Below are 57671 nucleotides of genomic sequence, written 5' to 3' on the forward strand. Positions count from 1 at the left end.
TTCCTGCACCTACTGAAAGGTCGTCCATAAGGCTGTCATAGTCGCTTCCGGAATAAGCTGTTACAGATATATCCGTCATTCCCGTTGTCTTATTGAAGTCGGCAAATACTATGCCCTCGATTTGTCTGTCGAGCTCTTTATCGGTCAGGAAGTCATAGACACTTCTCTTATCAGAACTGTCATTTGTAAGCGGTATACTCTTTGTAACGCTCTCTGCAAATTCTCTGTCATCAATTGTGGCGATTCTGGCATAGTATTCGTGAATATCGCCGTTTTCGTCTGTCACCAGCGTGTTGGACTTCTCAAAACCGAACTCCTCTGGAGTCTTTACGATGTCTTCAGGTTCAACTGTTTCACCGCCTATATCGATGGAATCCGTCTTGCCTTCAAAGACAGTGATTTCACCTTCATCGCTGTCGGGATCGTCTACAGGATCGTCCTCGGGATCAGTATTGCCGGGAGTAGAAGACGAAGCTTTCTTTTTAAAGGTCACAGCAATATTGTTGTTTCCGGTATCGACTACTGTAGAATCATGGGTTTCGGCGAATTTTTCGGCTGGATCCTTGGGAGCGTCCTCCTCAGTTTTGAGCATTTCCTTTCCGGCTTTATTCTTTATAGAGCTTATATTACCGTCGTCGTCCTTCCGGACTGTCAGCATATCCGATTTGTTTTCCTGAATGGTTCTGATTGAAAGCTCTCCCGGAATAGTGGTATCAAAGGAGCCTTTTCCCGTCCATCTTCCTGTTTCGTTATTGCGTTCCAGAGGTACAAACGACAGCTTACCTGCTGTTTCAGAGGAGACGAGTACTTTATAAATATTATCTTCATTGTCCATTTCAACATCAAATTCAAAGGGCCTGCCCGGGTTTATCGGAACAAAGGGTGAATAGCCTGTACGGAAAATATCCGTCATATCCTTTGTCCAGTGGTCGGTGCCATGAGTGTAATGAGTAACATCGAAATCAACGAGCACAGGCACGTTTTCGTCAGCGTTTATCTGGACCTTATCGGACTTATTGCTGCCGCAGACTGCCTGCACGGTAATGATATTCCCGTCGGGCTCGCACTCTATCTGAGCGCTGTACTTGCCTGTGTATTTATTGGAATCCACGGTGGTATACTCCTCGCCGTTTACCATGACAGTGACCTTTTCACCGATGGTGGCATAGCCGAAGACGCTGAATGAGGACTTGCCGTCCTTAATACTTACGGTATCGGGAGCATTGATAGTCAGGGGCTCAAATTCCGTATCCGAGAGTGTCAGCTGTTTTGTGTCCCATTCGTAGCTCTCGGGAGTGTATGTCTTGGCAGAAAACTCTGCCTTGACCTTGACAGTTTCATTCTCGGGATTGCGCACACTGAAACGGAATACGCCTGTGGGCGAGCCAAGGTCTACGTTGAAACCTACATCGCCTGCGGTAAGTCCGTCAGGCAGGCTCTCGTCAATTACCAGGTGCTTCCATGGCTGCACGGAAACATCCAGATTGGCTGTTCCGAAGGTATCGAGGAAACGCGGGTTTATTGAGTAATAAACGGTATAATTGGTGATGTCGCCTGCCGCATTTGAGGGAGAGGATTTTGTGATGAAGAGGTCGCCCTTTTTTGCAATGGTGAACCTCTCGTCCCAGAGGTTGTTGCAGTAGGTGAAGGCGCCGTTTTCCAACTCGTATTCTTCGTGCGGTGCATCGATAGTTTCGAGTTCGTAGCAACTGCCGAACGCCAGAGTATTAATTTTAGTGACGCTTACGGGGATAACAACTTTTTTCAGGTGCTTACAGCCTATGAATGCCTTTTCTGGGATCTCCGTCCAACCGTCGGGAACGTATACGGTCTCAAGGACAGGAGCAGATGAGAGCTCATAACCTTTCAACTTCAAAGATGAAGGGATATTCAGCTCTTTAAGACTGTCACAGTTTGAAAATGGCGAATGTTCGCCGATATGCGTTATACCTTCATGAAGATCGATATTATGGAGAGATATGTCATCGCTGAAAGTGTAGTTTTCGATGTCTGTTACGGAATCAGGGATTATGACCTCGGTCAGATTCGGAAGTCCTGAAGCAGTAATGGCATTTATCTTAGTGATACCGTCGGCGTATTCCAGCTTTTCGATACCGCTGTTCCGGAAAGAGGAGGTATTGCCATAATATCCCTTTGAAGGGAGCTCCATGGGGACGTAAAGGTATTTCAGCGAAGCGAGTCCGTTGAAGCTGTTGCTGCAAAGCTCTTTGAGTTCTTTTGGCAGATCGAGGTTCGTAATGCCCTTGCAGCCCTGGAAGGCAAAGTCATCGATAAACTCAACGCTGTCAGGTATCTGTGGGTCTGTGAGACTGATACAGTCCTCGAATGCGCGGCCCATTATCTTTTCGGGAGCATCAGGCCAGTTGATAGTTTCAAGGCTTTCGCAGTACTGGCAGATATTGGGAGGTATCTCGGTCCTGTTAGGACCGAATGTTATCTCCTTTAGTCCGCAACTGCTGAAAAATCCGTATTTTCCTTCGCCGAATGTCCATGTATCGGGGATAGTTACGGATGTGAGCTTTGGATTATTATAGAAGGCATAGGTGTCGATGAAATCAAGTGTGTCGGGAAGGTCAAGCACTTCCAGGTCGGGATCGTTGGCAATAGCGCAGTAGCCTATGGTTTTTACGCTGTCGGGAACGTGTATCTCCTTGAGACCTGTTATGGAATCAAAGGCGTTATCGCCGATGGCTGTAACGGAATCGGGGATGACCAGCTCGCCCATATAATCGGTGCAGCTAAAGAGGGATGTCGGGATAGTCTCCATGCCGTCCTCGATTATGACCTTGTTTATCTTGCAGTAGGTGAAAGGACGGACCGCCTCTTTCAGAGTTGAGGGGATAATGAGGGTGTCGAGAGCTTTGTAATCATTGAAAGCCCAGTTGTTTATCTTCTCGATGTGGTCGGGGAGAACTATTTCTGTCACTTCGCTGTTGCTGGAGTATGTGCTGTGTCCGAAGTAATTTGTGTCGATCTCGGTAACGTACTTGCCGTCTATCTTTGACGGAAGAACTATTTTTGTCTTGTCATATTCGTCCTCGCGGGTCTTGTCGCGGCCCTTGATGGTGATAGTACCCTCATCGTTGACCACATAAGCAAAGCCGTCCTCGGTGTAGAGGTAATCCTCTTCTGCATGGACAAAAGGCGGCATGACAGCCGTCAGTGTCGTAACGGAGAAAACGGCGCTAAGCATGATTGACGTAAAACGTCCGGCAAATGATCGCTTCATATAAACACTCCCTTCATTTTCGGATAATATCGATCAACAATCGCAGATTCATTTATAGACAAAATTTAATACGATTGTTAAATACATTATATCGAAAATGCGCACGGACATAAACTGTTTTGTATTAATTGAGTATTATATATTACCAAAGCAGACCTATTTGACAGTAATAACGGGAATTTTGATATTATTGAATCAGAGACTTGACATTTTTCTGTTTATATTATATAATAATTCTTGTATATTATAAGCAAAATATACATTTTTTGGCATTGAAGGAGGATTATTTAATGAGATTGATCAACAAAACCGCAGCAGTATCTGTGGCGGCAGCTCTTGTTGTGCAGTACGGTTCAATGCTGCCGATGCCAACAGCTACAGCCGCAGCTGCCGAGAAGGTCGTCGGTGACCTGACGTACCTGTATGTACCTGATTCACCGGGCAAGGGAGAGTGTACTATCCAGGCGATCTACGATGATGCAAACAAGCATATCAGTAAGCATGATACGGTCATAATACCTGACAAGATAGGTGATTATACCGTAGCTGCAATAGGGGACGATAAGCAGGGCGTTATTATTTCGACGAAGGCAGACAAGGTCCAGGTAACCACCGTAAAGCTGCCGAACACATTGAAGGAAATACACAAGAGAGCCCTTGTTGACTGCGATCTGCCGTGTATGACAAGTCTTTATGTCAACATCAATAACCTTGAGGAAGTGGGAGCCGATACCTTCGGACTCTACACAAGGCTCACAGAGGTCTATGCCTATGACAACATAGACAAGTCGTATTATGCTACCTCGGATGATCTTGCCAGATTCAGGGAGCTGGTCGGCATCGAGGGCTACAAGTTCACGCCTATGGAAGACAAGCTTGACTGCTTTATGGTCAGTAAGGAAGAATACGATAAGAACAAATGCGTAAACGGCAGGATCGAATTCATCAACGAAGCTGCCTGCTCGCCTTATACAAGAAAAATAGGCTATCTTTACGCCGAGGAAGCTGTTAAAAAGCAGGGCATAAATGATACGAAGCTGAACAGAATGCAGAAAATGGAGAAGATAGTCAACTTCATGAGAGGAAATACACGCTACTGTGTACTTTATCCCTATAATGCAGATCAGTCAAAGTGCCGCGAGATGATGAACCTTTCAGGCTCGGCAATGTCAACTATCGGCTTCCATGCAGGCGTCTGCGGCGGTATGGCACACGCCTTCGAGGACCTTTGCAGAGCTGCTATGGGACATGACATAGTTGATAAGGATCAGGACGTACTCTGTGTAGGTGTTCCCGGACACGCTCTCAACGCTGTCAGACTCGACCACAGCAGCGAGACCTATTACATGATCGATAATACCAACACCAGCTTCCTGCACGGTGTGGGAAAAAGCTGTGTCGGTGAATATGGCAACAAGGATTCGGGACTGACCTATACGGGATATATCTACGGCGTATTCGGTTCAATAGCCGAATCTGATGCTTCAAATCACGATATATATGTTACAGAAGGTCCCGGTGTGTTCAGTGACGGATTTTCCTATGTTTATTTCCGTGACGAGACCAAGGGGGCTCTCCATATAGAGATGGGAGACAAGAACGATAAGAATAACAACTTTATCGACTTCACATCATATCCTACGACCTCACCTGATCTGTACCTCGCGCAGCTCCCGCCCACAAAGTGCGGCAGCGGAGAGGTCGGAAACGGCATAAACTTCTATATTGAGCCCAATATGTATCACGGCTTCAGGATCTCTAACTCCGAGGGAGAAGCAGTGTTCAGCGGAGAAGGCGAGCATAAATTCAAGCTGGGAGACACAGAGTATCTCTGCACAGTCTATACAAAGGACTATAACACAGAAACTCCCTACGGCAGGATCCAGCCCCATAACAATTTAACGAATTATTTTGAAGTCGTTGTAAAGCAGCTCTCGGACGATCCGACTCCTGATATGTATACAACGACTACAACAACACACAAAGCAGGAACTACAGTAACAGTACCTACTACAACGAAGAAGGTCACATCAACTACAACTCCAAAGCATACCACTACTACAACAAAAAAAGTCACAACAACTACCACAACAACTACCACCACAACAAAGCCAGTGACTACAACATCAGCACAGAAGGAAACTCCTAATCTGATACCGCCTACTGGAAAGGAACTTGAATACAACGGAACTCTCCAGGAGCTTGTAAATGCAGGTAAGGCTTCGGGCGGTACTGTACAGTACAAGATAGGGGAAAACGGCACATGGAGCGAAAAGATACCTACTGCCTCCGAGATCGGCGATTATACCGTATACTACAGGATAGTCGGCAACGAGAAATACTTCGGAAGCGATGAGAATTCCGACCTCAAGGGCAGAAAGAACTATGCCTTCCCTTACTGCTATGACTGTCAGAGAAGACCTGCACACCCTTCAAAGGGAGATCAGGTAAGAGCATACGACCTCCGTACTCCTCTTGTCGGCGATATGGTCTTTGATACAAAGAACAAGAGCAACTGGACCCTTGAGTATGTTTCTCCCTACAAGGACTTCAAAGGCGGTACAGATTATCTGCCCGGGCTTGTAAAGACAACACAGGAGGCACATTCACTCAAAACTTCCGATGATATTTCAATATATGAATTGAAGGACAACGGCAAGCACGTTACCTACTGCGTTATCATTGCGGTGTCAACAGACGAAAAAGCAGTGCTGTTCTTCGGCGATACAATAAAAGGCGGAGGCGGATATATCCTCTCAGCCGAGGAGCTCGGTAACGAAAAGTACTTTACTGTTGACAAGGATATAAAGGATATAAATGTTGAGACTATCGCACTTTCCGGCTCGGTAAATTCAAAGATATTTGAATCATCATCGGTGAAATACGGCGATACCAACTGCGACGGCAATGTTGATCTGGCAGACGCTATACTCATCATGCAGAGCCTTGCAAATCCCGACAAGTACGTTGTTTCTCCCCAGGGCAAGACCAACGGCGACGTTGACTGGTCCGTAAAGGGACTTACCGCCAATGACGCTCTCACCATACAGGAGTTCCTGCTTCATAAGATCAAGATACTTGATCCCACTAAGTGATGACCGACTGAGAAGCAAGACAGCAAATCCTGTTTTATAAGCTTGGAAAAAAGATGTAAGAGTATAAAACTCTTACATCTTTTTCTGTTATTGACGCTATTCTGATTTTTGCGCAATGTGTTATATAATAGGCGCGAAATGCACTATGCGAAGCATTGACATTCCGCACGAAATACCATATAATTACGGTGTAAACGTGCACGAAATGTAATACTCATATTTTCAGGAGGTGGAAGCTTATGAAGCATAAAAAACTGCTGTCAGGTCTGACAGCTCTTTTCCTGACGGTGTCTGCGATTCCCTTTCAGGGAACTGCTGTTCACGGCGGCACAAAAGATGCTTCACACAGCAGATCAGACAAATACACGCTGACAGCTGCGGCAGCGGCGGATCCGGTGTTCAGTCAGCAGGATCTGAAGAATTTGCAGGATCATCTGCTCGGAAAAAATACCGATGAAAACCTTGACGGAAAACAATATGACCTTAATAATGACGGTGTATGGGACGTTTTTGACCTGTGTCTGATGAGAAAAAAAGTCATTTCCCATCAGCAGAACGGTACATCGGGACTGTGTATCAACGAGGTCTGTTCTACAAACAAAAAATCAATAAAGGCTGCTGACGGTTCATCGCCCGACTGGATAGAACTGTATAATGCAGGTGATAATGAATGTGACCTCAGCGGGATCGGAGTTTCCGACGGCGACAAAAACCGGTTCAAGTTCACATTCCCTCAGGGAACGACCCTGGGAGCAGGAAAATACCTCATTATTTTCTGTGATGATACGGACTCAACTACAGGAGAGCTCCACGCAGCTTTCAAAATAAGCGCTGCGGGAGAGACTATCTATCTGACCTCACCTGACGGTACAGAGCTTGACAATGTCGGGCTCCCTGAGCTTGACACTGATGTCACCTTCGGAAGAGTGCCCGACGGTTCGGACAGTCTGGCACTGCTGAAGCCCACACCCGCCGCTTCAAACAGCTCGGCTGATGTGGTATATCGTGTGGAAAAGCCTGTATTCTCGGCGGAGGGCGGCTTCTATGACTCTGCATTCGATCTTTCACTCTCGGGCAGCAGCGGCTGCACGGTCCTTTATACACTTGACGGCTCCGATCCGCGGACCTCGGGCTCTGCAAAACAGTATCAGGGCAGCATAAGCATTCGCAACAATACCAACGATACCAATCAGCTTGCGGCGATCCGTGATATTTCGCTCAGAGGCTATGAGCCGCCGAATTATAATGTTGATAAGGGCATGATCGTAAGAGCGGTCTGCAAGGACAGCAGCGGACTGTACAGTGAAGTTGCCACAAACAGCTACTTCGTCGGAAAAACCGCTTCATATTACAAGGATATGAAGGTGCTGTCGATCTCCACTGACAGCAGTAATTTCTTCGATAAGGAAAAGGGCATATATATGATCGGCGATCAGTATTACCGCTGGAAGAACAGCGGCAGCTTCGATCCTAATCTTGATGTGGGAAGCAACGAAAATCCCACCAACTATAACTCCGAAGGCAAGGAATGGGAGCGCCCCTGCAATATACAGGTATTTGAGCAGGGCAAGCTCAAATTTACCGAAGATGTGGGAGTCCGCATAGCAGGCAACTGGACAGCTGCATTCCCCCAGAAGAGCATGACATTCTATGCACGCCGTGATTACGGTGCAAATAAAATGCAGTACGATTTCTTCGAGGGCGCTGCCACAGATACAGACGGCGCTAAGATCAAGGAATACAAAAAGGTAACTATACGCAACGGCGGAAATGCTTATGATAACTGCCGTTTCCGTGATGACCTGAACCAGTCTCTTGCAGAAGGACTTGCTATCGGCACACAGGCGAAGCAGGATTATATCGTCTTCCTTGACGGTGAATTCTGGGGTACCTACTCAATGCAGGAGAAGCTTGACGAGAACTACATTGAATCACATTATCATGTGGATCCCGATCGGGTAACTACCGTAAAGAACGGCTATGAGTATTCGGGACTTGATCCTGTATATCAGGACTTCAAGCAGTTCTGGAACTGGGCTATGTCCGCAAATATGTCGGATCCCTCAAATTACAGGAGAGTATGCGATACTCTGGATATAAACGGACTTATCGACTTTGTCGCCTTTGAAAACTACATTGCAAACTGGGACTGCATGATCAACAGCAATAACTGGATGATCTGGCGCTCAGACGAGAACGATGCTTCAAATCCCTACATGGACGGCAAATGGCGTTTCCTGCTCTTTGATACGGAGTATTCTTCAGGCTATGACGGACAGTGCTCCTTCCGCCGTGACTGCTTCAAGGATATGGACAAATCAGGCAGGATCACCAGCATCTCTTCACTGTTCAACAAGCTGATGAGCAATAACGAGTTCAAGCAGCAGTTCTACAGCCGCTACAAGGAGATGATGAACGATAACTTCGATTATTCCAAGGTATCGGCAAAGATTGACTCTTACGCTTCTGCAACAAAGGCTGCCGTTACCGACACCTTCCGCAGATTCGGCGTATGCGCAAACTTTGACAGCTGCGTTAAAATGATCCGCAACTTCTACAAGAACAGAGCCAAATATGCTGAGCACCACCTCAACCTCCTTTACGGCATAAATGATAACTGGCAGGAAGATCCGAATATGATAGATCAGTTCGGCTGGAGCGTCTGGATGAATGACGGTGTAGGCTCTATCGAGTACAATGATGACGGAAGCATAACTGTCAATGTATCAAAGACAGGACAGTATGCACAGGTAAGCAGCAGTACGGTCTCGCTCCAGGCAGGAAAGACCTACCGCATGACCTACAAGATCAGTACCTCACAGAATATCAATACTTATACGATGTTCCAGCAGGGCTACGGAGAGTATAAGAGCTACTCATATCATGAGCATATGTTCACTCCTAACGCTCAGACTATCACAGACACAGTGACTATGACACAGTCTGATGACAATGTCAAGTTCCTTATCGGACTGGATAAGGGAACAGGAACATACCGTATCTCGGATTTCTCACTTATCTGTATCAACTGATATGATAAACGGCACTTCGGTTAAAGAAGTGCCGTTTTTGTTATCATAGATGTTTTTATTAGGCTGTCTATTGACAGAAAGTTAACAATGTGGTATAATTAAAATGTTAGTAAATGCTAACGATTTTAATATACTCATATCCTTAAAATAAAGTGAGGTCATAGAAATGAAGAAAAACAGACTAAGCAAGAAGAGATTTCTCTGTGCTGCACTGTCTGCGGCATTGGTGACGAATTCTCTTCATTTTACAGCCGCCTATGCGGATACCGTTTACAAGGACGGCACCTATTCGGGCACAGCCGCTGGCTTCAACGGCGACATCACAGTATCGGTAACAGTTTCGGAGGGCACGATAAAAGCTGTCGAGGTTACAGACCAGAACGAAACTCCCGCATACTGGAAGGAAGCGGAGAAGCTGATCCCCGAGATCATCGCTGCCAACGGCACTGAGGGCGTAGACTCAGTCAGCGGTGCTACCTACAGCAGCGAGGGTATCAAAAAGGCGGTGGAAAATGCCCTTGCAAAAAGTGCTGCTCCCGAGTGTTTTGAGGGCGGCAGCGGAAGTGCAGAGGATCCCTTTGTTATAAAGTCCGCAGCACAGCTTTCGGGCTTTGCAAAAAGCGTCGATGAGGGCGAAAACTACCTGGGCAGATATATCGTCCTTGATGAGGACATAGACCTGTCCGATACAGAAAACTGGAACCCCATTGGTGCCGAGGGAGCTGCGGCTAAAAACCTCGATAAGATCTTTGCCGGTGATTTCAACGGACGGAGACACATCGTAAAGGGACTCACCATCGTTACGGGAGAGGATTCTCCCTATGCCGACGAGAGCAATGTGGGACTTTTCTCCACCCTGCTGAGCACTGCTAAGGTCTCGGGCGTAAAGCTGGAAGACGTAAACATTAAGGTGTCTGGCGAAAAGGTAGTAAGAGCTGGCGGAATAACAGGAGATGTCACCAGCAATGCTGTCTCAAAGGCAGAAGGACGCGCAGTAATAGACAGCTGCTCTGTCAGCGGTTCCGTATCAGCTGAGACTGATGCGGCAATGGTAATGACAGGCGGAGTAGTTGGCAGAGCTTCGGGCAATGCTATCCTTTCAAACTGCATTTCTGATACCGCAGTTTATTCATCAGCAGGCTCAAAGATCGCATACGGCGGCGGTATCGCTTCCATGACAGGCAATGATACATATGTGCTGAACTGCGCTAATAAGGGCGATATAACCGTGGTGACAAAAAGCGGATTCTCCCTCTATGCAGGCGGAGTTGTTGGAATGATGACCTCTGAGCAGTACAACTGCATTTCTTCGGGAAATGTAACAGTGGGGACCATTGCACAGGCTGATGCTGCAAACTGCGCAGGTATCATCGACGGAGCACTTATGCCTGCTGCTTCCGGAAAGTATGATTATTCTGCATCAGGCGCTGAACTGCGCTATATGAACGAAGCAGGAGAAGTATCGGCAATTGATGCTGTTTCTCACGGCGCAGGCTCCATGAACGCAGAGGGCACATTTACTGCTGAAAAGGCAGATGATATTAACAGCAGCGAATTTGCAGAGGTGCTCAACGAAAATCTCTATGATATTTCAAGGGCTCTCGGGGATACGGAAACTGAGTTCAGACTGTGGAAGCTCTCAGACGATGGAAAGCTTACTCTTTCCGATGAGGTGTTCATAAATGATGTGATAGATGCGTCAATATTTGACTCGGGCGAGGGCACAAAGGAGTCGCCCTATATTCTCAGAACAGCAGATCAGCTCAGCGGATTTGCAGGCTCGCTGTCCGAGCATATCGACTACACGGGAACATTCATCGAGCTTGCAGAGGATATTGACATTTCCGACAGGGAGTGGACTTCAATAGGCGACTGCGAGTATGTTTTCAACGGCAGCTTTGACGGTAAGGGTCACACTGTAAAGGGCATGAACGTCGGCAGTGCTGATACAGCAAAGCAGCTTGCCGAGGGCGAGAATTACATCGGATTTTTCACAGGTCTCGGTACTGATGCCGTAGTCAAGAACGTTGTGCTCACCGATGTGCTTATCAACGTTTCATACGGCAAAAGCGCTTATGCAGGCGGTATTACAGCTGTAATGCAGTCCGAGGACAACGGCTATAAGGGCGCTGTCGTGGACGGCTGCTCGGTTGAGGGCAAAATAACACTGACCTCAGAAAAAGGCAACAACTTTGTGGGCGGTATCGCAGCATATGTTTACAAGGGAGCCATTATAAACTGCAGATCAGATGTTGATGCCTCCTGCACCGTAAAAACAGGTGCAGCATTCGGCGAAACAGGCGGTATCGCCGCACTTGTGAACAGAGGACTGGTAGCAAACTGCTACACTCTCGGAAATGTTTACGGAAGCGGAAACCGCGAGGACGAGGGTATGGCAACAGTAAGCTCTCTTGTAGCTGTAAATGCTGGCTATCTGGTAAACTGCTACGGAAACGGCGGCCACGAGACCAATGATTACTCCACATATACAGGTGCTGTATCAGGCTGGATAACAGGTATCGGTCATACCTATGACTGCTATTACAATTTCGAAGCTGTAATGAAGATCGGCGACACTATCGTTGATCCCGTTGCCGATGTGGGAACGAGAGTTTCCTCGGGCGTAAGCGAAGAGGGAATGACATACACAGGCGGCGTCGTTTTCAATAACGAGGCATACACTTCAAAGAGCTTCAGCGGACTTGCAGATAAGCTTAACGGCAACTTTGCTGCTTTCCCTGTTGAGCTGACACAGTTCGGTATCACAAATAATTCACTGAAGGCATGGAAGTTCGATAACGAGGTCACATTTGCAGAAGACTATGCAGAGGCTTTTTATGTACAGCCCGAGGCTGAGATCGTGAAAAAGCCCGAGCTGAAGCTCAACGATGGTACATGGTACGGCAGGGACGATGATAAGAAGGTAACGGTCACCATCACTGTCAATGACGGTGAAATAACAAAGATCGTTTCATCTGACGGTTCCACAGAGGGTGAGGCTTATGAAGCTGCACTTCAGACAGCTAAGGACAAGTCCACATACAACGACAAGACTTCATACGCACCTGCGGACGTTTCCGTATTTGCAGGCGGCAAGGGTACAGAGCAGGAGCCTTACCTTATAAAGACAGAGTCTCAGCTTCGCTATGTTGCAGAGGCTATGAACGAGGAGGTGGACTGGGAGAACATCTGGTTCGCCCTTGACAGCGATATTGCCCTTACAGGCGGCGACTGGCTCCCTATCGGTCACGCTGTACAGGCAGAGATAAAGGGTCAGAAAACCACATTCTCGGTATACCCATTCCGTGGGAACTTTGACGGAAGAAACCATACAATATCCGGTCTTACTATCGGAAGCAAGGAAGCTCCTGCCGATATTTACCTTGCGGGACTCTTCGGTCTTGCAGCAGGTGAGCATGAAACCAACCTCACTCCCGGGGAGGGCGAGAGACTGGTAAACATCAGAAATATCAGACTCACCAATATTTCCATAAATGTTGAGTCGCGCTATGAGGCTAACGTTGGCGGACTTATTGCATGGGCACAGAACGGATTCGTTATCGACAACTGCTCCGCCGAGGGCAGCATAAACGCCAAAACAAAGGAGTCCTTCGCGAGAGTAGGCGGACTTGTGGGAAGTACGCTCCGCGGCACTGTCACAGACTGCTGTACAGATGTTGAGATAAACGCTGCAACGGGAACGTCTTCCGTATATGCAGGCGGTCTGGCAGGAATGACAAACCGTTCCGCGCAGGTGAACTGCTGTACCCTCGGAAATATCAGTGCAAATGCCGAGAGCAACAACAAGGATATGGTGGGCGGTCTCACAGGTATGTCAGGCGGTACCAACATCAACTGCTATACCCGCGGAAATGTTGAGTCACTTATCACGACTGTGGATATCGGCGGTATCAACGGACGCAGCGCAGGCATCGCAGCAGACCACTGCTGCTACTTCAACAGCAGCGCCGTATATAAGGCAGCAGGCAAGGAAATAACAGAGAAGAAGGCATCGGGAACTCTTGTGGGCGGCGAGATAACGGTCTCAGCCGTAACAGCAGAGGAGATGGCTTCAGAGGGATTTGCTGAGACTCTCAATGCAAATAAGAAGAATATGACGGCAGTTCTCGGTGAGGTAAGCGCATACCTTGAGGATATGACCGAAAACAATAAGGAAGGTCTTTCACATCAGCTCTTCTATACCAATGACGGCTCAGACCTTAACAGCTGGGTAAAGGCTGAAAGCTCTCCCGTGTTTGTTGAGGAAAATGCTGAAGAAAAGCCGGATATTGCTTCAGATGAGGAGCTTTGCGAATGGGCGGAAAAGGACTATCAGAAGAAGAACGGCGTAAAGGACACAAAAGCCGCTATCACCGGCAATGATAAGGGTGAACGCGAAATAACCATCACCGACAAAACAGGCAAGGTGCTTGACAAATATACTGTTGATCCAAAGACAGGAAAGGGCACGGATTCTGAGGGCAAGGCTGTTGATCTGCCCCAGACAGGCAATAACTCGGTGACAAACCTGCTTATTCTCCTTGGCGCGGTAATGTTTATGGTAACAGGCGCATTTGCAGTCAGAGCTTCGGAGAGGTTTCGCCGCCGCGAAGATAAACAGTAAAAAACGATGACAGTGACAAGAGCAGAGATCGCTGCTTAACATCGGAATATGACGATAAAACGGGAACAACTCGCTCAGAGCTGTTCCCGTTCATGTTTTATATGGCTGAGCTGCTTTTGCCCTTGACAAAAGCGCAATAATATGGCAAAATAGGGATATGATATTTTCGGACAAACAGGGCTTCTGCATGAGTTGCAGACCCTTGACGATAATTACAGGAGATAGAGATGAAAAGGATAAAACAGTGCGCTTCTGCTGTAACGGCAGTGCTGACCTCGGCTGCAATGCTGTGGGGCTGTGCAGTTGCTTCCGAAAGTGACAGCAGACAGGAGCTGATAAAGGGGCTTGAAAAAAAGTACGGCGAGTCCTTTACACTTATTGAGGACGCAGGGGGCGGTAATTTTTCCGCGGACCACTGTGCGGTCTATGTGCGGTCTGAGAGCTTCCCCAATGAAAGAATATATGCTGTTCACGGAGTTTTTGACGGAAAGACCGAGGACAGAGACAACTTCATGGCATATTGGTTCAGGAATGAGGCTGTCACATATCTTACGGATATGGCTGAGGACATTTACGGCGATTGCAGGAGCTTTTACGTTCCCGACGACAGGGGAGTACTGCCTGCGGATATTGGAAAGGATTCTTCTGTCGGCGATATGCTCAGGGGAGGGAAGTTCTACTGGTATCTGCTTCTTCCCGAGGGACAGGATCTTAGCAAAAAGGACGAGCAGCTGGATGAGCTTATGGATAAGCTGGCAGAGGAGAAAACAGGCTGTTATTTCTATATCGCATATATGGACGACAACGGTGTCTACAGGGACACATCTTCACCGAAGGAGCTGGACAGGGATCATATCCTTGCAGACTGTACCGTGGGAATGGACGATAACTTCAATATAACCGAAAGAAAGTGGGAGGTCAACGCAAATGGCTGATTTCTTTGAAAAACATGGCATAAAAGACGAAGCAAGAATGTCAATAATACTCAATACCTTCATGTACGTAAGCAAGTGCATAAAGAGCGAAAAGGCACTTACCCTCCGCAGTATAACTCAGCAGATAAGCATGAGCGGACTTGAGGAGTATCAGCAGGCGGCGCTGTCAATGGTGCGCAGAAGCCTTGAGCACAGCGGCAACAAAGGCTTCGGAGAGTATGAGCTCATAAGCTATTCCGATAATATGGACGGAAAGTATATAGGCGCTTATGGGGCTTCATTCCGCAGTCCCGACAGCTCCGTGATATATGTGGTGTTCCGCGGCACAGGCAACGGAAGATGGTATGACAACGGCGATGCCCTTGCAAATGTTGCCTCGGAGTATCAGAAGGTGGCTCTGCGCTATTTCGACGATATGATGGCGGAGCTTTCTCCCTCTGAGGACGTAAGGGTGATACTGACAGGTCACTCCAAGGGCGGAAATCTTGCGCAGTATATCATGCTTACCTCGAAGTACAAAAGCAGGATAAACAGCTGCATATCCTTTGACGGACAGGGCTTTTCTCCCGAATTTCTCAGCAGTATAAACTACCCGGACAGTATCTCCTCGGAGCTTTGCGGCAGGATGTACTCAATCTGCGGCGACAACGATTACGTAAACGTTCTCGGCAGGAAGATAATTCCCGGCGACAACACCATTTACATAAAGACTGCCACCGATGTCACGGATATGAACGGTGCTCATTCCATAGTTCCCGACAATAGCAGCGACACGGAAAAGGGACTTATACGCTATATTTTCAACTTTAACACCAATGACTTCAACGAGCAGACCACAAAGCAGCGTGAGCTGGCAGTCTGCGCAAAAGAGATAAACGCCAATATCATGACCCTTCCGCAGAAGGAGAGGGAAGAGATATGCAGGTCTCTCATGACAATTTCCGAGCAGTTCCTCGGCGGCAGCAGTTCTCCCCGGGGTCTCAACGGCGAAATGGCAACACTTGATGAGGGCATCGGCTTCATCACAAATCTCTATGAGATAATCATTCCGCTGGTATCCCATGTGGGCAGCGAGGCAGGTGAGGACATCATATTCAAGGTGATCGTGGTCCCCAACTGCAAGAACGCTGACAGCTCAATGTCATCAGCGCCGACAAGCGATAAGATAGCCCTTATCATGTCAGAGCCCGATATTCTCAAGTTCTACTACATCGGCGCAGCACTTGCCTTAGAGACACTCTGCGATGATGCGGAGCAGAATGCCTATAATGTAGGAAGAGCAGTCTCGGGCAGATTCTCCGACGAGCTGGGACTTATAATCAAAGGTCAGCTCATTGCGGTCAATATGGTCATCTCTTATATAAAGAAGGCAGGCTTCCTTGCAGGTATCGCGGTCATGGTGATAAAGTCGGTGCTGAAGAAGTATCTTGCGCTTCAGGAGAGCGTGCGCATTGCAAATAACGGCAAAAAGGCAGAGACTTCAAAGGCTTCGGGAGGCAAACGCAGCAGAAAGGGTACTCAGAAAGCCGACCATATCCTGGGAGAAGACGTGGCTGAGATAATAGAGGGCTTCGGCGGAGATGACAGCATACACGGCTGGGGCGGCGATGACGATATTTACGGCGGCGACGGGGACGACAGACTCTACGGAAAGGGCGGCAAAGACAATCTCTACGGTGACAGCGGCAACGATCACCTTGTTGGCGGAGAGGACGATGACTACCTTAATGGCGGCTCGGGAGACGATGATCTCCACGGTGACGAGGGCAATGATGTGCTCTTCGGCGGCGTAGGCAATGACATACTTGAGGGCGGTACAGGCGATGACACGCTCAACGGCGGAGCAGGCGATGACAGATATGTTTTCGCACGGGGCTTCGGCAGGGACGTTATCAGCGATCCCGAGGGCAGCGAGACCATCGAGCTCACAGGCATCTCAGCTGAGGATCTGCTTCTTGCTTCCGATGGCAGCGGCGGTCTCATCATCAGTGTAAGAGGCACAGATGACAGCATAAGGATAGAGGGCTTCCGCTGTGACAGATTCGCTCTTGAGATAAACGGCGGACGCTATAGCATAGTTGAAAATGACGGAGCCTATTTCCTGATAAAACAGTAAAGGAACGGGAACACTTTTTAGTACAAAAGAGATCATAAAGGGAGCAGCTCGCTTGCAGCTGCTCCCTTTTTATTATTCCTGCTTGAACGGAGCTTATATATATGATATACTGTTTTAAGACAGTGAGTTTCAGCGTTAAACAGGGTAAAAAAATTTTTTTCGGATTTTTTTCAGAAAAATGTCCTACCCCATAAACTGTGAACGAGTGTATATTATGAAAGCAATTGCTGAAAAACATAAGGAGGAATTGATATGACTGACTGGGAGCTTAAAAAGCAGATGAAAGACTCTCCCCATGAATGTATGAAAGCGATCTTCGATGAATACTGTAATTATGTTTATGTTATAGCAGCCGCCAGACTAAGGACCTGCGGACGCAATGAAGACATAGAAGAATGTGTCAGTGATGTATTTGCCGAGGTGTTCAGAAAAACGGACTCTCTCGGAGAAGGACAGGGCGACCTCAAGGGTTTTATCGGAGTTATCGCAAAACGCAAGGCGATAGATATGTTCAGGAGACTGAGCAAAAAAGCGGATACTACCGTATCTTCCGACGATGAAGACTTTCCTGAGCTCCCTTCTTCAGAAAATATAATCGAATCTTCTGAAGTATCAGAACGGAATCATATACTCCTTGACAAAATAAAAGAATTAGGCGAACCTGATACAACGATAATAATAAAACAATACTATTACAACATGACAGTGGCTGAAATAGGGAAAGCGATCTCCATGACAGCCGCCGCAGTGCAGAAGCGAAGCGTAAGAGCGAGAGAAAAGCTCAAAAAAATGCTTTGCGAAGTTGGTATTAATTATTAAGGAGAGATGTATATGAAGAAAAATGATGAGCTGCTCAATGGACTTGACATTGATCTTGAAACAGCAGACAGAGTTGCAAAAGAGTATCCATCCCTGTCAGATTCAGCTAAAGAGAGGATGTTTAATATGGCTAAAGAGAAAATGAATGATACAAATGCAGATCTTACCGAGAACGATAACAGTGTAAAGGGCGTAGAGATCTACAATCGTCCGAGATGGATAAAATTCGCAGGCATGGCAGCAGCAGTTGTGCTGATGGCAGGCGGTATAGGCGGAGGAAGCTATCTGCTTCACAACATGAAGTCAACAGCTCCTACACCGAATTCGTCGATCGCGGAAGAAGTTACCACTTATGTAACAGGGACAGTTACCACCGAAGCTGCATCTGTTGAGACAACAACCGGTACACAGAAAGCAGTAAGCGGTGCTGTAACAGAAGTGACCGGAACAACAACTATAACCACCACTACCTCTGCTGGGGCTGCGGATGTTGAGACTACCACTGCTCTGAATGTGGAAAATTCTCCCATTCCCGAGGAGGCTGCACACAGACTTACCGATAACTACTGGGATTATGCATACCTGTTCGGCCGTTCGGTGCGTCAGTCTGCCGATTATGAACATACAGTACACGTTAGGTTTGAAACGCCCGATAATACATCAGGAGATCCGATGAATATAGAGTACGACAAGTGTATGTTCAAGGAGCTTGCAGACAGGAATATGGAGGAATTAAAGGAGTATTACTATTCTTACTATACTGCTGATTTTGATCCTTTCTATGATCCTTATAATCAGTATCCCGATGACTTTGAATTATTCGGTCCCTCGTTCACAGACGGTTCCGATATGACAATGGATCGTAATTGCGTATATATCGAGTATAACGGCGAATTATACCAGAGAGCCCTGTATACATCATATGATAATACCGATCACTGGACAGACGATCAGCTGGAGATAACAAACGTTACCGAAAAGTCTTTCACACTTAAAAGAAAGTTCCGCAACAATGCAAATGCTATGTTCGGAGACACACGCGGTGAGGTAATATTCAGCATAGTATTTGATGAAGGTGCTCAGGACTGGAGAATAGATAAAACAGAAACAAATATACAGTATTCATGAGAACTCCTCTATAAGATAACAAAGAAAGCAAGCAGCCTTTTTTCGGAAACGGCTGCTTGCTTTTTTATTGCTGTGAACTAAGTAACCGCATTATGGCTGTTATCGCACTGAACTTTGTTCACAGGCGGAAATTCTTTTGAAAATAGGAAATCTGCACATCAAGATCGTTTTGTATATATCAGAATTTGGAAATATCTTAAAATTTCATATCACCTCTTGTCAAACGGAAAACTCTCTGTTATAATGTGAAACAGTGTTGCGCAACGGCGTTTCACATCACTGTTTCAAATGTTGGAGGTGCTTATGGCGAACCGGACTCCGGGTGTGACCGAAAAATTGCTGGAATATGCTATGCATGAATTCCTGACAAATGGCTATAACGGTGCATCCATGCGAACTATCGCAGAAAATGCGGGTACGACTCCCCGCGCCATTTACACTCGCTACCAGAACGCCCGGATATGATTTCGATGCGGCAGTCAAGCTGCTTGAAGATAACGGCTGGAAGGATTCTGACGGCAACGGAGTCCGTGATAAGGACGGCACTGAACTTTCCTATACCATTACATACCCTGCAACAGGTGTATATGATGACGTGGTACTTTACTATCAGCAGACTATGCAGGAACTGGGGATAGAGATAAAGACAGAACCTCTGGATCTTATGACGTTCTTTGACAAGATCTTTTCGCAGGTGGATTATGAGCTGACCGCATATATAAGCTACTGGTTCCCATATGATCCGTACACTTTTGTGGCGAATATGTATCCGTCTAATGATTACACGTCGGCTGACGGTATTTATTCCACCGATCCGCAGGTAGCAAAGGCACTTGCCACCATGTCCGATGATGAAGCAAAGGAGCTTATCAAGGGACTTTATACCTACGATGACAATGAAAAGATACAGGAGATATTCACAAAGGCTCTGGATTCTGCCAATGAAAGCAGCGTTGTAATACCGCTGAATTACAGAAATGAGTATGTGGTATATAACAGTGATAAAATAGCTTCCTATACCTTCAACAGCATTCCGAATCATGTTGATGTAGCTGCTGTAAAGCTGAAGTGATCGTTTGCCTTGGCGGTGAGGTGTTGACATTGCTGCTGATGTGATGTATAATCTGAGTTAGAAAAAACGTTAGGAGAATAATATGGGTTCATCAGCGCAGATACTTCGCCCGCACAAGAGCGAAATGACCACCGGGGAGCGTGTGTCGGAATTTCTGGAGATCATCAGTCCGCTGGGGTTTCAAATAAAAGCAGAAAAGAATGACCGGTCGGTATATATGCACCCGAAGGGCGACGATGAAAAAGGCGTTAATCTCTGGGTGAGCCGTGAGGATCATCCGATATATACTATAAACGGAACGGATTATTACCGAGAGGTGTTTTTTGACTTCATTTGGGACGATGAACGCTACGGACCCGAAAGCATGAATTCGGATATGATACTTGCTATAACAGCAGAGTACATGAAAAAATATCCCGATGCATTATTTCAGTATGAATGGAGCTGTGATGATAATATGTTTCTGGACAAGACTGATATTGACATCGTCTCATCACAGCCTTTCGTAACTGATTGGTTCTGTGAGTTCAGGTCACATCTTCACTCTGCAAGGGTGAACGGAGCCTGTGATGACTGGACGTTAGAGTGATCATAAGCTCTGAATTTTAATTCATGATAAAAGCCGGAAAGCTGACCGCTTTCCGGCTTTTTTATGCCTATATGTCTGAGATCCTGATGCTGATCTGTGTTTTCATCAGCATTCTCTATTTCTCAACAAAGGACTGTAAATGTATTGGGTGAATCTCTGTTCCGACGAACCAGTCGAGCAGCTTCTGTGAGCTTTGTCTGAACATTCATCAGCTTACTCGTCCGTTTTCTACGGAATGTGTCACGTCAGCGATACGCATGGTAGAGGATTTGTGCGACACCAGAACAACTGTCTTTCCGGCAGATTCTTCTTTCAGTGAACGGAGGATCACCGCTTCATTCAGGCTGTCGAGGTTGCTTGTAGGCTCGTCCAGAAGCATGAACGGTGCATCATGGAGGAACGCTCTTGCAAGACCGATACGCTGTCTTTCACCGCCGGAAAGGGTTTCACCAAGCTCACCGACCTGCGTATCATAGCCGTTCGGCAATGTCATGATAAAGTCATGGATAGAGGCTTTCTTGCAGGCTGCGATCACTTCATCGTCAGTTGCATCCAGCCGACCGATACGGATATTGTTTGCGATCGTATCCTTGAAAAGCTGTGTTTCCTGCGTCATGTATCTCTCCATATCACGCAGATTTGCGGTGTTGATGTTCTCGATGTTTGTGCCTAAGATATTCACAGTACCGTTAGCCGTTTTCCAGAAACGCATGAGCAGTTTCAGCAGAGTGGACTTACCGCTGCCTGATTTACCGATCACGCCGACGATCTTGTTTTCAGGGAATTTCATGGAGAAATCCTTCAGCACAACATCGCCGCCGTAGCTGAATGTGACATTCACACAGTCCGCACCGCTGAATGAAACATTCTGCTTTCCGGTGATTTCCTCAGTTTCGGGTGTTTCTTCGATAATATCCAGAACACGACCTCCCGAAGCGATAGTGCTTTGGAGTGTTGTTCCGAGATTTGCAAGTGCAGATACCGGACCGTAGCTTGACATCAGAGCGATCAGCGGAATGATAAATCCCGAAAAATCAGAGATGCCCTTGCTGTAAAGATGTGCCGAAAGCAGGAGCATTGCAATGTCAAACACAAGAATAAATGTGTTCGCCAGCGCAAGATTGAAGCTTGTCAGCTTATTCAGCCTGCCCTGATTTTCGGTAAGCTGCTGTGTCTTGCGGTTCATTCCGTCCATACGCTGCATCCCGTTCCCGTACTGCACTGTTTCATCCAGTCCACGGATATTTTCGAGAACGTAGCACAGGCGGACTGCTTTTATGCCGATAGGTGCAGCAGCCGAAAAACAGGCTGCCGCTTCTGCATGAGTGTCAAGATCAGCTCCAGAAGTATATATCGCTGTCGTTTCCGTAGTAAATATCCTTTGGGTTGAAATAGACGGTATCTCCGTCCATGAAGTCAGCGAACGAATAGGACATCAGGGGCTTTACGCCGTAAAGGTTTTCCTCATCTATCTGTACAAAACAGGTGATTGAGCCGTATGGTGTGCTGATTTCGAGGTCCTGATACTTATTGAATGTACCGACGTACTCCTGCATTTTTTCGGAGCTTACATCTCTGCCGTTGGGGAATGGATCTTCGGTCTCGGTAAAGCCCTTTTCCTGCATATAAGCTGCCATGCCCTCATAATCACGGTCGGTACAGTGATAGCCTATGCCGCCCGGAAGCCAGGTTTTTTCAGAAGCGATACCTCCCTCATGTCCGAAGCAGATTATGACCGCATCAGCTAATGTGCCGCTGCCGGCAGCAGGCGGCTCGCAGACAAGCTCAATGGTAAAGTCTGTGCCGTACTGAGTCACTTCTATAAAACGGAAAAAATCCTCGTCTGCTTCCTCGGAAAGTGATATTTTGGAGCAGTCGTACTTATTGCTGTATTTTTCGACAAATTCGCCTACAGTCATATATCCGCCCTCGCGGAAAATATCGTCGCCGATCTGGATATATCCCGAAGCAAGATCTGCATTTATTATCTCGTCAGTGGGGGCGAATTCCATATCCTCAGGCGCTTCGGTGCTCTCGTCTGTCTCAGCGTACTCTGCTTCAGTCATTGGTGCATCATCTGAAGCAATGGTGGTTTTGGTATTTTTCTCAGCTGACTTGTCTCTGCTGCTCTCTGTATTTCCGCAGCCTGCCATTGCTGCACATATACAAAGTGCTGCTGCCATTGATGTTATTTTCTGAATATTCATTTTTTATTCCTCCGTTTTGGTATTATTTGTTTTTGATTCGTAGTCTGCAAAAAGGTCTGTTTTATGCCATGGGTCGAACCATGTTATATCTGCCTGTCTGTCGAATGATCCGGGGCAGGTAGTCAAAGCGTTTTCGCTGTTAAGTAACCCGTAATGTGATTTCATGAACAGGTCTTCATCTGTCGGATCGGAATTATTAAGGTAAACGATATTTCCGTTTTTGTCATAAGCGAACTCATCGCCTCTGCCGTCATATTCAAAATGTCCGTTTTCGATGGTGAAGATAGATTCGTGATAAACTACTTTGTATTCTATGCTTTCCTCAGGGAATACCGAGAATAAAGCATTATTTGTACCTGTAAATGTAAATCCGCCATAAACTTCATTTTTGGAGCCCTCAGGAAAAACTCCCGCTGATAATATATCACGTTCGCCGCTGCTGTCGCAGGTGACGAGATCGGTTTTGTTGTTTATCCGGATACCCGAGTCTGTAACTTCGTCACAGTATTCAAGCAGCAGCTCCGGCATACCGTCGCCGTTAACATCGGACAGCCCGCAGCGGATATTATCATGGTGATCAGAGACTATATTGATATAGTCAAAATATGACTTCTGCCACACGTTCAAAGTACTGTATGACAATGCAGGAGCATTTTGTTCAACAGTCTCCGCATTACCGTTCCAGCTGTTTATCCATGACTCGAAATCGCCTATTTCACGGTAACCGCAGGTCTCGTCTGCGATAAGCATATGAGGCTGAGTGTCAAAATTATATATACTTTTTGCCGTCTCCTCGTCTATATTATCGCCGAAGCCCGTGCCTTCACTGCTTTTTGCCTTCAGTGTCCATATATCCTTTTCATTCACTGTGATACGCACCAGATTATCTTCGGAAGGAGCTCCCGAACACCATATCTCGGGCACTGAATGGATGGTGCCGATCTTATTTGCCGACCTGCCAAGTGAACAAACCGATACGCTGTATTTATCCTCTGCATCAGTATTATCAGGGGCGTTCAGCGAATTCTTATCGTAAATGAACAGCTCGGGTATATTGTCGCCGTCAGTATCGAACATTGCGCCCATGAGACCATCTGCACTTCCATAGCTTTCAGTAAGATCAGCTATATATTTCCCTTTCCAGATATTTTCGGGAGATGTTTGAGATACCTTGGGTGGTTCGGCTATGATACGTACTTCAGATCTGCGGGGGGCAGGCTTATCTGATCTGTTCAGCAGTATCGCTCCGCCTCCCACAGTAGCAGCTGCTATGACAGCAGCTGCTATTTTTGCACCTGTTCCCATTCTGACCGCCGTCGATACGGTCTTTGCAGCCGTCGATGCGGTTTTTGCGGTGATACTTTTCGATGCTTCCTCAGCATTCTTAGCCGCCGCACTTTTTGCTGATGAAACTGCTGAGGTGCTTTCCGCAGGACCTGTGCCCATAATATTGCCAAAGTTTTCCGCGCAGAAAGATATGAGATTTGTAAACGGAACTGCACACAGCACGACTCCGCTTTTCTGAAGCTTCTCAAGACCGGCTTTCAGCTTTTTGCGTGCCGCATAAAGGCGCTGTTTTACGTTGTTTACATTTGTTCCGGTGAGCTCTGCTATCTCGGCAATGCTTTTGTCTTTATAATAGAACAGTACCAGTGCTTCCTTGTGATCTGCGCTGAGTGAATTGATCTGTTCGGCGATTATCTGTTTCAGTTTCTCATTTTCTGCATAATCCTGTGGAAGCATGACCGTGTCTGTACTGTCACGGGCATAGGTAAGCTCAATAGCCTGTTCCTGATCTGTAATGTCATCAGTCTCATCCGAACCTGCGGTAAGGTCCTGACGGCGTGACAGTTTTTTCTTTGCTTCCCATGCCTTGCGCTTTGCTATGGTATGTATCCAGGAGCTGAAGGCAGAAGGATCTTTCAGCTGATCAATGTGCTTTATCACCTCCACAAACGTATCGGATACAACATCCTGTGCGTCAAATTCTGAAAGTCCCTGTTTTATAACGAATTTTGTCAGCGGCTCGCTGTACTGCCTGTATATCTCGTCTGCCGCAGACTTGTCTCCGTTCTTTAAACTTTCCGCCAGTTTTTCAGTATTGATTTCACTCATTTTTTTACTCCTTATCACTATATTTCTCAAGCAGTTCGTCCAACATACCATAAGTTTCCATCCACTCAAGTATCAGCTTTATCAGATCGTCAAGCGGTACTTCTTCGAGATCTATGTCTTCATCCAAATCCGCACCTCCTTTTCAGATTACGAAAAGCATTTATAATTGCCTTTCTGTCTGTTAGAGTGTGCATCTTCCGAAAAGGTTAGCGGTTTTTAAAAAAATTTTTTTGTCTTTTAAAAAAAGCCGCAAACGTTTAAAATTATACCACATACACTGCACGGTGTCAATCGAAAAAATACTGCTCTCTGACCGAAAATTGCTGTTTCATCCGCGGAGTTTGAAGCTATGGAAGGAACTCTGACTGTAGGAAAGGGGACTTGAGTACCTTGCGGTCTGCACCGTTTGTGACCTGCCGAATGTCCGTGACTATAATCGAGAATTAAAACGACCTTGCAATATCAAGTTCTGCTTTTCAAGGGATTTATCAGTAAAGCCATAATAAAGTACTGCTATAACTATTGACTTTGTTCAACAAAAATGATATAGTGACAATACCAGATTATAACTTATAAACAATCGGAGGAGCGTTATGCAGAACTATATACTCGCAAACGGCGTGCAAATACCCGCTGTCGGACTGGGAACCTGGCAGACACCTGATGATGAGACAGGCTACCGGGCTGTTCTTTCGGCACTGAAGCTCGGCTATCGTCATATCGACACAGCACAGGGTTACAAAAATGAAGATATTGTGGGCAGAGCGGTAAGGGACAGCGGCATCTCCCGTGAAGAAGTCTTCATTACCTCAAAGCTCGACAATCCCAATCATGGATATGACAACACAATGCGTTCTTTTGAAGAAACACTGCAGCGACTGGGAACGGACTATGTTGACCTATTCCTGATACACTGGCCTAATCCGCTGCAATACCGCAGCACATGGCAGCAGACTAATGCAGAGACATGGAAGGCTTTTGAGGAGCTCTGTCATGCCGGAAAAATAAGAGCGATCGGCATCAGCAATTTCAGACAGCATCATATCGATGAACTGCTGAAAACAGCCGAAATTACACCAATGGTAAATCAGATACGTCTTTGTCCCGGAGATATTCAGGACGAACTGGTAAATTATTGCAGGGAGCGTAATATCCTGCTTGAAGCATACAGTCCCCTTGGTACAGGGCAGATATTCAAAGTTGCGGAAATGCAGTCACTTGCGGAGAAATATCATAAGAGCATCGCACAGATATGTATACGCTGGAGCCTGCAAAACGGTTTCCTGCCCCTTCCCAAGTCAGTTACAGCCGAGAGGATACGTGAAAATATTGATGTATTCGGTTTTGAGCTGTCGGACGAAGATGTCAGGCTTATCGCCGGTCTGACCGGCTGTGTCGGATTATCCAAAGATCCGGATACTACCAATTGGTAAATTGAAAGTGAACAGATCACAGTTGGTGTGCAGGATCTGAATTTGTTGAGAAGCAAACATCGATGGATATAGATGGCGTAATATATAATAAAATCACTAAGACCTATGTTATAAAAAGTCTGAATCAAGGAGAAAATACAATGATAAATAAACTGAAATGGACCAGAGAACCGAAGCAATACAGCATAAATGATGATCGTATCGATATAGTGACTCAGCCTCATACCGATCTCTGGCAGAGGACCTATTATCATTTCCGCAATGATAATGCTCCTGTTCTCCAAATGGAAACTGATGATAAATACTTCTCTTTTATCGTAAAGACCGATTTCACCGACAGCCGCCACCGCTTCGATCAGTGCGGCATCGTTATGTACCTTGATTCCGAGAACTGGCTCAAGGCTTCAGTGGAATATGAGAATGAGAAGTTCCAGCATTTAGGCTCGGTAGTCACCAATCACGGCTATTCCGATTGGGCAACAACTGCAATACCTGCAACAGTAAAGACGATGTGGTATCGCTTCAGCCGCCGTGAGGACGATTACTGTATCGAGTGCTCTGCTGACGGTGTGAACTTTTCTCAGATGAGAGTGTGCCATATGTGGGAGGGCGGCGGTACAATACGCTTCGGAATATATGCCTGCAGTCCCGAAGACTCAAGCTTCAAGGCAGTTTTTACCGATATGCGGATAATTGAATGTGCGTGGAAAGCGCATGACGGACAGCAGCCCGATAGTCCTTGAACAGAGATTATTACAAAGATATGTAAATGACAGAATAGCTATAAAGGAGCATAATTATGCAGTACGAATGTAAGATCACAGTAATAGACACCAAAGTATTCCCTGATCTGCAGGAGAAATATCTTGCAGATCCTAAGTCTGGCAAGTGTCCGTTTTTCAATGTGGGAGACACCTTCGTGTTAAAGCGTACAGCACAGCAGGACGATTTCTATCACCTGATGAACGGCAAGTTCTGCGGTGAAGCGTGGGACGCAATTAGCCGATATGTATATACCGCTTTACAGGGCGGTTCTATCATGAAAAGCTGGACCAACGACGACCGTATGATGATAGCTTGCTGCAATGACGGAACAAGACCTGTCATTTTCAAGATAGAACGTATCGACATTCCTGAAACTCCCGAGGAAGAAGAATGGCTCTCGAAGCAGAACTTCAGGAATACTGCCGAGGATGCATATACTGGATAAGACGATTGGAATTTGAATACATAGCCTAAATGGATGATAAAGCGGTCTACCTTATATAGCGCTGCTCTTAGGGGAACAAATGAGAAAATCCCGATACGCCAGGTATCGGGATTTTTATTTCTTTTATGCAGAGAGTCTGTATTTCTCATGATACGAATTGTATGCTCCGATAAACTGCTCGGAACGCTGTGCTTTGAGTTCACTCAGGTATACATGGCTCCTCATGCTGGACTTTGCGATCTGTATGATAGATACAGCTATATTGGAGCAATGGTCGGATACTCTCTCGCAGTTGATGAGCAGATCAGACAGATAAACGCCCAGTTCAGGACTGCATTCGCCCTTGCGAAGTCTGTCGATATGCTTATCCCTGATCTCAGCAGTGAGATCATCAATAACTTCTTCAAGAGGCTCGACATTCAGTGCAATTTCGGTATCATTACCTGCAAACGCCTTTACGGTAAGACCTGATATTTCTGTCAGTGCGGCAAAAAGCGTAGAGAAATCGTCCTTCGCACTGTCTGAAAAGCTCTGACTGTTACGTTCCATTTCCTGCGCTATCTCTATCATATTGATAGCGTGGTCGCTGATACGTTCAAAGTCGCTGATCGTGTGCAGAAGCTCGGTAACTGTGCGGCTGTCCTCGTCTGTCAGGCTGACTGCGGATAATTCCAGTAGGAACGTGGATAGCTGGTCTTCCATCTCATCAAGAAGCTGCTCCTTTTCCTCCACGCTCAGCACAGCCTTCTCTGAAAAATCAAACATTGCCATAAGTGCTTCATGCAGTGCATCCTTTGCTCCCTGAGCCATGTCCACCGTCTTTTCTCTGCACTGTGAAACGGCGAGGGGAGGTGTTGCGATAAGGCGCTTGTCAAGCAGAACAGCCACCTCGGCTTCTTTTGAATCGTGGACGAGCTTTTTTGCCAGCTTTACCAGCTGATTGGAGAACGGCAGCAGTATCAGCGTAGTGACGATATTGAAAATGGAGTGAACAGCGGCAATTTCCACCGCACCGATGGGCTTATCCACGAAGCTGAAATGAATGAGAGCATCAAGTCCGTAGAATATGGTAAGGCAAATCACCGTGCCTATGATGTTGAATGACATATGTACAACGGTAACACGCTTTGCGTTCTTGTTGACGCCTATGGAGGAAATCAACGCTGTCACGCAGGTGCCGATATTCTGACCCATGATGATCGGGATAGCCATTCTGTAAGAGATCGTGCCTGTCAGGGAAAGCGCCTGTAAGATGCCCACAGATGCCGCTGAGGACTGTATAATCCCTGTGAACACAGCGCCGAACAGAACGCTGAGAAGTGGGTTTCTGAATGCTACAAGAAGCTTGCTGAAGCCTTCCATTTCAGCAAGGGGCGAAACGGCGTCCTTCATCAGCTCCATACCGAACATCAGCACCGCAAAGCCCACCATGATCGTTCCTATGTCCTTACGCTTCTTCTTTTTGCTCATCATTATCATGATAATGCCGATAAGAGCAACAATGGGAGCGAAGTTTTCGGGCTTGAGCATTGAGATCAGCACATTATCGCTCTTAATTCCTGCGGTACTCAGCAGCCACGCCGTCAGCGTTGTACCGATGTTTGAGCCCATGATAACGCCCACGGTCTGTTCAAGCTGCATGATGCCCGAATTGACAAGGCCCACCAGCATGACCGTCATAGCAGATGATGACTGCACAGCGATGGTGATGCCTGCACCGAGGGCAAGGCTCTTGAAGGGATTAGAGGTCATTTTTTTGAGAGTCGCTTCCAGCTTGCCGCCTGCGATCTTTTCCAGACTTTGTGACATAACGTGCATACCGAACAAGAAGAAGGCAAGTCCTCCGCATAAGGTACATATTGAAAAAATATTCATTTGATACTCCTATCTGAATTTAACTGTGATGCTCGTTCCCACACCGACGGTGCTTTCCACATCTATCTTAGCCCCGTGATGCTCTGCGATATGCTTGACGATCGAAAGACCAAGCCCCGTGCCGCCTTTTGCACGGCTGCGGCTCTTGTCGATGCGGTAGAAACGCTCGAATATCCGTGGGATACTCTCCTGAGGTATGCCGAGCCCCGTGTCGTTCACGGTCAGCTTTTTGTCAGCGATCTCTATTTCTATATTGCCGTTTTCACGGTTATATTTGATCGCATTATCCACAAGGTTGTAGACCAGCTCAGTGATTTCCGTCCTGCTGCCTGTGATAATGCTGCTTTCTCCACTGACAGTGATCCTGATACCACGGCTCTGCGCCTGCTGTGACAGACGTTCTTTGCAGTCCTCGGCAACGACTTTCAGGTCGATCTCATCATCAATGGGCGTGTCACCGATGCTGTCAAGCTCGGAAAGCCGCAGTATATCGCTGATAAGCGCAAGCATACGGTCAGACTCTTTTCTGATCTTTCCTGCAAACTTCACACTGTCCTCGCCCTGTGCCATTCCCGACTCGATAAGCTCTGCATAGCCCGAAATGGAGGTCAGAGGTGTTTTCAGCTCGTGAGAAACATTTGCCGTAAACTCCTGCCGCATCTCGCTCTGCGCATTTCTGGCACTGCGTATCTCCTCCACAAGGGGGATGACTTCGGGGTATAAACCGCTTTCCTCGGGCGGGGTATTTGTCCTGATAAGCTCAGGTATCCTGCGAAAGGGTGCTATCAGATTTTTCGTCAGCTTCACAGACACAAGCAGTGAAACAATTATGATACCTAAAGCGATAATAAGTATGATAACGAGGGAACGCTCAAACAGTGAAAAAATAGAATCCGCCTGAATGGACACCCTCAGTATGTTTCCGTCACTAAGGCGCAGGGCATAGTAATAATCCTCTGTGCCTATGGTGTCGGAGAAGCGTGTGTCTGTACCCGTTCCGTTTTCGATAGCCGACTTTATCTCAGGGCGGTCAAGATGATTTGGCATTTTCTGAGGATCACCGCTGCTCTCAAATAGGACTGTACCATCCTTTTCGATAAGTGTTATGCGGAAGTCCTCGCCTGTGAAGCGGTCAAGCTCGGTGATCGGATCACCGCTGTCGTAGCACTGTGCCACCAGATGACATTCATGTGCAAGGTTTTCCTTGATCTCCTTGCGGAAGAAATGATAATATGAAACAGTTGTGATAAGGATACCGATGATCGCTGTCACAACGCCCATATAGAATAGGTGCAGATTGATCTTTCTCTCCATATCACTCGTCCTTATCCAGCTTGTAGCCTACGTTTCGGACAGTTCCGATATATCTTCCGCATTCACCAAGCTTTGCTCTCAGTGTACGGATATGCACATCAAGGGTACGCCCTGTGCTTTCCTGTCCCCATATGGTATCAATGAGATAGTCGCGGGCAAAAGCCTTTCCGGGGCTTTTTATAAGTGTTTTCAGCAGTTCAAATTCCTTGTATGTAAGCTCTGTCTGTCTGCCTGATATGAACACCTTTCGGGTATCCTCATTCAGCAGTATCTCTTCAAAATGGTATTCATGACTCCGTTTTTTCCCTCTCAGCCTTGCCTTCACACGGCTGACAAGCTCCATAACGCCAAATGGCTTGCACAAATAATCATCAGCCCCCAGGTCAAGCCCCTTCACACGGTCAAACTCTGTTGTCTTTGCGGAAATGATTATGACCGGTATTTTTTCGGTAACGGGATCATTACGCAGCCTGCTGAGTATCGTCAGTCCGTCATCGCCCGGCAGCATAATGTCCAGCAGAATAAGGTCGGGAACAGCTTTTGTTATCGCTTTATAGAACTCTTTGGAGCTTGCAAAACATTCAGCATCATAACCGCTGTTTTTTATTGCATATGCCTCAAGTTCACGGATATTATCATCATCTTCAACGATGTATATTAGCATATCATCACACTCCTGATACTATCATTATATCAAGTTTATGTTAATTTGAACAGTACCGAAAGGTTAAACCTATGTTAAATAGGCTTAAACCCACCTTGCTAATTGACTTTGAGACGCTTGCCTGATATAATAATAGAGAGAAATAAAACGCCGTTTTTTGAGAGGAGAAGTGATCAATTGAGAAAGATAAGATCAGTCATAAAAGAGCTTGATCCTAAAGTGTTTATCGCACTTACTATCGCAGGAATTACTTCTGTTTCCCAAAATCATTATTATTCACAATTTTGGAAACAGAAAAATTGTTGTATATAGAAACTCAGCTCCCGTATAGGGAGCTGGCTTCTTTTATAAGCATTGTACCGCCGTAAATGTCGTGTGATTTTGTGTGATTTTCGACTGTAAAACAGTCACACGAAGCTGCAAAAATGCAGCCCAAACTGTTTCGCATAGGTAAGAGAAAAGCCTGTATTTCAGTGCTTTTCTCGAAATACAGGCTTTATCGTTCTGGCAGGGGAAGAAGGACTTGAACCCTCGGCACGCGGTTTTGGAGCCATGCCGGACGTTTTTCAGGACGTGTCAGCACATTCCAATTGGTGTCGGAACGCATCAGCCTGTCAGGCGATAAATGGCTGTGTTTAGCAAAGTATAACAATCGAAGCTCCGCAAACGCCTATATTAATGTATTTGACTGATAGCAACATCTGAGCAAAAATCGTGAAAAAAAGTCTCAAAAGTGTTAGAAAAGTGTTAGATGCGATTGTGAACGGTTTTTGTGTACACCGTTAACGAAATATGTATAATTCCGCTTCAGCAACAAAATAAATCTGAGGAATGAGGAAGTATAATGAAAGACATAAGTTACACCGATTGGGAGCTAACTTCGGCACAGATAAGGACGGTTGTAAAGCTCCGAAAGCTATATTCAAATTACCCTGACGCTCTCGGAACAAAGGACGTGATGAAGATACTCGGAGTCGGCAGAGCTACTGTATTGAACCTAAAAAACTGCGGTATGCTGCGCCACTATAACTTAGGCAATCGCCTGATATATCCGAAAGAATGGGTGCTTGAGTACCTTGCGGTCTACGCTGTCAGCGATAAACCAAATGTCCGTGACTATCAGCGTGAAGTGCTCCGCTACTGCCGCACTCGCAGAACGATAACCGAGATAGCACAGCATCTCAATCTCGGTGCAGGATTTTGCCGGGACTACCTGCTGAAACCGCTGTGCGAACACGGCGAATTGAGGTGTGAGATAGACAAGCAAGAAGTCAGCAGGCACTGTTATATAGCTGTAAGATGAATTATGCCCTCCGTATTAAAAAGTGCGGAGGGCATTTTAGTTTTATAATAATGAAGTCATATAAAGAGGAAGATAAACTATGTCATCTTCGACTTTAAGATCACTGGTGTGAAGGACATAGGGAGTATGAAGTTGTTGGTTATATCTGCGTATGAATTTTTTCAAAGATGAAAGTGTATAATTCTTTCCGGATTTCACTTCGATCGGAGAAATATTGTGACGATTGCTGATTTTACTTTTGGCGATAAGAAAATCAATTTCCATCCTTGCTTCTGCATCGTCGCGAGATGAATTTGCATAGAAAAACAGCTTATGACCGCTTGCTGTAAACATTTGAGCAACAATGTTTTCCATTATCATTCCAAGATCAACTTCAAGTTTGCCCAAAAGAAGTTTCTTATAAATCTCTTCGCTGACGATTCCCTTCTCATCAAAACAATGGCTGATAAGCAATCCTGTGTCGCCCATATAGCATTTAAGAAGTGTGCGGTCACGATTTAGATTCAGCCCAATATTTGGCTCAGTGGAGTTGTAGCAGTTATTTACGATCATAGCGTCAGAAAGCCAGAACATCGCATCTCTGTAATTATCAAATCGAGCACCTTTTTCAAGAGACGATAGTTTAAAATGCTGATTATGATTTTGAAGCTGAGAAGGTATCTCGTCAAATATTGCTTCAACTTTCATTTCATAGCCAATGGCGTGTTTTCTGATGTCCTCACGATACAATTTTAGTATACGGCGCTTTACAGTATCAACGCTGTCAAAATCTTTGGTATCTGCATAAGTCTTTACAGCCTGAGGCATACCGCCAACAATAAGATATAGCCGGAACAGATCCATTGCTTTTCTGTGCAAAGCCTGACCTAAAGGCTTTCTATTATTAAAGCATTCAACAATCAAAGGATACATTGTATCATTGTCAAGCGCCCAAAGGAATTCCTCAAAATCCATTGGATACATATTAACGGTATCCTCTTCAGAAGGAATGAGAATACCCTCAACATTTTTCCTGATTGAAATAAAAGAACCCGTTTCAATATAATCATATCTTCCGTCTTCTACAAGATACTTGATAGCACTTCTTGCTCTCGGGAATAACTGGACTTCATCAAAGATGATCAGCGATTCCCGAGGATAAAGCTTTTTATTATATAAAGTTGAGAGCTTCTGAAAAAGAATATCCATATTATCAAGGTCGTGCAGGAAGATATCTTTGACAGCCTCATCAGCCTTGTTGAAGTCGATCAGAATATAGCTTTTATACTCGGCTTTTGCGAATTCTTCAACGATATAGCTTTTGCCTACGCGTCTTGCACCTTGTACCAGCAAAGCGCTTGTTCCATTGGTGCGCTTTTTCCATTCTACAAGATAATCGTACATTTTTCGTTTCATACACTCAGCTCCGATCTGCGTAGTTTTTAATAAGTATAACACAAATCAAGAAAAAAATCAAGGCAAAATCTATACAAAACGAGAATTTTGTTTTGAAAAATCTTACACAAATCGAGATTTTTAACATTGGTATCGAGCATATTTCTCAAGCAAAGACAGCCTCATCTGATACCATTCTGCACCGCCGTGAGTTGATTTTGCGGCCAGACCTTCATTGACAAAGCCGAATTTCTCATAATAATGGATAAGCCTGTCCTTTCAGGTCAGCACGACTCCAATTCGCCCTTGCTCTTTTGCAATATCAATAAAACGCTCCACTCTCCTTATAATATACACATTATACCATATCAAGCCCTGTTTTTCAAGGAATTTGTCGGTGAAGCTACAATAAAGAATTGTGATGGCTATTGACTTTGCTCAATAAAAATGATATAGTGACAATAGGAAATGTCATTATATCGGACATATGAGGACAGAATCAAGAAAGGGCTCCCTGCTGAAAAGAAGAATTGTATATTCACAAAGGGTGATTATACCCAGAAGGATGTCGAGAGGCATATTTTGAGCATGCCTTTCAAGCGATTTGAAGGTATGGGATATATGAGACACTCCAAGTATCTGGGAGTAATACAGATTGATAAAAGCATTATAAAAACACTCGATGATGACGATATCTCAACAATTATGACATACTGCACGGATGCTTTAGAGCGGTACTGGGGGTGATGCTATGCATTTACTATTCTTATGCAGCCAGAACCAAAGGCGCTCTTTGACCGCTGAAAAGCTGTTTGACGGCTACGAGGGGCATCAAGCCCGTTCTGCGGGAACAGAAAACAATGCTAGAGTAAAGGTAACACCCGGACTGCTCGGATGGGCAGATATGATCTTCTGCATGGAGAAGAAGCATATGCGGAGAATCAGAGAGAAGTATTCAGATATAGTGGCCGACAAGTCGGTTATATGTCTGAATATTCCCGATGACTATTCTTACATGGACGATGACCTGTGCGAACTGTTGGAAAGCATGGTTTCGGATTATATTTGACGTACATCTTTCTCTCTTATTGTCTTACGAAAGGAATGTTAATTATGAGCGATAAGGAATACTTGGGCTACAGAGGCTATATCATCAGTGTGAATGGCGAGATAGTTTATGACGCAGGCTTCTGCTGTATTGCACATTACAACTATCCCGAAGACACAAGATACTATGTTCAATGTGAATTTCCTGTAAAGACAGGTGCCCGCGAGACCAGCTGTCCGGAGATTTGGACAAGTGACGAGAGCGAGGCGAAATATCTGCTTGACAATCCGGACAAGGTAGTTGACTGGCTCCGAAGCAGAATCAAGGCTGAAGATAAGTACAGCAGCTATGTGGATAAGCCTATAATCGAAAAAGATCATCAGCTTCCGAATTACGGAGGTCATCCTCAGCTTCTGGCGAAAACTCCGCAGTACATCATCTTCCGACGTCACTGGCCGGCACATGAGTACTATGAGCTGGCGACAGATTACACTCCGAGAGGCTGCCATGATTCCGCTCCTATGTGGGCCTGCCGTATTACAAAAGAGCAAGCAGAAGATCTCCTCGCGCATCACGAGAAGATAGGACCGTTATTCAGCGAGATGCATGCAAAATACCCTTACGGCGGGTGAAGGACATAAAGGAGGATCATATGGGACTGTATATTTTTGATTCAGACGGAGATTTGTATGTTGAAGGCAGTATGATCATAAAAGAGACAAGAGGACATCGGGAGGTATACAAACGGTTTTCAAGTGAGGCTGAAGCTGAGGCATATATGCGCAGTCTGATCGACAAAGGAAAGCCGAAACATACTCCAGAAGAGTACCGGCAGATGAACGGAAAGCATAAGAAATCACACAGATTGAAGAACAGCAAATGAAATGTTAATTACTGGTCGGATTTCTTCCCTCCAACTACATAAGGTCGGGTGCTTTTAGTAAGTCAAAGAGCACTGTATCTCCGAAAGACACTGGACTTATTCCCATCAAACAAACAGAATGATTGTATCACGAAAATAACATACCTACTTATTTTGTAAGCAGATAAAGGAGGATGAGGTATGGCAGAAAAAAACTGTGCCGTCTGCGGCAATCCGTATAAGGGAATCGGAAGTAGCTGCAAAGACGGCTCCTATTGTGATGCGTGCAGTAAAAAACTGCGGCTTGTATGCCGTGAGGACGATGCAGAATTCATGTCTGCATCACAGATTCGCGAAATGCTGAATCGGTACGCTTCGAAAATAGAGGCATACGATACTGTGCAGAAACCGGAAACCTGTCCGTTCTGCGGTAAAAAGCTGCCGAAACTGCTGAATCTGCGGATGCTGGATGCCTATATCTGCGCTGACTGCGGGAATCGTGCTGCTGAGATGCTGCATACGGGATATGATGCAATCGGATACAAGTGCTTTTCGGAGATTGCGCCGCTGTTCTCACAGGCTGCGGTACAGGGCGGCAAAGAGGATGCATCCGGCAGGTTTCATGATGCAGATGCGCTTCGCATTGTGTATCCGCTGATCCGGACACTGTTGGAGGATCCGGAAGGCGGCTATGATGTCGAATACATTGATCCGCTTGATTCACTCAGTGATGCGGAACTCAGAGCGGCAGAGGGACTTGCTGCACAGCGGAGAGAAGCCCTGAAAACACAGTATGGAGAACATAAAGCGCTGTTTGAGGTCGATGATATTGCAAAGCTCTATAATGAAAGCAAAGGACGCCGCGGCTACCGCAATGAATACCGCATCGGCGGTCGGGTGCTGTTTGGATGCATAAACCGCAAGGATACAGCGGCAGTCACCAGAGCAGATGGCACGCAGTCATTTTGTATCAAAAAGCTCGGAGACAGCAGAGCATACAGCAATGATCTCAAAGAGGTGAAAGAGGGCGCAGAATGCGGACTCTTCATCGAAGGTACTGTTTCCTGTATCTATCCCGGCGATATTCTGCTGATTGACTGAGCGAAAGGAGTGCAGTATATGGCAAAAAAAACGATCGAACGCGGATTCTGTGCGCTGTGCGGACGTGCGCTGCTTTCACCGGAAGGTATCTGCACACTCAGCGACGGCAATCAGGTCTGCAGCAAATGCATCCGCAGACTGCGTGTGATGCTTCCGCTAATAGTCTCAGTAGACAGCAACGGAATCATAAAGCTCCGGAATGACACGATGCAGAAGCTGAACCTCGCGGAAGCAAAACAGAAAATGCAGAATGTGACAGCTTATACGGAGAAACTGCGTGCGAATTATCAGAATGCAAATGCCGTATTTGCGGTGGATCAGGTGCAGACGGAAAAGGGCGGATTTTTGAAGCCCACGATCTATTATGCGACCGGCAGGGTGATTTACGGATATTTTGATCCGGCGGATCAGGTTCAGCTGAAGCATGGCGGCAATGCATTTGATCTGGAATTGAAGAATGTATTGAAAATCGGAAGCATCAGTGCCAGCTTCGGAAACAACACTGTGCAGGGTATCGGCGGGACACAGTGTGTGCTGCAATTCAGCGGTAAAGGCATTGAATGTGCCCCCGGCGACCTGATTGTCAGAAGATGAGTGGTGGATTTCTTCCCTCCAACTACATAAGGTCGGGTGCTTTTAGTAAGTCAAAGCGCACTGTATTTCCGAGAGATGTATATGACGCTCGGACTGCCACAGCTGCACGGGCGTTTTGCCCACCCTCGCCGGTGGCTTCCCACGGGCACTGCCCGGCAAATTATGATATACTTGGTATGGCACGTCAATGACGTGACTACATATCAAGTAGGTCTATCACATGGTAGACTATAAAGAGATTCTCAGACTCAGTCAGCAGTACTATAGCGTGAGACAGATCGCAGCAAGTGTCTGTCATTCACATCACACGGTGAAGAATGTCCTGGATCTTGCCGCACAGCACGGGATAGAATGGCCGTTAGATGATGACATGACTATTCTTACATGGACGATGACCTGTGCGAACTGTTGGAAAGCGTGGTTTCAGAATATCTGTGAGGTGGATTTCAATGAAAAAAACATTATTTCTTAAAGCCGTAGAACATAACTGGGGTCTTGCGGGACCAGGAGATTGGAATACAGTCACATGGCTTATATATCATGACGCTTCCTATGACATTATCTCCGCATTCAATCCATCTTTAGAGGACGCAGAAATTGAAGAGAGCTTTCTTCCGAAGCTAGTAGAGAAGAAAGTTGCCGGCGCCATGGAATCAGATGACTTTTCAAAACTTTGTGAAGCTATAAAGATCGATCCTTGGAGAGATCCTTCACTAGATGTCCACGCATGTGATGGAGTTGCGTGGGAATTAGAAGCATATAGAGAGGACGGCTCCATTGAGAAAACAAGCGGAAAACTAGGATATATTTATGGCGACCGGGTTCTTGAAACAATTGTCAGTATGCTACCAAAGAATGAAAATCTCTACGACAGCAGTGCGTTTATCTCGATAAAGCGAATAAGAGGAGCTATCGAAAATATAACTGAATAAATACAAAGGCTCCCCAAGTGATGAAAAGGCAATAAATAAACCATAGGATCGAGTGCCATCAGACCGTCAAAAACGCCTGTATTTCGCCAATGACACGCTCCGTGTCGTCGGTGTGACGCAGCGGTTCTTTACATTTTCGCAGTTCCATGGTATCCTGAGATCGGCCGAAAGGCAATGAACGAAAGGATATGATGCTATGGAAAAGAATGGAAGAAAATTGCTGCTTGCTGGCTTAGGGACGATGGCGGCATTCGTCATCTGGACGATGCTGATACAGACGGTGGACGTGCAGTCTGTCGGACAGAACGGAACGAATATCGGCTTTGCCGTACTGAATCAGTGGTTCCACAGGCTTACAGGCGTTCATATGACGATCTATACGGTCACTGACTGGCTGGGACTGGTGCCAATCGCTGTCTGTATGGGATTCGGTGTGATTGGTCTTGTTCAGCTTGTCAGAAGAAAAAATCTTTTCAAGGTGGACAGTGATATCATGCTGCTTGGGATATATTATATCCTCGTGATCGCAGGCTATCTGATCTTTGAGATGATACCGATCAACTACCGCCCTATCCCCATTGAGGGGCGGATGGAAGCATCGTATCCGTCCTCAACGACGTTACTAGTGGTCAGTGTAATGCCGACGCTTGCCTTTCAGGTGCGGCGAAGAGTGCAGAAATGTGGTGTGAGAAATACCGTATATCTCTGCACCGCTGCTTTCACACTCTTTATGGTCGTGGGACGGACGATATCGGGCGTACACTGGCTGACGGATATTATCGGCGCATTGCTGCTGAGTGCAGGGCTGTATCTGCTGTATCACGGCACTGTCAGACTGACGGAGGAACACAAATGGAATTCAGCGAAAAATTACAAGCCTTGAGAAAGCAGAAGGAGCTGACGCAGGAAGAGCTTGCTCAGGCACTTTTCGTGTCACGCACGGCAATCTCAAAATGGGAGTCAGGTAAGGGCTATCCAAGCATCGACTCACTAAAAGAGATCTCGAAATATTTCTCGGTCACGATCGACGAGCTATTGTCCTCGGAGGAACTCATAACCGCTGCACAGGACGATAACCGTAAAAATATTTCCAATCTGCTCGACCTGTTGACAGGCTGCACCGACATCATGTCGCTGATGATGCTGCTCCTGCCGCTTTACCCGGAAAAGTTGGGCGGTACATTTACGGCTGTCAGTTTACTGCGGTATACGCAAATTGCCTTTCCGTTCGCATGTGTTTGCTGGGTCTTGATGCTCCTGCTCATCGCAGCAGGTGCAGTCAAGGTTCTGATGCATTACAGGCATATTGAAAAGGGACACTCCGCCCTGACGGCCCTTTCTTTTGTTCTGAGCATCATCGCTGTGCTGTTCCTGACAGCAGCAAGGCTGCCGTATGCTGTGACGATCGTGTTCTTGATGCTTGTTATCAAGGGGATATTGGCAGTCAAGTCGCACAGTCTTTAGAACCGCCCATTGAATGTTGTGTATGCCGCTCAGACTGCCGCAGCTGCACGAAGTATTTGCCCACCCGCGCCGGTGACTGCCAACAGGCATTGCCCGGCTGAAAAAGCAAGCGCAAACAGCAGCCGAACGTAAATTATGAAGTTTGTATCCCCAAGAGATTGACATTCGGTTCTGTTTTCTGTATAATAAACATATTCAGAAGGGGGGAGCAAAATGGAATTTGAAATCAAAAACGGCGTGCTGGTGAAGTATACGGGAAATGACACCGAGGTCACGATTCCGGAGGGTGTGAAGCGCATCGGTGACAAGGCATTTTATGACTGCAAACATCTTACGAAAATCGTCATTCCGGACGGCGTGACGGAAATTGGCAAGCATGCATTTCAGTGGTGCTGCCGCCTGACAAGCATCACGCTTCCGGACGGCGTGACAGGCATCGGTGAATATGCATTCTGGCAATGCAGCAGTCTCAGAGATATTATGCTTCCGGGCAGCGTAACAGACATCGGCAAAAATGCATTTGGCAGATGCTCCCTGACGGAACTCGTCATTCCCGACAGTGTGAAAAGCATCAGCGGCGGTTTATTCTATGAATGCTACAGCCTGATAAGAATCACACTTCCGGACAGCGTAACGGGTATCGGTGAGCGGGCATTTTATCATTGCCACAGCCTGACGAACATCACGATTCCTCACGGCGTGACTAGCATCGGTGAATATGCATACTGTGGATGCAGCAGCCCGAGAGAAATCGTACTTCCGGACGGGGTAACGAAAATCGGTGAGTATGCATTTTCTGAATGCACAAATCTGACAAACATCAATATTTCGGAGAGCGTAACAAGCATTGGAAAAAATGCATTCAGAGATACAAATTGGCTGAAACAGAAACGGAACGAAAATCCGCTTGTGACCGTGAACCATATTCTGATTGACGGAAAAACCTGTTCCGGCGAGGTTACGATTCCGAAGGGAGTGATGTGCATTGGCGACAGTGCGTTTTCTGAATGCACCGGTCTGACAGATATCACGATTCCGGAGAGCGTAACAAGCATTGATAAACATGCATTTTACCGGTGCAGCAGCCTTAAAGAAATCACGCTTCCGGAGCGTGTAACAAGCATCGGCAAAGGCGCATTTTCTGAATGCGGCAGCCTTAGAGAAATCGTCATACCGGACAGCGTGACAGACATTGGCTACGGCGCATTGGGCAGATGCAGTGTACTCTGCGTGATTCGTCTGCATCCGGATGACACGAAATTTTACAGGGATTACAGCGCAGTGAAAAATCTGTCCGATGAGATACAGAAGGTCTTTGAAATGCACAGAACCTTTGATTACAGCGGCAAGGCAAAGACTGCGGTGAAATATCCGGTTCTGGCGGCAGATTATCTGCGTACGCATGATGAACGGCTTGCTGTATATATTAGAGTACATCTGACTGAAATGATGGAGTCATGCATTCCCGCGGGCGATACGCGCTTGATCGCGGAGCTCACGCAGTCGGACGCATTTTTCAATGAGAAGAATATTGACAAATGCATCAAACTTGCTCAGGAAAACGGGCAGCAGGAAATTTTTATGCTGCTGATGAACTATAAGAAATATCGTAGCCTCCAACAAAGGCTTTGATGAATGGATCGACTTCATGGATGATGAAGCGATCACCATCGCGATTCTGGACAGACGGATCTATCACTGCGAGATCATCAATATGACCGGTGAGTCATACTGCCTCTCGCACCGGAAATTCATCACGCATTATCTTTTTATCCTTTGTGTCGAACGGCTTGTATATTTTCTGACGGAAAATTGTATGTTTCACTTGACTTTATACAGGAAGATCATCCGCAAATATGAATATAAATAGCACCATATCTGTTAGCAAGAGCCCGCCTGATTGTATACTCGGGCGGGCTCATTTCCTGCCGGGCAGTGCCCGTGGGCAGTCCCCGGCGAGGGTGGGCAAAATGCCCGTGCAGCTGTGGCAGTCCGAGCGGCATACACAAATGTGCCCCCGGCGACCTGATTGTCAGAAGATGAGTGGTGGATTTCTTCCCTCCAACTACATAAGGTCGGGTGCTTTTAGTAAGTCAAAGCGCACTGTATCTCCGGGAGACACTGGACTTATTCCCAAGAACAGAAAAAATCCACTCCACGATAATCCCATCATTTTTACATAAGAGAAAAAGTGCCGAATTTTCGGCACTTTTCTTATGCTCTCTATTTTTTCCTTGACATCAATACTACGCACTCAACGTGCCTCGAAATCCTCGAAATGATGTCATAACCGAAAAATCATCGGCTTATATGTTCTCGGAAAAAGGTCAAAGGCTTTTCTGCGTTCTTGGAAATAGGTCGGATACCGTTACATAAGACTCCAAAGTGACACTTTGAAATGGCACTATGAGAATGCCAAAGACTGCTGACTATAGTATAGCATGATTCACAGGAAAAAGCAAGGGGATAGAGGATGAATATCCCTGTTTACTTTGAAAAGGAATCTATCAATACGATGGATACTAGGGGGAAGTCCTCCTGACGATCATGGCGTCACTGGCGCAGCAGGAATCCGAATCCCTCAGCAAAAATACGAAAATGGGTATTCATTACCGATTCCAGCAGGGTAAAGTGATGGTAAACGCCCGCTGTTTCCTCAGCTACGACAAGGATGAGGACGGTCACCTGATCATCAACCCGGAACAGGCGGAGATTGTCAAACGCATTTTCAGAGAATACCTTGAAGGGAAAAGCTGCAAGAAGATCGCGCAGGGCTTAGAGCGTGACGGAATCCTGACCTCCCGTGGGAAGGCAAAATGGCACGATACCTCGATTCGTAAGATTCTTGAAAACGAAAAGTATATGGGTGATGCACTTCTGCAAAAGACCTACACCATTGATTTCCTGAACAAGAAGCGTGGTAAAAACAACGGAATCCTGCCGCAGTACTACATTGAGGACGACCATGAGCCGATCATTCCGAAGGAGATTTTCCTCATGGCGCAGGAGGAAATGGCACGGCGCAGTGAACAGAACGCTTACTTCGGAAGACGGAAGAGCTTCAGTGCAAACCATCCGTTCTCAAAAATCGTATTCTGCGCTGAATGCGGCGAGGAGTTCCGCAGAATCCATTGGAACAACTGCGGCAAGAAGTCAGTCGTGTGGCGGTGTCTGACAAGGCTGGAGCATAAAGACGAGTGCCATGCAAGAACAATCAACGAGGAGATACTGATTGAAGCATTTCTCGACGCACTCAATGAAATAGTCGGCAACAGTGACACTTATCTGGAACGGCTGAAGGTGAACCTTGAAGCCGCAATCAATGCGGCGAATCCGGAAAGTGCCGCCGCACTGGCGGCAAAGATGTCCGAACTTCAGCAGGAGCTAATCGACCGTACAGAGCGCCGTGAGAATTATGATGACATTACCGAGGAAATCCTCCGACTGCGTGAGCTTCAGGCACAAGCGGATATGGACGGCACAGCAAAGTCGGAACACAAGAAGCGGATAAGACAGCTTCAGCGGTTTATTGAGCGGCAGAAGTGCGAGATTACCGCTTTTGATGGCAGTCTCGTAAAGAAGCTGCTTGAAAAAGTGACTGTGTACGATGACTATCTGGAGTTCCGGTTCAAGTCCGGTGTGACGGTCAGCGTGGAAAAGTGAATATAATAATAAGGGCTGCTGGTATCGCGTGATATTGTTCACACGGTATCAGCAGCCTTTTTCGTTTAACCCTTGCATTTCTACATATACCATGCTATAATGAAGATAAGCAGCAATAAGCCGCTCACTATAAAACTGAATGACCGACAATGTATCCACACTGAGAAAAGGTGGTAATACCATGAAAAAACGTATATGTGCTGTTTTATCGGCTCTGGCTCTGGCATTTTCTGTTCCGCTGCCTGTTTCAGCGGAGGAATACACTTATCCGAAAATGGCTGACGATTACTTCGCACTCGTTGAAGAGTATCCGGATTATTTCAGGATGCAGGATAACTCGGTATACTTTATGGCACACAGCTTTCTGAGCAATCCTGCGCTCATTGTTTGTTCCGAGAATCAGTTTACAGTTCAGGATGTGAATTACGGATATGTATTCACGCCGAAGGAGAGCGGCAGGTATGTTGTCACGCTCGAAGAAACGACACTTGATTCTGTTGCGTATGAAGATATTGTAGCAGATGTGCAGTATAAGCGCTATTTCAGCTATATTGTGGATGTGAAAAACGGAGAAGCGACCGTCACCTGTCAGAATCTGTATCATCCCGACGAAACAGTGTATGACCTGTCCTCATGTGTAACAGACGGCGACTTTTATTCTTTTGTGAACGGAATGCTCCCGAATGTTGAAACAGGAAACGACAGATACTTTACGACTGTTTTTGAAAACAGAACGGTGCAATCGCTGTTCTGTCTGAGCTATCCTTACAGCAAGGAAACGCATTCTAAAACTGTAGCGACTTCAGATAAGACCGTTGCCGGGCACAGCATGACAATGGGAACTACAAGTGCTTTCGATGCGGATGACATACTGACACTTTACGTTGTATCTGCCCGCAGCGACGGTGAAGTTACAATTACTGCAAATGAGAAAGAGGAATATGACCTGATCGTGGAAAACGGCGTTTTCCGATACAGATTTGAACCGGATATACAGCCTTATCGGATGGGCGATGTGAACAATGACGGAGAATTCAATGTTGCTGATGTCGTACTGTTACAGAAATGGCTGCTTGCCGTGCCGGACACGCATCTTGCCAACTGGAAAGCAGTTGATTTCTGCAATGATAATGTTCTGAATGTGTTTGATTTATGCTTGATGAAGAGAGAGCTTATCCAGGCGTTAAAAATGCCTGCCGAGCTCAGCGTTACAGAAGCAGGCGGAGTTGCAGGAGCACAAATAGTATATAGGGTTTATCAGGAAGGCGAAAAAAAGATTCTGTCTTTCGCCGATTATACAGAGAATCGGGATGCAGAGCCGCAGATCATACAGATCTCAGAAGATGAATATAACGAAATAATGTCTGAGGCATATGGAAGTTATCTTGATGTTGTGTCAGCACCGAGACAATGGAGCGAAATAAGTTTTTCAATAACGCTCGATTATGCTGATGGTTCTCAAAAGAAAGCCGTTTCCGACAAATATCCGAGCATTCTGAGTAAGCTGAGAGTTTTGCTTGAAAAATATCAAACAAGTCAGGTTTCTTATGTAGAACCGGATGAGCGGTTTGAGTGGGGCGTACCTTTTTATGTTCTGAAGGATGGGCTGAAGCTGTATTCTGGCCCTGATGAAAGCTATGATGTCATCGCTTCCATTCCGGCAGATACACGCCTGATCGAAACCGGTGCGATGAACGGCAACAGCACATGGCTGTTTACCGAATACAACGGACAGTGTGGCTGGATCAACACGCTTGGGGCAGACGACAAAATGGTGATCTATTTTGAAGAGGCTACCAAAAAGCCTGTCATCTACATTTATCCTGAGCAGGAAACTGATGTCCATGTGGAGCTTGAGCTGACGGAATCTGAGCTGAACACTACCTATCCGAAGTATGATAACGGCTGGGACGTGACGGCATATCCGGATGGAATGCTCCTGAATAAAGCGGACGGTTCACATCATAAGTATCTCTTCTGGGACGCAGTAAACTGCCGTACACGCTTCGATTTCTCCAAGGGCTTCTGTGTTGCAGGCAGTGATACCGAGTCATTCCTCAAAGAAAAGCTCACATATATGGGCTTGAACGAACAGGAAATGAACGAGTTTATCGTTTACTGGCTGCCTCTTATGGAACATAATGCGTATAACCTCATATCCTTCCAGGGCGATGCCTATACAAATTCCGCGAAGCTGAAGATCACTCCAACACCCGATAGTGAGTGCCGTGTCTTTATGGCGTATGTTCCGCTTGAAAATGCTGTGGCAATCGAGCCTCAGCAGCTTGAGACCTTTGAAAGAAATGGCTTCACAGTCGTTGAATGGGGCGGTGCTGAAGTCAATACATTCAACGTGAAATAAATATTATAATTTAATCCCCCTCATCAGGTAGCGAGTCAAAGTGCTTGGTGAGGGGGTATTTATTCTTCAAATACTGTATGTTCTTTATATGTTTACTTTGATATCGCCCTCTTCAAACCGATCAATGATATCAGAAACACTGTATGTTCCGTCATCTTTGTCAAGAAGCATATTTAAGAATTCGTCGAGGGAATGATTCAGTGGTGCGAGGCTGTTTTTATTTCATCTGTTTTTCAAACCTGAACATTCCAGCAGGAAACTGAGGATCGACACACTCAAATTCCTCCAAAGGCATATCTCCGGGATGATGTTTATTAAGATATTCTACGATATGGAATCCGCAGCGATTGACATAAAAGTGAATATTTCTTGTTTCAAAATAAGGTGTTATTGTCTCCCACACAGAAACTTCCGGATGCAGATTTTCAATTGCGCACCATGCGGCATAGCCTATTCCTTTACTGTGAACACCCGGTTTTGTAAATAGGAGTTCAAGGTCACCATGAGTGCCGTCTACTTTTATAACTGCGCCTCCCACAATTTTTCCGTCAGACAGGATCCTATATGCTTCGCCGCTGTCGATAGACTGCTCAATCGTCTCGCGTGAAATGATTTGCCCGTCATCCTCAAAATGTTCATCACGGCAGCCGAATTCCTCCATAGCACCATAGTTGAAGGCTTCCTGATTGTCCTTTATAAACTGCTCTCTGTCAGACGTTTCAAGCGGAATAAGCTGTACTTCTGTCATATTCATTCTCCTTTTTTACAATCCGAATCCATATCCTGCCACTATGCCGATAACAGCAGAAATGCCTATGATCGCTATCGGGTGCAGTTTCTTGAAAGCAAGCACTGCACCAATAACGAATATTGCAAGTGATAACCAAAAGCCAGCACCTGAAAAAACAGTGGTCTGTAAACCGTTTGGAAAGAAAACCGTCATTCCCACAGACAGGAATGCTGCACCGATAAGCCCTATCACAGCAGGACGCAGACCGTACATCACACCGTCAACAGCACGGCTCTTGCGGAACTTTTCATAAAACTTCGCTACGATCAGGATAATCACAAAGGACGGCAGAACTACTCCGAGGGTTGCACATACAGCCCCGATCACACCGCCAGTACGGATACCGACGAATGTAGCCATATTGATCGCCAGCGGCCCAGGTGTGCTTTCACTTACAGCAATGAAATCCACGACCTCCGCCTGCGTAAGCCAGCCGTGACGCTCGACTTCGCTCTGTATCAGAGGAAGCATTGCATAACCGCCGCCGAACGTAAACGCACCGATCTTCAGGAAGGTCAGAAACAGCTCAATCCATATCATCGCTCTGCTCCTTTCTGAATATCAGCGACCATATAAGCCCGAATATTGCACAGCCAATGATCACGAACACTGCATCAATTTTCAGAAAAGCTGTCAGCACCAATGCCGCTGCCATGATAACATAGGAAACAGCGTGCTTCTTCGTTGCCATGAACATGGTATATACTGCTTTGAGTATCAGAGCGAGAACGCCTGCACGGATCCCCATAAAGGCATACTGCACAGCTTTTGACTCCTGAAAGGATTTCAGGATAAAAGAAATAAGCGAGATAATAAGGAACGACGGAAGAACAACACCCAGCGTTGCGCAGACAGCACCGAGTGTTCCGGCGGTACGGCTGCCGACAAAGGTAGCAGCGTTGATCGCAACCGGACCCGGTGTTGATTCTGCTATCGCAACAACTTCAAGTATATCATCCTCATTCAGCCAATGCTTATTATCACAGACCTCGCGCTGTATGAGCGGTATCATCGCATAACCGCCGCCAAATGTAAATGCTCCGATCTTCATAAAGGTCAGGAATAATTCAAGATTCTTATTCACAATATCACTCCCACAGAAAATTATACCAAATGAAGTAATATCCGTCAATATCTGAATATGCCAAGAATATACTTGACATAAGTCGATAAATATGTTATAATCGACATAAGTCAGAAAGGAGATGCTGTTATGCCAAGACCACAAAAATCACGCCGTATCTGTTGTTACCCCGATTACTGGAGCTTTGCACCCGATCAGGATACAGCAAACGATACGGTCGTTATGTCGCTTGACGAGTTTGAAACGATACGTCTTATAGATTATCAGTCAAAGACGCAGGAACAGTGTGCTCAGGAGATGAACGTGGCGAGGACAACTGTCACGGCTATCTATGATACCGCAAGAAAAAAGCTCGCTGCTGCACTGGTCGAGGGCAGACGCATCGTCATATCAGGCGGAAATTATACTCTTGATAACACTATCTCAGAGGAGATAACTCAGAAAGGAAGCACAATTATGAGAATCGCAGTAACCTATGAAAACGGTCAGATCTTTCAGCATTTCGGCAGAACAGAGCAGTTCAAGCTGTACGATGTTGCCGACGGCAAGATCATCAACGAGCAGGTAGTTGGAACAATGGGTGCAGGACATGGCGCTCTTGCAGGGTTCTTGAAAAACGCACAGGCTGACGTTCTGATCTGCGGAGGTATCGGCGGCGGAGCTCAGATGGCTATGCAGGAGGCAGGCATTGCTCTTTACGGCGGTAATATGGGAAGTGCCGATGAAGCTGTAAAGGCATTCCTTGCACAGACACTTGTTCAAAATGAGAACCCTACATGCGATCATCACGATCACGAACACGGCGAAGGTCATTCCTGCGGAGATCATGGCTGCGGCACTCACAGCTGTGGTAACCACTGATGAAATACGATCATACCGAAAAGGCAGTCGCTCTTTTCACACAGAGATATAACTGCGCTCAGTCTGTTTTTGTTGCATTTTCTGATGTGACAGGCATGGACGAGGAGCTTGCCAAAAGGCTGTCATCATCGTTTGGTGCCGGCATGGGACGTATGCGTGAGGTATGCGGCACCTGTTCCGGTATGTTTATGGTTGCAGGAATAATCTACGGACAGGGCATCGAATCCGATGACAATTTGAAAGCGACGCATTATCAGCGTATACAGTATCTTGCAGAGGAATTTCGCAAGAGGCACGAAACGATCATCTGCCGAGATCTTTTGAAAGGACTTGCGGTAACAAGTACACCAACTCCCGAAAAACGTACTGAGCAATACTACAAAGTCAGACCATGCGTGAAGTTTGTAAGAACTGCTGCGGAGATACTTGACCGCTATCTTGAAGAAAATCCACCTGTGAGGTAAGAGTCTATGAAGATCATCACACTTGTAGAAAATTCCTGCGGTAATGAAAACTGTATCGCAGAGCATGGACTCAGCATCTATATTGAGACTGATAATCATAAGCTCCTGCTCGATGCAGGACAGACTGACGCTGTTGTGAAGAATGCAGAAGCTCTCAGTATAGACCTGTCTGCTGTCGATACTGTGATACTAAGTCACGGTCACTATGACCATTCGGGAGGGATACTGCCTTTTTCAAAGCTGAACCGTACCGCACAGCTCATTATGCAGAGGTCAGCCGCTGAGCAGCATTACAACGGTGAACGCTATATCGGCATTGATACTGATATTCTCAAATTGCCTAATGTCCGGCTGATAGACGGCGATATGCAGCTTGACAATGAGCTGTTTCTGTTCAGCGGCATCACAGGCAGGAGATGCTATCCGCAGGGGAACAGAAAGCTGTCTTGTATGAGAAAAGGCGAAAAAGTGCCTGATGATTTCATTCATGAGCAATGCCTTGTTATCACGCAAAACGGCAAACGTTGGCTTCTGTCCGGCTGTGCTCATAACGGCATACTCAATATCCTTGATAGATACAAGGAACTGTTTGACAGCTATCCTGACTATGTTATCACAGGATTTCACATGATGAAGCGTGAGGGCGAGCATACCGAGGAAGAAAAAGCTGTTATCATTCAGACAGCAGAGGAACTTTCACAGCTTGATACTGTCTTTTACAGCGGACATTGCACGGGCATACCTGCATTTGAACTGATGAAACAAATCATGGGCGGGAAGCTAATAGCTCTACACAGTGGAGAACAAGTGATAATAACTGAAACGTGAATACAACAATATGATCCCCCTCATCAGGTAGGAAGCCGAGATGCTCCTTGCCTGGTGAGGGGTATTATATATTGGGTTATTTATTTGATAGCAGTTTTTGATAAGTCTTATCTATCCCAATTGCCCCAAGCGGAGCAGTAATCAGTATCGCAAGCACAGCCACCGACAGCACAATCTTTCCGCAAGGCAGCCCGAGCGACAGCGGCACCGAACCGATAGCAGCCTGCACCGTTGCCTTCGGAAGATAGGCGATCACACAGAAGATACGTTCCTTTGCGGTCAGCTCCGTACCAAGCAGACACAGGCACACGCCCAGAGCCCTGAAAGCAAGGGCTATGAATATCATCAGCACAGCCATACCGCCTGCCGACAAGGTATAACGCACATCTACCGCTGCGCCGACCAGTACGAACAGCACGACCTCGGCTGCCAACCACAACTTACCGAATTTTTCAGATAGCCGTGATGATACTTTGCTGTCTGCTTTTAGCTTGACTACGCAAGCCATAGCTACAACAGCAAGCAGACCCGATATCGCAACGTGTGACTTTACAAGTGTTTCAATGCTCATCAGCAGGAATGCTGTACCAAGCAGTATAATGACTTTTTTGCTGTTTCTGATCTTGTGCTTATGCTGAAAAGATTTCTCAAACAGCAGATATACACCAAATCCCACTACCGCACCGAGCAGTACACCAAGCACAATGGATATGGGGATATTCAGGAAGTCCGTCACCTTTGCCGAGCCGCCCTGCACCATCGTCACAAAGGTCGAGAACAGCACAATCACAAATATATCATCGCACGACGCTCCTGCAAGTATCATCTGAGGTATGCTCTTTTGCGTACCCCATTTTTCTTCTATCAGCTTCACCATCCGTGGTACGACTACCGCTGGAGAAACTGCACTCAGCACTGCCCCCATAACGGCAGCTTCGATATGGTTCAAACCAAGCAGCATCGGTGCAAACAACACATAACCGACGATCTCACAGCAGGCAGGCACAAATGCCATCATGACCGCAGGTCTGCCGACTTTTTTCAGGTCGGATAGATTCAGCGAAAGCCCTGCTTTTATCAGTATGATGATAAGAGCAATCTGCCGAAGTTCTGATGAGATGCCGAGTACGGAACTGTCGAGTAGGTCAAGGACATAGGGGCTTACAACGATACCCACACCAAGCATCCCAATGATGCGCGGCAAGCCGAGCTTTTCAAAAATTGCAGCGGCAGACAGCCCGACAAGAAAAATGATTGCAAGTGATAATAACATAAAACACCTCCGGATATAATAAAAAAGCCGACAACTATTGCGTAAAACGCAGAAGTCATCAGCTTATGATAAGCGGTTTCGGTTTCCCGTGGGAGAACATCATTCCCGATATTCAGTTCATATGTAAATTATACCATAGAATGGTTTGAATGTCAATATCGTAGCTGGCTTTTCTATCCGCACGCATCGGAAGCCCTCGCGGAAAGGATGCGGCAATTGCAGCAGGAGCTGATCGACCGGACGGAAAGCGGCACGAACTACGATGATCTGGCGGAAGAAATCCTGCGCCTGCGGGAACTGCAGGAACAGACCGTCATGGACGATGCCGCCAAAGCTGCGCACCGGGAGCGTATTCAGAAACTGCTGCATTTCATCAATTCTCAGCCGCGCACCATCACGGAGTTTGATGAGGCGCTGGTGAAGAAGCTGCTGGAAAGCGTCAAGGTCTGCGAGTTCTTTCTGGAATTCCGGTTCAAATCAGGCGTGACGATCAGCATTGAAAAGTGAATAGATAGAGCAATCCCCGTATCACTGGTGATTCAGTGGTGCGGGGATTTGTATCAGTGGTTATTCAGCCAGAGAAGCGCATTTTGATAAGCTGCTGCCCAGTACGGATACCCCTCCGACTGACAGCGGCTGATAAGCCTTTGAAGTTCTCCTACCAGCTCGCTTCTTGAGATAATGTTTTCAGATCTTGAGTCCTCATCGATATAGTCATCCAGTCTGTACGGCTGTCCGTAGGCATTTAAGCCCCATTGGTGTACCTCAGCAGGACACAGAGAGCGCACTGATCAAAACGATATTGCCCTCTTTATTGCGGTTTGTATTCGGTCTGGAATATCTATAGCCATTCAGATGAAACTTTTTACCCGTTTTTCTGTTCCTTTCTGTACTCCCGCATCGCTGTTTTTCAGTGGCGCGGTGTTACCTTAATTAATCCAAAATTGTGAATCCGTATTTATCTTTATAAAGAGTGCTGATTTTGGCGAGCCGCTCCATGCAGTTTTCTTCACTGCCGATCAGGAAAGCCTTTCTGTGCATTAGTTCCGCTGCGTTCCGACGAATTCCTTCTTTCAGAAGCGGGATCAGTCTTTCCCTGTCTATAGAAAAACTCGCCGTTTTGTTTTCTTCACAGACTATACAATCCTCAAAATACGCCGCACCAAGAAAAACATCATCAGCATTGCCGGAAAACAATGTCCGCAACGCCTCCTGAAAAAACAGCTTACAGCCTGCATTCCGATAAATATAGTCTCTCAAAACGGCATATGTTTCAGTTGGTACATTTAATTGCTGCGGTTCAAACTGCGATCTGTATTCTCTGGGAAGAGGATAAGTTCCTCTCAATAGCTTCAGAATCTCATTGATATCGAACAGGTTGATATTTTCTGGCATATGGTTCACTCCTTTCATTGACAACCTTTTTCCACACTCAATGTTATTTTGCAAACACCCGAATCGCAACTTTTGACAAGTCTGTTTTCTGCGATTTTACGCTGTTTTTCAGTACGACATTCAGTGGCGCGGGGTGTTTTTATTCTTTCCGGATGACTGTTCCGGGGGCGGGCTCTTCGCAACCCTGCGAAACATACTTTGAATCGCTGATCTCAATAAACTGCATCTTCTTTTTATCATAATCCCAATGCTGCACCGGATAATGATTGTTCAGCAGTTTTGTGTACTCACAAATCTCTTCAGACCATTGGGCGGGTGTCAGCCCGCCTTTAACCAGCCGCAGATAAGTTTCAAACCATGCAAGACGGAAATCATGGATTGCATTAAACTGATAGTGACAGTGTTCAATATACATCCATTTTCCGTTTTCGGCGTGATCCTGCACATAACGCCATTTGAGTTCATCGGTATGGCGGGAACGGAGTTCTAATTGTTGGGCAATATTATTTGCGGCTTCTTTGAAAACCCAGATTCGCAAATCGTCATAAGAGTGAAAGGAATGCTGAATCTTATCGGGACCTCTGTCACCCTCGGTGTATACATCCAGCCCGCTTATATAAAAGCCTCTGTAGCAAAACGTGTTGGATAGGATATCGGCAGGAATATCCTTCGGCAGATGCTGTTTAATCCATTCTTCGTATTGTTTCATGATTGCTCCTTTCTCCCTGCCCGCATCACTGGTGATTCAGTGGTGCGGGGATTTTTTATTCATCCAAGAGTGTGAATCCGTATTCTTTTTCATCAGAGCTGCTGACAGTTCTGATCCACTCCAAACAGCTTGTGGAGCAGAATGCTGTTCTGCCGGACAGACCGTTCCTGTTCCGCCGTATACCCTCTTTCAGCAACGGAATCAGCATTGCTGTGTCAATGTGAAATGCCGCGAGTCCAAGCTTTTCGTCCAGAAGACATTCATCCACATAATCAAAGCCGAGGAAAACATCACCGGCAGAACCGGAAAACAGCACCTTCAGTGCCTCTTGAAATACCCTTTTACAGTGCGGAGCCTTGTAAATATAATCCACCAAAACAACAGAGACTTCTGTCGGAACATTCATAGGTTCATGGTCAAACTGCGACCGTTTCACGCGGCGTACAGAATATTCGCCTTTCAGCAGTTTGAGCATTTCGTTTTTGTCAAGTAAATTGATGTGTTCTGGCATATGGATTCCTCCTTTTATTGACAACATTTCCACCCCCTCAACCCTATATATCAATCGCAATATTTGATAAGTTTGTTTTTCTTCGATTCTACGACCTTTTCATTCCGTGACAACATTTTGACGCACTCTCAAACGCATGTTATCATTTTGACCCACTTTCCTCAGTGTGCAGAAATGTTGTCAGCCGTTTTCAGTGCGTAGATGTCTTTCCAGATACAGAAAAAACTGTCTCCAAGCTCTGTGTGCGATTTCACCATATTCTCGAAAATCATCGTAAAATCGGGGATTTTCAGCCATTATCCCTTGACATCAATACTACGCACTCAACGTGCCTAGCAGGGTCGGATTTGATGTCTTAACCGCAATATAACAACGCAATCGCGATAGTCGTTGGGCGGGATTGGATGTAGAAACGGTGATTTATGGTGTGGGACTGTATGATTCTCACGGAGAAATCTTACTTTACAGTGACGTCTCCTGATCATTCGATCTGTTAATCGGCAAGCTGTTCTAACATGTAATGACCTTTTCGGCAACGAACTGTACAACGATTAAAAATTAGGGACTGTAGGCATTGATCAGATTTTTGAAAAGGATCCTCAGCAGCTCAGTATTTCCTTTGAAGAAACTAATTTTAGTGGGTAGCTTTCCTGTGGTAGGATAGGCGCGTGTGACCGGTATCTCGCAAACATTCATGCCGAGCTGAGATGCACGAACTGACAAATACGCCAGCAGTTCATACGTCATAAATATATCACGTAGTGGCTGAACCCGTTGATCCTGCAGATACCTCGAAGAAAAAGCACGGTATGCGTTTGTGGTATCTGTAAAATGATAGTGTGCTGTGATTGAGATCACAGGTGCATGGAGCAGCCTGACAGCAAGTGTCCGGATCAGCGGTGTGTTGACTGCTTTTCCGCCCTTCACAAACCGGGAGCCCTGCACAAAATCATAGCCTTGCTTCAGCTTTTCAATGAAGCGCGGCACATCCTCAATGCTGTCCTTATCATTTCCGTCAATTGTGATAATTCCCTGATATCCGCGTTCCAGTGCCCAGCTGATTCCCATGCGAAGCTGTGCTCCCTGCTTCCCGGGACCGCATTTAATCAGTAAAGTGTTGACTTTAAGGCTTTGAAGGCGTTGCCTTTCTGTACTGCCATCTTCAGAACCGCCATCGCAGATTGTAATGTCCGCATACTCACTGATATTTGCCGCAGATGCTCTGCGGAGTTCGTGAATGATTCTACTTCCTTCATTGATAATTGGAATCAGAACAACATAGGCTTTGGTTCTGGGATGAAACTCAAAACATTCATACGCCGGAACACCCGGTTTTTCCTTTACGGTCATCCAAACACCTCGCCAACATACGAAGCAACAGCCATCAGTACAGAAGGATGGTCCGGCTGTTTCATTTCGACTGAAATATACCCTGTATAGCCTTCTGCTGTCAGCAGCCGGCATAATGCCTCATGCAGTGGGTGTGGTTGGATTGGTGCCAGATATGGCTCACTGATATGTACATGGCTGATGTAACGGACTTGACCGCGCAACACAGAAACATCCTCCTGATTGGCAAGCATCGTTCCGACATCCAGATTCAGGCGGATTCCGGGCGAATCAATCGCACGGATCAGCTCCAGCGCAGCGGCAGTGTCATTCAGGTAGTTGGTCTGATAGATTGCCGGATTCGCTTCAATACCGATGACGGTGTGCTTTTCAGCCGCGTATTCGCCAAGTTCTTCAAAAAACGCAATTCCCTTCTGATAATCCGAACGTTCATGAACGCTCCGGTTCTTTGGACATCCAAAGACAAGGTTCCCGCATTCAAGTGCGGAAGCAAAATCAATCGCCTTTTGCGTATAAGAAAGCAGCGTCTGTCGTTCCTCCTCAGACCCGAAAAGCTGTTCCTGCCTACCGAACCAGATCGACTGCATCGAGGATACCCGAAAGCCATATTGTCTCCGAAGGCGTTCATACCACTGCTTTGCCTCGGGAATGTGATCATACGGTGCCTCCGGCACGAGCTTTGTCGGAGCAATCTCAATCGCCGTAAACCCGTTTTTCATGAGGAATGTACAAACCTCCTCATGTGTTTCATTGCTCCATGCGATATTAGAAAATGATAATTTCATAATGCTTCACCAGAATCGTTATTTATTTTACAAATTTCAGAATAATTTTCCCATCCGGTTGTATTTTCTCGCTTCCGTCCGGAGCCACGATGCGAATATGACTTGTTACTGTGGCAATCAGACAATATGCTGCTGTCTGCGCGAATCCCAGATAATACAGGACGAAATTTATATGCGTGTGAATATAGGAATGAGACTTTGCAAGAATGAACCAGGACAAAGGTGCTGCCAAATGGAGCAGCAGCAGTGATAAATCCTGCTTCCTATCACGCTTGAATAAAACGCGATCTGTCAGCAGAAACAGCAAAGAAGCCACTAACAGCAGCAGCATTTTTTTGCCTTCTTCATAATCCCATAAGTACTTTTTCAGAACGGTGCCGCTGGAGGCATTCAACGAATCAAAATAGGCGGGATTAAACTCCTCGGGATTTCCAAACGTCCTTCGATGGACAAGATAATGCATAAAAAAATCATATCCTTGCCGTATATTGCCGTTTCCGTAAACGGCCATCTGCACGACCGCTGCCACAGCAAAGCCAGCCAGCATACAGAGGCCGGAAATCAGTATGCAGCGGAAAAGGGAGGCACGTTTTTCCTTGTGCAGGATCCATTCCGCCGCCAGCCATACCTCAGCAGCGATCAGAATGGTAGACAAGTATTCAAATCCGCACAGACTTTTGATGATAACAGATGCAAAAAACAGAGGATACAGCAGCTTTCGGTATTTATCATGTGTCAGGCACAATATACCCAGCAGCATGGGGACAAACCAGGTAAACATTACCCAGTATAGATTCGGTGAAAAACTACTGATCCAATTAGAATTAACGGAAATTGCCCAGAAACAGATGGCATACAGCAGATGATACCGTCGATACAGTTGGATTGTGATGGCGACAAGAAGCGCTGAGAAAACAGCACAGCAGCTCCAGCGAAACCAGGTTATCATCCGGATGTCTCTGAAAAGGCGGGTAACCGCACAGAAGAAGTATCCTTGCAGCCCCAACTGTGAATAATAAGTTGTATAGGTGTATTCATTCTCCAGTGTCGGATCTTCTTCAAGGAGATACAGATACATCATTTGACTGCCGTTATTATTAAGATATCCGAGTCCAAACTGACTCTGATCAATCTCGTGGTGATTGATCAAGGCAATTATCGGATCACCAACAAGGCTTTCAGAATCCAATTGAAAGGATACCTCGGCTTTCAGCATCAGGAGGCCAAAGGTTAGAATCACGAGCAGGATCAGCGCAGGGATTCTGTATCTCTCCAGGTGATGCTTTTCAATCAAGTATTTCAGACAACCGTTCATGATGATAAAACCTCTTCACCTGTTGCAAAATATGTGCCTTACTGTCAATATAACCGTTACACCCGCCAAACAGCTCCGCATAAGCCGTCCGGTAATCGTAGAGGGCAGGCGTTTGTGTGATCTCG

The 57671-nt window shown here is 46.2% G+C and carries 52 protein-coding genes and 1 riboswitch (2 of these 53 only partly in view); of the genes, 31 read left to right on the top strand and 21 right to left on the bottom strand.

The genetic code is table 11. The annotated features are described in order from the left end of the window. On the bottom strand, nt 1-3250 hold the 5' portion of the coding sequence (locus T488_RS0113430) for a leucine-rich repeat protein (protein ID WP_028521246.1). The gene continues 1298 nt to the left of window position 1, outside the view; the window shows 3250 of its 4548 coding nt (coding positions 1-3250); the start codon lies at nt 3248-3250; its stop codon lies off the left edge, out of view. 290 nt (nt 3251-3540) lie between these two features. On the opposite strand from T488_RS0113430, the gene T488_RS0113435 reads away from it, so the two are divergent. The 10 genes from T488_RS0113435 (at nt 3541) to T488_RS0113475 (ending at nt 20660) form a co-directional block, all read left to right on the top strand. Beyond that, nucleotides 3541-6345: a dockerin type I repeat-containing protein gene (locus T488_RS0113435; protein ID WP_028521247.1), complete on the top strand. Its 2805-nt coding sequence runs from the start codon at nt 3541-3543 to the stop codon at nt 6343-6345. A 239-nt stretch (nt 6346-6584) separates the two neighbouring features. Further along, the gene (locus T488_RS0113440) at nt 6585-9377 is read left to right on the top strand and encodes a CotH kinase family protein (RefSeq protein ID WP_028521248.1); all 2793 of its coding nucleotides are present in this window, start codon (nt 6585-6587) and stop codon (nt 9375-9377) included. A gap of 166 nt (nt 9378-9543) precedes the next feature. After that, nucleotides 9544-14001, top strand: coding sequence for an FMN-binding protein (locus T488_RS0113445; RefSeq protein WP_028521249.1), 4458 nt, complete (start codon nt 9544-9546; stop codon nt 13999-14001). Nucleotides 14002-14228: 227 nt separating this feature from the next. Next, nucleotides 14229-14936: a hypothetical protein gene (locus T488_RS0113450; RefSeq protein WP_028521250.1), complete on the top strand. Its 708-nt coding sequence runs from the start codon at nt 14229-14231 to the stop codon at nt 14934-14936. Further along, nucleotides 14929-17052, top strand: a complete 2124-nt coding sequence (locus T488_RS19000) for an Mbeg1-like protein (protein WP_051536485.1) — start codon at nt 14929-14931, stop codon at nt 17050-17052. The genes T488_RS0113450 and T488_RS19000 overlap by 8 nt, the downstream gene beginning before the upstream one ends. Before the next feature lie 252 nt (nt 17053-17304). Further along, entirely contained in the window at nt 17305-17871 is a 567-nt protein-coding gene (locus T488_RS0113460; RefSeq protein ID WP_028521251.1) for an RNA polymerase sigma factor, read from the top strand. A 12-nt stretch (nt 17872-17883) separates the two neighbouring features. After that, nucleotides 17884-18999, top strand: coding sequence for a hypothetical protein (locus T488_RS0113465; protein WP_028521252.1), 1116 nt, complete (start codon nt 17884-17886; stop codon nt 18997-18999). Nucleotides 19000-19302: 303 nt separating this feature from the next. Beyond that, nucleotides 19303-19464 carry a TetR/AcrR family transcriptional regulator gene (locus tag T488_RS20305; RefSeq protein WP_347496318.1) on the top strand — a complete coding sequence of 54 codons (162 nt, stop codon included), beginning with the start codon at nt 19303-19305 and terminating at the stop codon, nt 19462-19464. Next, a complete protein-coding gene (locus T488_RS0113470) occupies nt 19409-20071 on the top strand; it encodes an ABC transporter substrate-binding protein (RefSeq protein ID WP_028521253.1) in 663 nt (220 codons plus the stop codon). The genes T488_RS20305 and T488_RS0113470 overlap by 56 nt, the downstream gene beginning before the upstream one ends. A gap of 82 nt (nt 20072-20153) precedes the next feature. After that, entirely contained in the window at nt 20154-20660 is a 507-nt protein-coding gene (locus T488_RS0113475; protein ID WP_028521254.1) for a hypothetical protein, read from the top strand. A 208-nt stretch (nt 20661-20868) separates the two neighbouring features. Here the strand turns inward: T488_RS0113475 and T488_RS18080 are convergent, their stop codons facing one another. From T488_RS18080 to T488_RS20265, 4 genes are all read right to left on the bottom strand, one after another. Continuing rightward, the gene (locus T488_RS18080; protein WP_051536486.1) at nt 20869-21855 is read right to left on the bottom strand and encodes an ABC transporter ATP-binding protein; all 987 of its coding nucleotides are present in this window, start codon (nt 21853-21855) and stop codon (nt 20869-20871) included. A gap of 139 nt (nt 21856-21994) precedes the next feature. Next, nucleotides 21995-22867: a hypothetical protein gene (locus T488_RS0113490; protein ID WP_028521255.1), complete on the bottom strand. Its 873-nt coding sequence runs from the start codon at nt 22865-22867 to the stop codon at nt 21995-21997. 3 nt (nt 22868-22870) lie between these two features. Next, complete coding sequence (locus tag T488_RS0113495; protein WP_028521256.1) at nt 22871-24982, bottom strand: RNA polymerase sigma factor; 2112 nt, start codon at nt 24980-24982, stop codon at nt 22871-22873. A 4-nt stretch (nt 24983-24986) separates the two neighbouring features. Next, complete coding sequence (locus tag T488_RS20265; protein ID WP_278245100.1) at nt 24987-25109, bottom strand: hypothetical protein; 123 nt, start codon at nt 25107-25109, stop codon at nt 24987-24989. A gap of 466 nt (nt 25110-25575) precedes the next feature. On the opposite strand from T488_RS20265, the gene T488_RS0113505 reads away from it, so the two are divergent. From T488_RS0113505 to T488_RS0113515, 3 genes are all read left to right on the top strand, one after another. Next, nucleotides 25576-26415 (top strand): aldo/keto reductase, encoded by an 840-nt coding sequence (locus T488_RS0113505; RefSeq protein WP_028521257.1) that lies wholly within the window; start codon nt 25576-25578, stop codon nt 26413-26415. A gap of 140 nt (nt 26416-26555) precedes the next feature. After that, complete coding sequence (locus tag T488_RS0113510) at nt 26556-27158, top strand: DUF1349 domain-containing protein (protein ID WP_028521258.1); 603 nt, start codon at nt 26556-26558, stop codon at nt 27156-27158. Nucleotides 27159-27214: 56 nt separating this feature from the next. Then, nucleotides 27215-27625, top strand: a complete 411-nt coding sequence (locus T488_RS0113515; protein WP_028521259.1) for a TIGR04076 family protein — start codon at nt 27215-27217, stop codon at nt 27623-27625. 123 nt (nt 27626-27748) lie between these two features. On the opposite strand, the gene T488_RS0113520 is transcribed toward T488_RS0113515, so the two are convergent. From T488_RS0113520 to T488_RS0113530, 3 genes are read right to left on the bottom strand one after another with little or no spacing between them, the layout of a single operon-like run. Beyond that, on the bottom strand, nt 27749-29500 hold the full coding sequence (locus T488_RS0113520) for a Na/Pi cotransporter family protein (protein ID WP_028521260.1): 1752 nt from the start codon (nt 29498-29500) through the stop codon (nt 27749-27751). A gap of 9 nt (nt 29501-29509) precedes the next feature. Beyond that, a complete protein-coding gene (locus T488_RS0113525; protein WP_028521261.1) occupies nt 29510-30814 on the bottom strand; it encodes a sensor histidine kinase in 1305 nt (434 codons plus the stop codon). A gap of 1 nt (nt 30815) precedes the next feature. After that, nucleotides 30816-31478 (bottom strand): response regulator transcription factor, encoded by a 663-nt coding sequence (locus T488_RS0113530; protein WP_028521262.1) that lies wholly within the window; start codon nt 31476-31478, stop codon nt 30816-30818. An 844-nt stretch (nt 31479-32322) separates the two neighbouring features. Here T488_RS0113530 and T488_RS18085 point away from each other — a divergent pair. Beyond that, a complete protein-coding gene (locus tag T488_RS18085) occupies nt 32323-32781 on the top strand; it encodes a helix-turn-helix domain-containing protein (RefSeq protein WP_037298305.1) in 459 nt (152 codons plus the stop codon). Between the two features lie 42 nt (nt 32782-32823). On the opposite strand, the gene T488_RS0113540 is transcribed toward T488_RS18085, so the two are convergent. After that, on the bottom strand, nt 32824-34176 hold the full coding sequence (locus T488_RS0113540; protein ID WP_028521263.1) for an ATP-binding protein: 1353 nt from the start codon (nt 34174-34176) through the stop codon (nt 32824-32826). A 447-nt stretch (nt 34177-34623) separates the two neighbouring features. Between T488_RS0113540 and T488_RS19910 the strand changes: the two genes are divergently transcribed. The 13 genes from T488_RS19910 (at nt 34624) to T488_RS20195 (ending at nt 46181) form a co-directional block, all read left to right on the top strand. After that, the gene (locus T488_RS19910) at nt 34624-34902 is read left to right on the top strand and encodes a hypothetical protein (RefSeq protein ID WP_028521264.1); all 279 of its coding nucleotides are present in this window, start codon (nt 34624-34626) and stop codon (nt 34900-34902) included. 4 nt (nt 34903-34906) lie between these two features. Next, on the top strand, nt 34907-35224 hold the full coding sequence (locus T488_RS0113550; protein WP_028521265.1) for a low molecular weight protein tyrosine phosphatase family protein: 318 nt from the start codon (nt 34907-34909) through the stop codon (nt 35222-35224). Between the two features lie 44 nt (nt 35225-35268). Next, the gene (locus tag T488_RS0113555; protein ID WP_028521266.1) at nt 35269-35835 is read left to right on the top strand and encodes a hypothetical protein; all 567 of its coding nucleotides are present in this window, start codon (nt 35269-35271) and stop codon (nt 35833-35835) included. Nucleotides 35836-35855: 20 nt separating this feature from the next. Then, the gene (locus T488_RS0113560) at nt 35856-36086 is read left to right on the top strand and encodes a hypothetical protein (protein WP_028521267.1); all 231 of its coding nucleotides are present in this window, start codon (nt 35856-35858) and stop codon (nt 36084-36086) included. 180 nt (nt 36087-36266) lie between these two features. Continuing rightward, complete coding sequence (locus tag T488_RS0113565; protein ID WP_028521268.1) at nt 36267-37166, top strand: hypothetical protein; 900 nt, start codon at nt 36267-36269, stop codon at nt 37164-37166. 18 nt (nt 37167-37184) lie between these two features. Next, nucleotides 37185-37760: a hypothetical protein gene (locus T488_RS0113570; protein WP_028521269.1), complete on the top strand. Its 576-nt coding sequence runs from the start codon at nt 37185-37187 to the stop codon at nt 37758-37760. A 449-nt stretch (nt 37761-38209) separates the two neighbouring features. Beyond that, nucleotides 38210-38692 (top strand): hypothetical protein, encoded by a 483-nt coding sequence (locus T488_RS0113580; protein WP_028521270.1) that lies wholly within the window; start codon nt 38210-38212, stop codon nt 38690-38692. Nucleotides 38693-38888: 196 nt separating this feature from the next. After that, the gene (locus T488_RS0113585; RefSeq protein ID WP_028521271.1) at nt 38889-39575 is read left to right on the top strand and encodes a phosphatase PAP2 family protein; all 687 of its coding nucleotides are present in this window, start codon (nt 38889-38891) and stop codon (nt 39573-39575) included. Then, on the top strand, nt 39545-40156 hold the full coding sequence (locus T488_RS0113590) for a helix-turn-helix domain-containing protein (protein ID WP_028521272.1): 612 nt from the start codon (nt 39545-39547) through the stop codon (nt 40154-40156). The genes T488_RS0113585 and T488_RS0113590 overlap by 31 nt, the downstream gene beginning before the upstream one ends. Nucleotides 40157-40369: 213 nt before the next feature. Beyond that, nucleotides 40370-41788, top strand: coding sequence for a leucine-rich repeat domain-containing protein (locus tag T488_RS19005; protein ID WP_051536487.1), 1419 nt, complete (start codon nt 40370-40372; stop codon nt 41786-41788). A 16-nt stretch (nt 41789-41804) separates the two neighbouring features. Beyond that, nucleotides 41805-42026: an ATP-binding protein gene (locus T488_RS20310; RefSeq protein WP_155267226.1), complete on the top strand. Its 222-nt coding sequence runs from the start codon at nt 41805-41807 to the stop codon at nt 42024-42026. A 728-nt stretch (nt 42027-42754) separates the two neighbouring features. Then, nucleotides 42755-43819 carry a recombinase family protein gene (locus tag T488_RS18100; RefSeq protein ID WP_196243325.1) on the top strand — a complete coding sequence of 355 codons (1065 nt, stop codon included), beginning with the start codon at nt 42755-42757 and terminating at the stop codon, nt 43817-43819. 139 nt (nt 43820-43958) lie between these two features. After that, nucleotides 43959-46181 (top strand): dockerin type I domain-containing protein, encoded by a 2223-nt coding sequence (locus tag T488_RS20195; RefSeq protein WP_242838354.1) that lies wholly within the window; start codon nt 43959-43961, stop codon nt 46179-46181. Nucleotides 46182-46398: 217 nt separating this feature from the next. Here the strand turns inward: T488_RS20195 and T488_RS0113610 are convergent, their stop codons facing one another. Genes T488_RS0113610 through T488_RS0113620 form a run of 3 tightly spaced genes read right to left on the bottom strand, consistent with a single transcriptional unit; the run spans nt 46399 to nt 48055 of the window. After that, nucleotides 46399-46929, bottom strand: coding sequence for a GNAT family N-acetyltransferase (locus T488_RS0113610; protein WP_028521273.1), 531 nt, complete (start codon nt 46927-46929; stop codon nt 46399-46401). Between the two features lie 15 nt (nt 46930-46944). Further along, on the bottom strand, nt 46945-47511 hold the full coding sequence (locus tag T488_RS0113615) for a chromate transporter (protein WP_028521274.1): 567 nt from the start codon (nt 47509-47511) through the stop codon (nt 46945-46947). Next, nucleotides 47498-48055, bottom strand: a complete 558-nt coding sequence (locus T488_RS0113620; protein WP_028521275.1) for a chromate transporter — start codon at nt 48053-48055, stop codon at nt 47498-47500. The genes T488_RS0113615 and T488_RS0113620 overlap by 14 nt, the downstream gene beginning before the upstream one ends. 129 nt (nt 48056-48184) lie before the next feature. On the opposite strand from T488_RS0113620, the gene T488_RS0113625 reads away from it, so the two are divergent. From T488_RS0113625 to T488_RS0113635, 3 genes are read left to right on the top strand one after another with little or no spacing between them, the layout of a single operon-like run. Further along, nucleotides 48185-48916: a DUF134 domain-containing protein gene (locus tag T488_RS0113625; RefSeq protein ID WP_028521276.1), complete on the top strand. Its 732-nt coding sequence runs from the start codon at nt 48185-48187 to the stop codon at nt 48914-48916. Beyond that, nucleotides 48916-49380, top strand: coding sequence for a C-GCAxxG-C-C family protein (locus T488_RS0113630; protein WP_028521277.1), 465 nt, complete (start codon nt 48916-48918; stop codon nt 49378-49380). Before T488_RS0113625 ends, T488_RS0113630 begins: the two co-directional genes overlap by 1 nt. 6 nt (nt 49381-49386) lie before the next feature. Beyond that, on the top strand, nt 49387-50208 hold the full coding sequence (locus T488_RS0113635) for an MBL fold metallo-hydrolase (RefSeq protein WP_028521278.1): 822 nt from the start codon (nt 49387-49389) through the stop codon (nt 50206-50208). Nucleotides 50209-50284: 76 nt separating this feature from the next. Here the strand turns inward: T488_RS0113635 and T488_RS0113640 are convergent, their stop codons facing one another. Then, nucleotides 50285-51481, bottom strand: coding sequence for a cation:proton antiporter (locus tag T488_RS0113640; RefSeq protein WP_028521279.1), 1197 nt, complete (start codon nt 51479-51481; stop codon nt 50285-50287). A gap of 42 nt (nt 51482-51523) precedes the next feature. After that, a riboswitch (Fluoride riboswitch) is annotated at nt 51524-51597 on the bottom strand. 100 nt (nt 51598-51697) lie between these two features. Here T488_RS0113640 and T488_RS0113645 point away from each other — a divergent pair. Continuing rightward, nucleotides 51698-51988 carry a hypothetical protein gene (locus tag T488_RS0113645; protein WP_028521280.1) on the top strand — a complete coding sequence of 97 codons (291 nt, stop codon included), beginning with the start codon at nt 51698-51700 and terminating at the stop codon, nt 51986-51988. A 53-nt stretch (nt 51989-52041) separates the two neighbouring features. Here the strand turns inward: T488_RS0113645 and T488_RS19920 are convergent, their stop codons facing one another. From T488_RS19920 to T488_RS0113680, 8 genes are all read right to left on the bottom strand, one after another. Continuing rightward, on the bottom strand, nt 52042-52269 hold the full coding sequence (locus tag T488_RS19920) for a hypothetical protein (RefSeq protein ID WP_196243326.1): 228 nt from the start codon (nt 52267-52269) through the stop codon (nt 52042-52044). 145 nt (nt 52270-52414) lie between these two features. After that, nucleotides 52415-52876: a hypothetical protein gene (locus T488_RS0113650; protein WP_028521281.1), complete on the bottom strand. Its 462-nt coding sequence runs from the start codon at nt 52874-52876 to the stop codon at nt 52415-52417. Nucleotides 52877-53015: 139 nt separating this feature from the next. Then, on the bottom strand, nt 53016-53585 hold the full coding sequence (locus T488_RS0113655; protein WP_028521282.1) for a hypothetical protein: 570 nt from the start codon (nt 53583-53585) through the stop codon (nt 53016-53018). Between the two features lie 55 nt (nt 53586-53640). After that, nucleotides 53641-54096, bottom strand: coding sequence for a hypothetical protein (locus T488_RS0113660; RefSeq protein WP_028521283.1), 456 nt, complete (start codon nt 54094-54096; stop codon nt 53641-53643). 558 nt (nt 54097-54654) lie between these two features. Continuing rightward, the gene (locus tag T488_RS0113665) at nt 54655-55446 is read right to left on the bottom strand and encodes a glycosyltransferase family 2 protein (protein ID WP_028521284.1); all 792 of its coding nucleotides are present in this window, start codon (nt 55444-55446) and stop codon (nt 54655-54657) included. Then, the gene (locus T488_RS0113670) at nt 55443-56231 is read right to left on the bottom strand and encodes a sugar phosphate isomerase/epimerase family protein (protein WP_028521285.1); all 789 of its coding nucleotides are present in this window, start codon (nt 56229-56231) and stop codon (nt 55443-55445) included. The genes T488_RS0113665 and T488_RS0113670 overlap by 4 nt, the downstream gene beginning before the upstream one ends. Nucleotides 56232-56253: 22 nt before the next feature. Next, nucleotides 56254-57546 carry a hypothetical protein gene (locus T488_RS0113675; protein ID WP_028521286.1) on the bottom strand — a complete coding sequence of 431 codons (1293 nt, stop codon included), beginning with the start codon at nt 57544-57546 and terminating at the stop codon, nt 56254-56256. Further along, nucleotides 57518-57671 carry the 3' portion of a sugar nucleotide-binding protein gene (locus tag T488_RS0113680; RefSeq protein ID WP_028521287.1) on the bottom strand. Its footprint extends 782 nt past the window's final position, so only the last 154 of its 936 coding nucleotides appear in the window; its start codon lies beyond the right edge, outside the window; the stop codon is at nt 57518-57520. Before T488_RS0113680 ends, T488_RS0113675 begins: the two co-directional genes overlap by 29 nt.

Origin of the sequence: Ruminococcus flavefaciens ND2009 (assembly GCF_000621785.1) — a bacterium.
Taxonomy (GTDB): Bacteria; Bacillota; Clostridia; order Oscillospirales; family Ruminococcaceae; genus Ruminococcus; species Ruminococcus flavefaciens_C.

Coding starts and splice junctions, on each gene's coding strand:
- T488_RS0113435 (WP_028521247.1), top strand. CDS start 3,541: ATGAGATTGATCAACAAAACCGCAGCAGTATCTGTGGCGGCAGCTCTT.
- T488_RS0113440 (WP_028521248.1), top strand. CDS start 6,585: ATGAAGCATAAAAAACTGCTGTCAGGTCTGACAGCTCTTTTCCTGACG.
- T488_RS0113445 (WP_028521249.1), top strand. CDS start 9,544: ATGAAGAAAAACAGACTAAGCAAGAAGAGATTTCTCTGTGCTGCACTG.
- T488_RS0113450 (WP_028521250.1), top strand. CDS start 14,229: ATGAAAAGGATAAAACAGTGCGCTTCTGCTGTAACGGCAGTGCTGACC.
- T488_RS19000 (WP_051536485.1), top strand. CDS start 14,929: ATGGCTGATTTCTTTGAAAAACATGGCATAAAAGACGAAGCAAGAATG.
- T488_RS0113460 (WP_028521251.1), top strand. CDS start 17,305: ATGACTGACTGGGAGCTTAAAAAGCAGATGAAAGACTCTCCCCATGAA.
- T488_RS0113465 (WP_028521252.1), top strand. CDS start 17,884: ATGAAGAAAAATGATGAGCTGCTCAATGGACTTGACATTGATCTTGAA.
- T488_RS20305 (WP_347496318.1), top strand. CDS start 19,303: ATGGCGAACCGGACTCCGGGTGTGACCGAAAAATTGCTGGAATATGCT.
- T488_RS0113470 (WP_028521253.1), top strand. CDS start 19,409: ATGCGGGTACGACTCCCCGCGCCATTTACACTCGCTACCAGAACGCCC.
- T488_RS0113475 (WP_028521254.1), top strand. CDS start 20,154: ATGGGTTCATCAGCGCAGATACTTCGCCCGCACAAGAGCGAAATGACC.
- T488_RS18080 (WP_051536486.1), bottom strand. CDS start 21,855: ATGGACGGAATGAACCGCAAGACACAGCAGCTTACCGAAAATCAGGGC.
- T488_RS0113490 (WP_028521255.1), bottom strand. CDS start 22,867: ATGAATATTCAGAAAATAACATCAATGGCAGCAGCACTTTGTATATGT.
- T488_RS0113495 (WP_028521256.1), bottom strand. CDS start 24,982: ATGAGTGAAATCAATACTGAAAAACTGGCGGAAAGTTTAAAGAACGGA.
- T488_RS0113505 (WP_028521257.1), top strand. CDS start 25,576: ATGCAGAACTATATACTCGCAAACGGCGTGCAAATACCCGCTGTCGGA.
- T488_RS0113510 (WP_028521258.1), top strand. CDS start 26,556: ATGATAAATAAACTGAAATGGACCAGAGAACCGAAGCAATACAGCATA.
- T488_RS0113515 (WP_028521259.1), top strand. CDS start 27,215: ATGCAGTACGAATGTAAGATCACAGTAATAGACACCAAAGTATTCCCT.
- T488_RS0113520 (WP_028521260.1), bottom strand. CDS start 29,500: ATGAATATTTTTTCAATATGTACCTTATGCGGAGGACTTGCCTTCTTC.
- T488_RS0113525 (WP_028521261.1), bottom strand. CDS start 30,814: ATGGAGAGAAAGATCAATCTGCACCTATTCTATATGGGCGTTGTGACA.
- T488_RS0113530 (WP_028521262.1), bottom strand. CDS start 31,478: ATGCTAATATACATCGTTGAAGATGATGATAATATCCGTGAACTTGAG.
- T488_RS18085 (WP_037298305.1), top strand. CDS start 32,323: ATGAAAGACATAAGTTACACCGATTGGGAGCTAACTTCGGCACAGATA.
- T488_RS0113540 (WP_028521263.1), bottom strand. CDS start 34,176: ATGAAACGAAAAATGTACGATTATCTTGTAGAATGGAAAAAGCGCACC.
- T488_RS19910 (WP_028521264.1), top strand. CDS start 34,624: ATGTCATTATATCGGACATATGAGGACAGAATCAAGAAAGGGCTCCCT.
- T488_RS0113550 (WP_028521265.1), top strand. CDS start 34,907: ATGCATTTACTATTCTTATGCAGCCAGAACCAAAGGCGCTCTTTGACC.
- T488_RS0113555 (WP_028521266.1), top strand. CDS start 35,269: ATGAGCGATAAGGAATACTTGGGCTACAGAGGCTATATCATCAGTGTG.
- T488_RS0113560 (WP_028521267.1), top strand. CDS start 35,856: ATGGGACTGTATATTTTTGATTCAGACGGAGATTTGTATGTTGAAGGC.
- T488_RS0113565 (WP_028521268.1), top strand. CDS start 36,267: ATGGCAGAAAAAAACTGTGCCGTCTGCGGCAATCCGTATAAGGGAATC.
- T488_RS0113570 (WP_028521269.1), top strand. CDS start 37,185: ATGGCAAAAAAAACGATCGAACGCGGATTCTGTGCGCTGTGCGGACGT.
- T488_RS0113580 (WP_028521270.1), top strand. CDS start 38,210: ATGAAAAAAACATTATTTCTTAAAGCCGTAGAACATAACTGGGGTCTT.
- T488_RS0113585 (WP_028521271.1), top strand. CDS start 38,889: ATGGAAAAGAATGGAAGAAAATTGCTGCTTGCTGGCTTAGGGACGATG.
- T488_RS0113590 (WP_028521272.1), top strand. CDS start 39,545: ATGGAATTCAGCGAAAAATTACAAGCCTTGAGAAAGCAGAAGGAGCTG.
- T488_RS19005 (WP_051536487.1), top strand. CDS start 40,370: ATGGAATTTGAAATCAAAAACGGCGTGCTGGTGAAGTATACGGGAAAT.
- T488_RS20310 (WP_155267226.1), top strand. CDS start 41,805: ATGGATGATGAAGCGATCACCATCGCGATTCTGGACAGACGGATCTAT.
- T488_RS18100 (WP_196243325.1), top strand. CDS start 42,755: ATGGGTATTCATTACCGATTCCAGCAGGGTAAAGTGATGGTAAACGCC.
- T488_RS20195 (WP_242838354.1), top strand. CDS start 43,959: ATGACCGACAATGTATCCACACTGAGAAAAGGTGGTAATACCATGAAA.
- T488_RS0113610 (WP_028521273.1), bottom strand. CDS start 46,929: ATGACAGAAGTACAGCTTATTCCGCTTGAAACGTCTGACAGAGAGCAG.
- T488_RS0113615 (WP_028521274.1), bottom strand. CDS start 47,511: ATGATATGGATTGAGCTGTTTCTGACCTTCCTGAAGATCGGTGCGTTT.
- T488_RS0113625 (WP_028521276.1), top strand. CDS start 48,185: ATGCCAAGACCACAAAAATCACGCCGTATCTGTTGTTACCCCGATTAC.
- T488_RS0113630 (WP_028521277.1), top strand. CDS start 48,916: ATGAAATACGATCATACCGAAAAGGCAGTCGCTCTTTTCACACAGAGA.
- T488_RS0113635 (WP_028521278.1), top strand. CDS start 49,387: ATGAAGATCATCACACTTGTAGAAAATTCCTGCGGTAATGAAAACTGT.
- T488_RS0113640 (WP_028521279.1), bottom strand. CDS start 51,481: ATGTTATTATCACTTGCAATCATTTTTCTTGTCGGGCTGTCTGCCGCT.
- T488_RS0113650 (WP_028521281.1), bottom strand. CDS start 52,876: ATGCCAGAAAATATCAACCTGTTCGATATCAATGAGATTCTGAAGCTA.
- T488_RS0113655 (WP_028521282.1), bottom strand. CDS start 53,585: ATGAAACAATACGAAGAATGGATTAAACAGCATCTGCCGAAGGATATT.
- T488_RS0113660 (WP_028521283.1), bottom strand. CDS start 54,096: ATGCCAGAACACATCAATTTACTTGACAAAAACGAAATGCTCAAACTG.
- T488_RS0113665 (WP_028521284.1), bottom strand. CDS start 55,446: ATGACCGTAAAGGAAAAACCGGGTGTTCCGGCGTATGAATGTTTTGAG.
- T488_RS0113670 (WP_028521285.1), bottom strand. CDS start 56,231: ATGAAATTATCATTTTCTAATATCGCATGGAGCAATGAAACACATGAG.
- T488_RS0113675 (WP_028521286.1), bottom strand. CDS start 57,546: ATGAACGGTTGTCTGAAATACTTGATTGAAAAGCATCACCTGGAGAGA.